This window comes from Lactobacillus sp. UMNPBX4, from assembly GCF_002554115.1.
In the GTDB taxonomy this organism is placed as follows: domain Bacteria; phylum Bacillota; class Bacilli; order Lactobacillales; family Lactobacillaceae; genus Lactobacillus; species Lactobacillus gallinarum.
Genome location: NZ_PCZF01000008.1, coordinates 1 through 56,747 on the forward strand (window position 1 = coordinate 1; position 56,747 = coordinate 56,747).

52 protein-coding genes and 4 pseudogenes are annotated in these 56,747 nt (G+C 36.4%); 39 read left to right on the forward strand and 17 right to left on the reverse strand.

What is annotated here, in order from left to right; all coding sequences use genetic code 11:
* Nucleotides 1-171: 171 nt before the first annotated feature.
* The 7 genes and pseudogenes from CP355_RS02535 to CP355_RS02565 all read left to right on the forward strand — a co-directional run bounded on the left by CP355_RS02535 (nt 172) and on the right by CP355_RS02565 (nt 4,845).
* A complete protein-coding gene (locus tag CP355_RS02535; RefSeq protein WP_089147991.1) occupies nt 172-1,287 on the forward strand; it encodes an ATP-binding protein in 1,116 nt (371 codons plus the stop codon).
* A gap of 19 nt (nt 1,288-1,306) precedes the next feature.
* Nucleotides 1,307-1,510 (forward strand): annotated as a pseudogene (locus CP355_RS10480) (hypothetical protein).
* Nucleotides 1,511-1,519: 9 nt separating this feature from the next.
* Nucleotides 1,520-2,166: pseudogene (locus CP355_RS02545) on the forward strand (GyrI-like domain-containing protein).
* Complete coding sequence (locus CP355_RS02550; RefSeq protein WP_098043827.1) at nt 2,159-2,791, forward strand: MFS transporter; 633 nt, start codon at nt 2,159-2,161, stop codon at nt 2,789-2,791. The pseudogene CP355_RS02545 and the gene CP355_RS02550 overlap by 8 nt, the downstream one beginning before the upstream one ends.
* 33 nt (nt 2,792-2,824) lie before the next feature.
* Nucleotides 2,825-3,148 (forward strand): hypothetical protein, encoded by a 324-nt coding sequence (locus CP355_RS02555; RefSeq protein ID WP_143468320.1) that lies wholly within the window; start codon nt 2,825-2,827, stop codon nt 3,146-3,148.
* An 8-nt stretch (nt 3,149-3,156) separates the two neighbouring features.
* Nucleotides 3,157-3,540, forward strand: a complete 384-nt coding sequence (locus CP355_RS02560) for a PTS transporter subunit EIIC (protein ID WP_098043829.1) — start codon at nt 3,157-3,159, stop codon at nt 3,538-3,540.
* A 195-nt stretch (nt 3,541-3,735) separates the two neighbouring features.
* Nucleotides 3,736-4,845 carry an ATP-binding protein gene (locus tag CP355_RS02565; RefSeq protein ID WP_098036492.1) on the forward strand — a complete coding sequence of 370 codons (1,110 nt, stop codon included), beginning with the start codon at nt 3,736-3,738 and terminating at the stop codon, nt 4,843-4,845.
* Nucleotides 4,846-4,881: 36 nt separating this feature from the next.
* Here the strand turns inward: CP355_RS02565 and CP355_RS02570 are convergent, their stop codons facing one another.
* The gene (locus CP355_RS02570) at nt 4,882-5,991 is read right to left on the reverse strand and encodes an acyltransferase family protein (protein ID WP_098043830.1); all 1,110 of its coding nucleotides are present in this window, start codon (nt 5,989-5,991) and stop codon (nt 4,882-4,884) included.
* 96 nt (nt 5,992-6,087) lie between these two features.
* Nucleotides 6,088-6,963: a LysR family transcriptional regulator gene (locus CP355_RS02575; protein WP_089143102.1), complete on the reverse strand. Its 876-nt coding sequence runs from the start codon at nt 6,961-6,963 to the stop codon at nt 6,088-6,090.
* A 103-nt stretch (nt 6,964-7,066) separates the two neighbouring features.
* Here CP355_RS02575 and CP355_RS02580 point away from each other — a divergent pair, with 103 nt between their 5' ends.
* From CP355_RS02580 to CP355_RS02615, 8 genes are all read left to right on the forward strand, one after another.
* Nucleotides 7,067-7,984, forward strand: a complete 918-nt coding sequence (locus tag CP355_RS02580) for an acyltransferase domain-containing protein (RefSeq protein WP_369823210.1) — start codon at nt 7,067-7,069, stop codon at nt 7,982-7,984.
* Nucleotides 7,984-9,627, forward strand: a complete 1,644-nt coding sequence (gene mdcA, locus CP355_RS02585; RefSeq protein ID WP_098043832.1) for a malonate decarboxylase subunit alpha — start codon at nt 7,984-7,986, stop codon at nt 9,625-9,627. Before CP355_RS02580 ends, mdcA begins: the two co-directional genes overlap by 1 nt.
* A gap of 17 nt (nt 9,628-9,644) precedes the next feature.
* The gene (locus CP355_RS02590; protein WP_025005536.1) at nt 9,645-9,944 is read left to right on the forward strand and encodes a malonate decarboxylase subunit delta; all 300 of its coding nucleotides are present in this window, start codon (nt 9,645-9,647) and stop codon (nt 9,942-9,944) included.
* On the forward strand, nt 9,934-11,601 hold the full coding sequence (mdcD, locus tag CP355_RS02595; RefSeq protein WP_056945499.1) for a biotin-independent malonate decarboxylase subunit beta: 1,668 nt from the start codon (nt 9,934-9,936) through the stop codon (nt 11,599-11,601). Before CP355_RS02590 ends, mdcD begins: the two co-directional genes overlap by 11 nt.
* Nucleotides 11,589-12,251 carry a malonate decarboxylase holo-ACP synthase gene (locus CP355_RS02600; protein WP_098043833.1) on the forward strand — a complete coding sequence of 221 codons (663 nt, stop codon included), beginning with the start codon at nt 11,589-11,591 and terminating at the stop codon, nt 12,249-12,251. The genes mdcD and CP355_RS02600 overlap by 13 nt, the downstream gene beginning before the upstream one ends.
* A 1-nt stretch (nt 12,252) precedes the next feature.
* Nucleotides 12,253-13,050 carry an alpha/beta fold hydrolase gene (locus CP355_RS02605; RefSeq protein ID WP_098043834.1) on the forward strand — a complete coding sequence of 266 codons (798 nt, stop codon included), beginning with the start codon at nt 12,253-12,255 and terminating at the stop codon, nt 13,048-13,050.
* 10 nt (nt 13,051-13,060) lie between these two features.
* Complete coding sequence (locus tag CP355_RS02610) at nt 13,061-13,879, forward strand: triphosphoribosyl-dephospho-CoA synthase (RefSeq protein WP_098043835.1); 819 nt, start codon at nt 13,061-13,063, stop codon at nt 13,877-13,879.
* 89 nt (nt 13,880-13,968) lie between these two features.
* Nucleotides 13,969-14,298: a hypothetical protein gene (locus CP355_RS02615; RefSeq protein WP_013086716.1), complete on the forward strand. Its 330-nt coding sequence runs from the start codon at nt 13,969-13,971 to the stop codon at nt 14,296-14,298.
* A 65-nt stretch (nt 14,299-14,363) separates the two neighbouring features.
* On the opposite strand, the gene CP355_RS02620 is transcribed toward CP355_RS02615, so the two are convergent.
* A complete protein-coding gene (locus CP355_RS02620) occupies nt 14,364-15,791 on the reverse strand; it encodes a 6-phospho-beta-glucosidase (protein ID WP_098043836.1) in 1,428 nt (475 codons plus the stop codon).
* 261 nt (nt 15,792-16,052) lie between these two features.
* On the opposite strand from CP355_RS02620, the gene CP355_RS02625 reads away from it, so the two are divergent.
* Nucleotides 16,053-17,393: a PTS sugar transporter subunit IIC gene (locus CP355_RS02625; RefSeq protein ID WP_098043837.1), complete on the forward strand. Its 1,341-nt coding sequence runs from the start codon at nt 16,053-16,055 to the stop codon at nt 17,391-17,393.
* Nucleotides 17,394-17,444: 51 nt separating this feature from the next.
* Here CP355_RS02625 and CP355_RS02630 read toward each other — a convergent pair whose 3' ends face one another.
* Complete coding sequence (locus tag CP355_RS02630) at nt 17,445-18,197, reverse strand: MIP/aquaporin family protein (RefSeq protein ID WP_025005542.1); 753 nt, start codon at nt 18,195-18,197, stop codon at nt 17,445-17,447.
* A 218-nt stretch (nt 18,198-18,415) separates the two neighbouring features.
* On the opposite strand from CP355_RS02630, the gene CP355_RS02635 reads away from it, so the two are divergent.
* The 3 genes and pseudogenes from CP355_RS02635 to CP355_RS02645 all read left to right on the forward strand — a co-directional run bounded on the left by CP355_RS02635 (nt 18,416) and on the right by CP355_RS02645 (nt 22,082).
* Nucleotides 18,416-18,952: an MgtC/SapB family protein gene (locus tag CP355_RS02635; protein WP_233186973.1), complete on the forward strand. Its 537-nt coding sequence runs from the start codon at nt 18,416-18,418 to the stop codon at nt 18,950-18,952.
* A gap of 197 nt (nt 18,953-19,149) precedes the next feature.
* Nucleotides 19,150-20,205 carry an alpha-hydroxy-acid oxidizing protein gene (locus CP355_RS02640; protein ID WP_098043838.1) on the forward strand — a complete coding sequence of 352 codons (1,056 nt, stop codon included), beginning with the start codon at nt 19,150-19,152 and terminating at the stop codon, nt 20,203-20,205.
* Between the two features lie 278 nt (nt 20,206-20,483).
* Nucleotides 20,484-22,082: pseudogene (locus CP355_RS02645) on the forward strand (multicopper oxidase family protein).
* A 77-nt stretch (nt 22,083-22,159) separates the two neighbouring features.
* On the opposite strand, the gene CP355_RS02650 reads toward CP355_RS02645, so the two are convergent.
* Nucleotides 22,160-23,017: an RluA family pseudouridine synthase gene (locus CP355_RS02650; RefSeq protein WP_098043839.1), complete on the reverse strand. Its 858-nt coding sequence runs from the start codon at nt 23,015-23,017 to the stop codon at nt 22,160-22,162.
* A gap of 88 nt (nt 23,018-23,105) precedes the next feature.
* Between CP355_RS02650 and CP355_RS02655 the strand changes: the two genes are divergently transcribed.
* Genes CP355_RS02655 through CP355_RS02675 form a run of 5 tightly spaced genes read left to right on the forward strand, consistent with a single transcriptional unit; the run spans nt 23,106 to nt 30,212 of the window.
* Entirely contained in the window at nt 23,106-25,163 is a 2,058-nt protein-coding gene (locus tag CP355_RS02655; RefSeq protein ID WP_098043840.1) for a PBP1A family penicillin-binding protein, read from the forward strand.
* Between the two features lie 17 nt (nt 25,164-25,180).
* A complete protein-coding gene (locus CP355_RS02660) occupies nt 25,181-25,531 on the forward strand; it encodes a YlbF family regulator (RefSeq protein ID WP_025005546.1) in 351 nt (116 codons plus the stop codon).
* An 8-nt stretch (nt 25,532-25,539) separates the two neighbouring features.
* The gene (locus CP355_RS02665) at nt 25,540-26,760 is read left to right on the forward strand and encodes a DNA repair exonuclease (protein ID WP_087176128.1); all 1,221 of its coding nucleotides are present in this window, start codon (nt 25,540-25,542) and stop codon (nt 26,758-26,760) included.
* Nucleotides 26,741-29,242 (forward strand): AAA family ATPase, encoded by a 2,502-nt coding sequence (locus tag CP355_RS02670; RefSeq protein WP_098043841.1) that lies wholly within the window; start codon nt 26,741-26,743, stop codon nt 29,240-29,242. The genes CP355_RS02665 and CP355_RS02670 overlap by 20 nt, the downstream gene beginning before the upstream one ends.
* Nucleotides 29,235-30,212 (forward strand): 3'-5' exoribonuclease YhaM family protein, encoded by a 978-nt coding sequence (locus tag CP355_RS02675; protein WP_098036479.1) that lies wholly within the window; start codon nt 29,235-29,237, stop codon nt 30,210-30,212. The genes CP355_RS02670 and CP355_RS02675 overlap by 8 nt, the downstream gene beginning before the upstream one ends.
* Before the next feature lie 43 nt (nt 30,213-30,255).
* On the opposite strand, the gene CP355_RS02680 is transcribed toward CP355_RS02675, so the two are convergent.
* The 4 genes from CP355_RS02680 to CP355_RS02695 all read right to left on the reverse strand — a co-directional run bounded on the left by CP355_RS02680 (nt 30,256) and on the right by CP355_RS02695 (nt 32,619).
* Nucleotides 30,256-30,678: a PAS domain-containing protein gene (locus tag CP355_RS02680; RefSeq protein ID WP_098036478.1), complete on the reverse strand. Its 423-nt coding sequence runs from the start codon at nt 30,676-30,678 to the stop codon at nt 30,256-30,258.
* Nucleotides 30,679-30,816: 138 nt separating this feature from the next.
* Nucleotides 30,817-31,719 (reverse strand): peptidylprolyl isomerase PrsA, encoded by a 903-nt coding sequence (locus tag CP355_RS02685; RefSeq protein WP_025005549.1) that lies wholly within the window; start codon nt 31,717-31,719, stop codon nt 30,817-30,819.
* Nucleotides 31,720-31,836: 117 nt separating this feature from the next.
* Nucleotides 31,837-32,172 carry a hypothetical protein gene (locus CP355_RS02690; RefSeq protein ID WP_087235647.1) on the reverse strand — a complete coding sequence of 112 codons (336 nt, stop codon included), beginning with the start codon at nt 32,170-32,172 and terminating at the stop codon, nt 31,837-31,839.
* 9 nt (nt 32,173-32,181) lie between these two features.
* On the reverse strand, nt 32,182-32,619 hold the full coding sequence (locus CP355_RS02695) for an HIT family protein (protein WP_003627196.1): 438 nt from the start codon (nt 32,617-32,619) through the stop codon (nt 32,182-32,184).
* Between the two features lie 90 nt (nt 32,620-32,709).
* Here CP355_RS02695 and CP355_RS02700 point away from each other — a divergent pair, with 90 nt between their 5' ends.
* From CP355_RS02700 to CP355_RS02725, 7 genes are all read left to right on the forward strand, one after another.
* Nucleotides 32,710-33,453: an ABC transporter ATP-binding protein gene (locus CP355_RS02700; protein ID WP_087176132.1), complete on the forward strand. Its 744-nt coding sequence runs from the start codon at nt 32,710-32,712 to the stop codon at nt 33,451-33,453.
* Nucleotides 33,446-34,645 carry an ABC transporter permease gene (locus CP355_RS02705; protein WP_191451314.1) on the forward strand — a complete coding sequence of 400 codons (1,200 nt, stop codon included), beginning with the start codon at nt 33,446-33,448 and terminating at the stop codon, nt 34,643-34,645. Before CP355_RS02700 ends, CP355_RS02705 begins: the two co-directional genes overlap by 8 nt.
* An 11-nt stretch (nt 34,646-34,656) precedes the next feature.
* Complete coding sequence (trmB, locus tag CP355_RS02710) at nt 34,657-35,310, forward strand: tRNA (guanosine(46)-N7)-methyltransferase TrmB (protein ID WP_098043843.1); 654 nt, start codon at nt 34,657-34,659, stop codon at nt 35,308-35,310.
* Between the two features lie 69 nt (nt 35,311-35,379).
* On the forward strand, nt 35,380-35,700 hold the full coding sequence (locus CP355_RS02715; RefSeq protein WP_025005554.1) for a thioredoxin family protein: 321 nt from the start codon (nt 35,380-35,382) through the stop codon (nt 35,698-35,700).
* A 19-nt stretch (nt 35,701-35,719) separates the two neighbouring features.
* Nucleotides 35,720-36,367 carry a YtpR family tRNA-binding protein gene (ytpR, locus tag CP355_RS02720; protein WP_012212147.1) on the forward strand — a complete coding sequence of 216 codons (648 nt, stop codon included), beginning with the start codon at nt 35,720-35,722 and terminating at the stop codon, nt 36,365-36,367.
* A gap of 99 nt (nt 36,368-36,466) precedes the next feature.
* The gene (locus CP355_RS10265; RefSeq protein ID WP_158227253.1) at nt 36,467-36,640 is read left to right on the forward strand and encodes a hypothetical protein; all 174 of its coding nucleotides are present in this window, start codon (nt 36,467-36,469) and stop codon (nt 36,638-36,640) included.
* Nucleotides 36,640-37,110: a hypothetical protein gene (locus CP355_RS02725; protein WP_199161204.1), complete on the forward strand. Its 471-nt coding sequence runs from the start codon at nt 36,640-36,642 to the stop codon at nt 37,108-37,110. The genes CP355_RS10265 and CP355_RS02725 overlap by 1 nt, the downstream gene beginning before the upstream one ends.
* 60 nt (nt 37,111-37,170) lie before the next feature.
* Here the strand turns inward: CP355_RS02725 and CP355_RS02730 are convergent, their stop codons facing one another.
* Nucleotides 37,171-38,490, reverse strand: coding sequence for a hypothetical protein (locus CP355_RS02730; protein ID WP_098043844.1), 1,320 nt, complete (start codon nt 38,488-38,490; stop codon nt 37,171-37,173).
* Nucleotides 38,491-38,584: 94 nt separating this feature from the next.
* On the opposite strand from CP355_RS02730, the gene murC reads away from it, so the two are divergent.
* Nucleotides 38,585-39,898, forward strand: coding sequence for a UDP-N-acetylmuramate--L-alanine ligase (murC, locus tag CP355_RS02735; RefSeq protein WP_098043845.1), 1,314 nt, complete (start codon nt 38,585-38,587; stop codon nt 39,896-39,898).
* A 56-nt stretch (nt 39,899-39,954) separates the two neighbouring features.
* On the opposite strand, the gene CP355_RS02740 is transcribed toward murC, so the two are convergent.
* From CP355_RS02740 to CP355_RS02760, 5 genes and pseudogenes are all read right to left on the reverse strand, one after another.
* Entirely contained in the window at nt 39,955-41,289 is a 1,335-nt protein-coding gene (locus CP355_RS02740) for an MATE family efflux transporter (RefSeq protein WP_098043846.1), read from the reverse strand.
* 107 nt (nt 41,290-41,396) lie between these two features.
* Nucleotides 41,397-42,374, reverse strand: coding sequence for an SLAP domain-containing protein (locus CP355_RS02745; protein WP_098043847.1), 978 nt, complete (start codon nt 42,372-42,374; stop codon nt 41,397-41,399).
* Nucleotides 42,375-42,563: 189 nt separating this feature from the next.
* Nucleotides 42,564-43,724, reverse strand: a complete 1,161-nt coding sequence (locus tag CP355_RS02750; protein WP_087176141.1) for an RNA-guided endonuclease TnpB family protein — start codon at nt 43,722-43,724, stop codon at nt 42,564-42,566.
* Nucleotides 43,699-44,319 (reverse strand): IS607 family transposase, encoded by a 621-nt coding sequence (locus tag CP355_RS02755; RefSeq protein WP_056940766.1) that lies wholly within the window; start codon nt 44,317-44,319, stop codon nt 43,699-43,701. Before CP355_RS02755 ends, CP355_RS02750 begins: the two co-directional genes overlap by 26 nt.
* 187 nt (nt 44,320-44,506) lie before the next feature.
* Nucleotides 44,507-46,019 (reverse strand): annotated as a pseudogene (locus CP355_RS02760) (M1 family metallopeptidase).
* Between the two features lie 133 nt (nt 46,020-46,152).
* Here CP355_RS02760 and CP355_RS02765 point away from each other — a divergent pair.
* Nucleotides 46,153-47,130 (forward strand): class III bacteriocin, encoded by a 978-nt coding sequence (locus CP355_RS02765; RefSeq protein WP_098043848.1) that lies wholly within the window; start codon nt 46,153-46,155, stop codon nt 47,128-47,130.
* A 58-nt stretch (nt 47,131-47,188) separates the two neighbouring features.
* Here the strand turns inward: CP355_RS02765 and CP355_RS10175 are convergent, their stop codons facing one another.
* Nucleotides 47,189-47,371, reverse strand: a complete 183-nt coding sequence (locus tag CP355_RS10175; protein WP_143468453.1) for a hypothetical protein — start codon at nt 47,369-47,371, stop codon at nt 47,189-47,191.
* A gap of 154 nt (nt 47,372-47,525) precedes the next feature.
* Here CP355_RS10175 and CP355_RS02770 point away from each other — a divergent pair, with 154 nt between their 5' ends.
* The 6 genes from CP355_RS02770 (at nt 47,526) to CP355_RS02795 (ending at nt 56,128) form a co-directional block, all read left to right on the forward strand.
* Nucleotides 47,526-47,840 (forward strand): type II toxin-antitoxin system RelB/DinJ family antitoxin, encoded by a 315-nt coding sequence (locus tag CP355_RS02770; protein ID WP_025005298.1) that lies wholly within the window; start codon nt 47,526-47,528, stop codon nt 47,838-47,840.
* A 17-nt stretch (nt 47,841-47,857) separates the two neighbouring features.
* Nucleotides 47,858-48,739: an SPFH domain-containing protein gene (locus CP355_RS02775; protein ID WP_098037018.1), complete on the forward strand. Its 882-nt coding sequence runs from the start codon at nt 47,858-47,860 to the stop codon at nt 48,737-48,739.
* A gap of 140 nt (nt 48,740-48,879) precedes the next feature.
* Entirely contained in the window at nt 48,880-50,523 is a 1,644-nt protein-coding gene (gene purD, locus CP355_RS02780) for a phosphoribosylamine--glycine ligase (RefSeq protein ID WP_098043849.1), read from the forward strand.
* Between the two features lie 326 nt (nt 50,524-50,849).
* The gene (gene hsdR / locus CP355_RS02785; protein WP_098043850.1) at nt 50,850-53,153 is read left to right on the forward strand and encodes an EcoAI/FtnUII family type I restriction enzme subunit R; all 2,304 of its coding nucleotides are present in this window, start codon (nt 50,850-50,852) and stop codon (nt 53,151-53,153) included.
* Nucleotides 53,154-53,165: 12 nt separating this feature from the next.
* Nucleotides 53,166-54,644 (forward strand): class I SAM-dependent DNA methyltransferase, encoded by a 1,479-nt coding sequence (locus CP355_RS02790; RefSeq protein WP_098043851.1) that lies wholly within the window; start codon nt 53,166-53,168, stop codon nt 54,642-54,644.
* On the forward strand, nt 54,644-56,128 hold the full coding sequence (locus tag CP355_RS02795) for a restriction endonuclease subunit S (RefSeq protein ID WP_098043852.1): 1,485 nt from the start codon (nt 54,644-54,646) through the stop codon (nt 56,126-56,128). Before CP355_RS02790 ends, CP355_RS02795 begins: the two co-directional genes overlap by 1 nt.
* A gap of 51 nt (nt 56,129-56,179) precedes the next feature.
* Here the strand turns inward: CP355_RS02795 and CP355_RS02800 are convergent, their stop codons facing one another.
* On the reverse strand, nt 56,180-56,602 hold the full coding sequence (locus tag CP355_RS02800) for a hypothetical protein (protein WP_098043853.1): 423 nt from the start codon (nt 56,600-56,602) through the stop codon (nt 56,180-56,182).
* Nucleotides 56,603-56,747: the final 145 nt, after the last annotated feature.

Consider the following 56,747-nt stretch of genomic DNA (forward strand, 5'->3'; position numbering starts at 1 on the left):
GAAATTAAGGTTAGACTAATGGTTTAAAGGCTACCGCAAAAACATTGACACTTACTGGCCAGAGTGAGAAATTGAGTTAATTATAAAAGAAGTATAAAATAAAAGATAATAATTATAAAAACTCTATAAAACGTAAATTTTGATTATAAAAACTCTATAAAAAGGAATCTTATGGAAGAAAAAATGTTAAATCCGTTTATGCCTAGTTTTGGACGTTTTCCTAAAATTATCATTGATCAACAAGAAGCATTAACCGATTATTTGACAGGACTGCAAACACATGATGCTAAATATCAAACGTCTTTGGTGTATGGAACGAGAGGATCGGGAAAAACTGTTTTTCTTTTAAATGTTCAAAGGTCTTTAGAGAAATTAGACAATTGGATATTCATTCGTTTAAACAATGGGCAAGGTAATCTATTATTCCAATTAATGCATGGTCTTCAACGAGCAGCAGGGCTTTCATTAGTTGATTTATTAAAGAATGTTAAAAGCTTAAATATTATGGGCAATGGTATTACCTGGCAAGCATTACAAGAATCTCAGCAAATTGATTATGATGAATATATTTCTATTTTATTGAGTCGCTTAAAAAAGCAAGGCAAATCTATTTTGATTGGCATTGATGAAATTGAAATTAGTGATGATGTGCGAGCCTTTGGATCAGAATATCAAACTTTAATTGGTGATGAATATGATATTTCATTATTAATGACAGGATTACCAAGCAGAATTTCTGAAGTACAGAATGATAATACTCTTACTTTTTTATTGCGTAGCAATCGGATTTACTTATCTCCGTTAGATGAGGAAACAATAACCGCTAGCTATGAGAAGGCATTTACTAAAGGTAAACGTGAAATTGACTTCATGGTATTAGATGAAATGAGTCGTGCGGTAAAAGGCTACGCTTATGCTTTTCAAACTATTGGTTACTATGCCTGGCGTTTTAGTCAAGAGTATTTGCAGCTAGATGAGGAGGTTTTAAAGCAGACAATAGAGGCCACTAAAAAAGATTTATTCAGAAATGCTTATGAAAGAATGTATATGGACATTTCTAAAACCGATCGTGACTTTATTAATGCGATGATTAAAGCTGGAACCAATTGGGTGACAACAAAGCAATTGCAAGATATTTTGCATAAACCGATTAACTATATTTCAGTATATCGCGCACGCTTGCTAGATGATCAGTTGATTACTTCACCTGAAAGAGGAGTAGTTCAACTGGCACTGCCATTTTTTGCAGAGTTTGTGGAAAAATATAATTTAGAACATTTAGCTTAAAGAAAGTGAAGATATAGATATGAGTAAATACGATCAATTATGGCAATATATTAAAAACAACAAAACTGGCGACTTTTAGCTCTCATTTGATGAGGTTTAAAAAGCAGCGGGTCTACCAATCGACCATTCATTTTTACGTTATAAGAAAGAACTGCCTGATTATGGCTTTAAAGTGAAGAAAATTTCACTTAAGAATAAGACAGTTAAATTTCATCAACTATAGAGGCAGAATATGGCTTACGATTTTAAAAAAGAAGAAAAAAATTCTATCGTTCGGGCAAGAAGCCTGAATTGGTTGATGTTCCGCAGATGCAATATCTAGCTGTTCAAGGTCAAGGTGATCCCAATCAAGAGGGCGGAGAATACAAGCAGGATCTACAATTGTTGTATAGTCTAGCCTATACAATTAAAATGAGTAAAAAAGGCTCACATCAGATTAAAGATTATTTCGACTTCGTGGTTCCACCGCTTGAAGGCTTTTGGTGGCAAGATGGCGTTGAAGGTATTGATTATGCTCACAAAGAAAAGTTCAATTTCATTTCCTACATTCGGATGCCTGATTTTGTGACAGATGATGTTTTGACTTGGACTAAAAAAGAAGCTGCAGTTAAGAAGGGGTTGGATTTTTCACCAGTTAAATTACTTACTTTGACTGAAGGAAAATGCGTGCAAATCATGCATCATGGCAGTTATGATGATGAGCCAGCTACAATCGACAAGATGCATCAATTTATTACTGAAAATAATTTGAAATTAGATTTTTCGGATAAGCGGCGTCATCATGAAATTTACTTATCAAATCCTCAGCGCACGAAGGTGGAAAATTTAAAAACGATTATTCGCTTGCCTGTTAAAGAAAAGAAGATGAACAATGACTAAAAAAGTTACGCCACGTTTGGTGATGGCGATTTTATCCGCAGGGATGCTCTCGTTTTTGGGAATCCTTGACGAAACGGCAACGACAGTTACTTTTCCAATCTTGACCAGAGATTTTGCGATTACTACCGATCAAGTTCAATGGGTTAACACCTTGGTGTTGCTAGTGATTGCGACGATTGTACCGATTAGTTCTCAGATTAGATTGCGAATTCCTACTAAAAGTATTTTTATTCTAGGAGTTTCGTTATTCATAGTGGGTTTGCTGATTGATATCGTTACTCCATGGTTTGACCTTTTGTTAGTGGATCGAGTCTTGCAAGGAATCGGTACCGGTATAGGCTTGCCGCTGATGTACAACATTATCTTAGCTGAAGTACCTAAAGAAAAACTCGGCTTCATGATGGGGATCGGGACGATGATTACCGCTTGTGCCGTGGCCTTTGGGCCGCACGCTAAGTTGACTCAAGTGACAGCATTTGGTACCAATTACCTTGGTTCATCTGGTATGGTTGTTGCTATTCTTGTTGGTTGGGTTGTCGGGATGCTTTACGTATTCCTCAATAAAAAGAATATCGTAATTAAATTGCCTGACAGTGTTCCACCTAATGTTTCAGCTTCACTTTAGCCATCATTAATTGCCGGAATTATTTTGGTATTAATGACTTTAATTAGAGGAGCATTTAGTTATACTGCATTTGGTAACATCTTTGATTGTGTTACTAAATTGGTTCAAACACCACTTCAGACATTTACTGCTTCTCCAATTAGTATTATTGCTATTTACACCTTGGCTAATGTTTTATGGTTCTTTGGTATTCACCCTAACATGGTTTATGGTATTGTAATGCCAATTATCATTGCTAACGGTATTGTTAACCAGAATGCATTTAAGGCTGGTCAACCAATGCCATACGTCACCATGGCAATGCTTTCTGTCATTTTAAACAGTGCTTTTGGTGGTAGGGTGCTACAATCGGTTTAATTATTTCTATGTTTAGAGCAAAATCTGATCGCTACAAACAAATGTTAAAATTGGCCGGAGTACCAGCATTGTTCAATATTAATGAACCATTGGTATTCGGGATGCCAATTATGTTAAACCCTGTTTTCTTCTTACCAATGCTGTTTGAACCTATCATTAATGGTTTGGTAAGTTGGGGATTGATTGATTTGTTCCATGCTACTGTTAACCCATTTATTCAATTACCATGGACTATGCCTGGTGTTGTTCAAGCATTCTTCTCAGGTGGTATTCCATTCTTTATCATCGCTATGGTTGTAGTAGTCTTAAGTACTTTGATTTGGTTCCCATTCTTCAAGATTGCCGATAATAAGGCTGTTGCCGAAGAACAAAAGAATGCTAAGAAAGCTTAATTACCGTAAATTTTAAATAAAATTATAAAAACCAAAGATTTAAATAAAAGAAGTTACTCCACATGAGTAGCTTCTTTTTTATCTTAAAAGAAATTTTATAAGATCTAAAGAGATCTAAAAATAGACAGAAGATCTAAAGAGATCTAAAATAAATTTCAAGAACTAAAAAGATATAAAAGTAGGTGGATTAAAATAATGACTAACATGAATAATCCTTTTGATCCTAACTTTGGTAAGGTACCAAAAATATATTTAGGGCGACAGAAAATAGTAGAAGATATAGTCCAATCACTTGAAAGTGGAACAGGTCCTTATCAAACTTCAATGATTTATGGGATGCGTGGCGTAGGAAAAACTTCTTTGTTAGCTGATATAACCTCCACATTAGAACAGAAGAATAATTGGCTCGTTATCTATTTAGCTATGACTAATGATTTGCTTGCCACCTTAATTCAGAGTATTTATCAGGAAGCTAATAATACAATTAAAAAAGCACTAGATAGGATTGATGGGGTGAAGTTCTCAGCATTTGGTTTTGAACTTGAAGTGCATGTTTCTAATCCTCAGTCTACTTATCAAGTTTTATTAGAAGAAATGTTAAAAGTATTAAAAAAGCATGATCAATCTCTATTGATTGCAATAGATGAAGTTAAAGAAACTCCTGAAATTGTTAATTTGGCTTCTATTTATCAGATAATGGTGCTAAAGGAGTACCCTATTAATATTATGATGACGGGGGTACCTAAAAATGTTTCTGAACTGCAAAATAATGATGTCTTAACTTTTCTTCTGAGAAGTGGGCGCGTGCCATTAGGTCCGCTTGATCTTTTTGACATTAAATATCGCTATCAAAAAGCCTTTGAGAGAGGAAACAAAGAAATCGATAATAATACTCTAATGAAAATAACCAAACTGACTAAGGGATATGCTTATGCATTTCAAGATCTGGGATATTATGTCTGGCAAAATTCTGATAATAAGGTTACGGAAGAAAGTGTGGAGAAATCTATCCCATTATTTAAAAATGATCTTTTTCGTAATGCTTATACTAAGATACTATCTGAATTGTCGCCAACAGATAGGAAATTCTTATTTATTATGGCTAATTGCCCTAAGAATATTGTGGAAATAAGTTATATTCGTGAACAAATGAAAAAGAGTTCCAATTATATTTCTCAATATCGCCAAAGATTGATGGACAGTCAAGTAATCGTAGATACAGGATATGGTAAGGTCACATTTTCATTACCATTCATGAAAGATTTTTTGCTGGAAGCTGCAGAATTATATGGAATTGAAGAATAAAGCAAAAGAGGTTACTCCGCGTGAGTAACTTCTTTTTTATCTTAAAATTAAACTTTTTGCTTTCATCCACCAGACATGCAAGCAATATGCGGAAGTGAAAGACAGGATCCACGTTAAAATCCAGGTGCCAAACAAAGTCAAGATTGGATGATAGATTGCGTGATATTGCATGTTAAGTCCGCGCCAGACTAGTTGATTCCAAAAGACATTGGATAAGTATGCTCGATAAGCATAAGTAGCTAAAAAGTGAAAGACGTTTAAACTAGCCCGTGAATTTTTTCTAACTTGGTGCAAACAAAATGCAGAGATTAGTGCAATAACTGCTAAACAGTACAAGGTCATTGATGGCTTGTAGTATGGTGCATTGTTAAAGTTGATGGGATGACCAAATTTTTGTAATTCGATGTTAGTCCAAATGAAGCAACCGATGAACAAAATTGAGATCAGCCACCATAACTTAGTGACTAGCTGGTTGTAATAACCTCGCAGTTGCCAAGCTAACATCCCGTACACACCATAGATAAAGAATGAAATGAACACGCGATCAAGCAGATACCAATCATGTTCATGCACGCCGTGGAAAACGTAGTAGTCATATAACCACAGCCAGGCGAAGTATAGCACAAAAGTAATGATTGCAACCCAAATTCCGCGTGTTAAGTTATGACCAACAAAACGGCTTAGTGCCCAAAAAAGTGGCATTAGGATAATGAATTGCAACATCATCGTGTTGTACCAAAGGTGTGGTGCCGCATTACCATTAATAAATTGCCAGTAAAATGAACCGATGCTATTAAAATGATTGACTTGTTGCACCCATGGCATCCCAAAAAGGTAAATCAATGTCCACCAAATAGTTGGTACAAACAGATTAGACCAGTTAGCTCGCATATGTTTGGCATATGAGAAACTGCCTTTTTCATCATTAGTCCGAATGGTAGTGTACAAAATACCAAAGATAAAGGCCGGTGCCGTATATTTCACTAAATTATAAAAAACGCCAAAAACGTCCTGCACATGAGTGGGCTGCCCGGTACCCATGATCATCGACATAATTGGCTGCGATATCACAGCCGTACAGGCGAAAACTTTCAAATAATTACCAATATCAGCTGCACTAGAGCTGTTAAACTGATATTTTTTCATAAAAATCTCTCTTTTCTTTTGAATTGTGAGATCCAAAAGAAGTTCAAGTTTAATTTAACGGTATTTTTTAAAAAAAGCAACGGTTTAAATTCATAATTATTTTGTTGCAGCATCTATTTCTTGCAAGAAAACATTGGCAATTTCATTGCTAAACAACCGCTGGGTATCAGTTAAATTATGATGAGGCGAATTTAAATAAATCGTGCGTTGAGGAGCTTCTGGATAAATATGAGCCTTAGTGATATTTTGAGTTTCAAAGTCCTGCCAACTAATAGCTGGGATAAAACCGATCCCAATTCCGCTTGCAATTAACTGCCGCACCGTCGCTGGTTCATCAGATTGATATTGATAATTTAGTTTGATTTTGTGAGCCATTAAAAATTGATCGATAGTTTGTTGCAGCTCGGTTTCTTTATCAAGACCGACAAAGATATATTTTTCTAAATCTTTTAGTTCAATGAAATCCTTGTTAGGAAGAATGCCTTTTTTGGCACCGATCAGCAATTCTTCAGTGGTGATGGGGATGCTATTAAAGTTGGGGATCTTGGCAGTAGAAATAATAAAGTCAAATTGTTCTAGATCTTTGGCAAAACTATTTTTCTGATGAATATTCAAGCTGATATTGGGTAAAACTTCCTGCATGCACAAAATTATTTTAGAAATTAAAGGCGAAGCAACAGTAAATAAGACATTCAAAGGGCTTTGATCGATATTTTTAGAACCTTGCACTGCTTTAATCCCGCGATCAAGCAAATTTAAACTGTCGGAAACATAAGAATAAAACAATTTTCCTTGTTGATTTAGCTTGATCGTTCTGCCTTCACGATCAAATAATTTCACACCGATTTCGTCCTCTAATTGTTTAATAGTTTTGCTGACGGCAGATTGACTGACATAGGCTTCCTTTGCAGCTTCGGTGATTGATCCAAGGGAAGCTACCGAAATAAAGTATTTTAATGTAGTTAGATTCATTTTACTCGCTCAATTCATAACTATTTGGTTAAGTATTATTCTATTTATATATTATAAATTGTCATTCAAACGTTTTAAACTAAAAAATGTGAGATCCAAAGAGGTGATTATTTTGCGAAACTTATGGTTATTTCCGGGTCAAGGTGGTCAAAATCCGGGCATGCTTGACAAAGTCGATCCTCAACTGAAAGAGCAGGTAGAAAAATGGACCAATGTCAAGCTACTGGATACTGCTGAGGGCTATCAAGATTCAGTTCAAATTCAGCTAAGTATTTTGCTTTTGCAGATTGATCAAGTCGATCAATTGAAAAAGTTAGGCTGGCAGCCGACTTTAGTTGCAGGACATTCTTTAGGCATATTTGCGGCAGCTTATGCAGCTGGTGTCATAAATAAAGAAGATGTTTTCAAGTTAGTAGCTCTTAGAGCTAAGTTGATGCAGGAATGTTATCTAGAAGGCTACGGCATGGGTGTTGTAGTTGGCTTGAGCCGTCCAGAAGTAAAAAAGTTAGTTGCTGAAGTTCATTCAGATACCAATCCAGTTTATATTTCTAATCAAAACTCAGAAATGCAGAATACTATTTCTGGGAAACTCAGTGCGATTAAGCAAGTTCTAGCATTGGCTAAAGAAAACGGTGCATCAAAAGCAAAATTGCTGCATGTGCCTAACCCATCGCATTCGCCGCTAATGCAAAAGACAGCTGATCAGCTGAATACTTTTATTGCTCAGCTTAATTTGCATCAACCTAGTTGCATATATTTAGCTAATTACAATGGTCACGCAGTAAGGAGCTTAAAAGATATCAAATATGATTTAGGCAACAACGTAATTTACCCAGTACTTTGGGAAACGATGATGCAGGTTGCTCTTGAATATCAACCTGATGTTAGCTCCGAATTTTCACCTGGAACAGCTTTTACCAAACTACTAAAAGCAAAGACGGATCAATTACATATGGTTACGTTATCGACAATGTCGGTTGATGATGCAGATTATTTATTTAATAAATGGGAGAAGAAATAATGGTAGAAGAAAAGAATTGGCATACTCATCGGGATGCGAAAAATACACGTTTAGCAAGTGCCAGTTCATTATTGAACGGCAAATTTGCTAAAACTGAAGATGTTGTTGAAGTGTTGAATACTTTGATTAAACCAGGCGACAAGGTAGTGCTTGAGGGAGATAACCAAAAGCAAGCATCATTCTTGTCAGATGCCTTAACCAAGGTTGATCCAGAACGTGTTCATGATCTACATATGATTATGTCTAGTATTTCACGTCCTGAACATCTTGATATCTTTGACTTAGGCATTGCTTCAAAGATGGACTTCTCGTTTGCTGGCCCACAAAGTACTCGTGTATCACAAATGATTGCTGATGGTACGATGACTGTTGGTGACATTCATACTTACCTTGAGTTGTTTGGTCGTTTGTTCATTGACTTAATTCCAAACGTTGTTTTAGTAGCTGCAGATAAGGTTGACCGTGAAGGTAATCTTTACACTGGTTTTAATACAGAAGAAACGCCAACGATTGTGGAAGCCGCAGCCTTTCATGATGGAATCGTGATCGTGCAAGCAAACGAAGTTGTTGATAAATTACCACGTGTTGATATTCCTAGCGACTGGGTCGATGTCATTATTCCAGCTGATAAGCCATATCAATTGGAGCCTTTGTTTACTCGTGATCCACAAGCAATCACCGAATTACAAATTTTGATGGGGATGATGGCAATTAAAGGAATCTATGCTAAGCATCATGTTCAAACCTTAAATCACGGTGTTGGCTTTAACACTTCTGCAATCGAACTTCTATTGCCAACATATGGTGAACAATTAGGACTCAAGGGCAAGATCTGCCGCAATTGGGAATTGAATCCAACTCCAACTTTAATTCCAGCAATTGAAAGTGGTTGGGTTCAATCAATCCACTCATTTGGTGGCGAAGTCGGGATGGAAAAATATATTGCCGCTCGTCCAGACATTTTCTTTGTTGGTAAAGATGGTACCATGCGTTCTAATCGTGCTTTAGGTCAGGTTGCTGGTCAATATGCACTTGATATGTTCGTTGGTTCTACTTTGCAAATTGACCAATGGGGTAACTCTTCAACTGTTACTAATGGTCGTTTGTCAGGCTTTGGTGGTGCACCTAACATGGGTTCTAACCCGACTGGTCGTCGTCACTCAACTCCAGCTTGGCAAAGCTTAAAGCCAGATGATGATCCATTGGCTAAGGGTCAAAAATTGGTTGTTCAAATGGTTGAAACCTTTGGTGCAAATAAGAAGCCAGTCTTTGTTGATCACTTGGATGCTGAAGAAGTTAGAAAAGAAGCTAAGTTGGCTAACGTGCCAATCATGATTTATTCAGAAGATACCACGCATATCGTCACTGAAGAAGGTATCGCATATCTTTACAAGACCGACAGCATGGAAGAAAGAAAAGCCGCAATTGAAGCAATTGCTGGTGTAACTCCTGTTGGTTTACGTTCAAATCCAGAAGAAGTAAAGAAGCTGCGTGAAAAGGGCATTGTCGCATTGCCAGAAGACTTAGGCGTACGCCGTGAAGATGCTAAGCGTTCACTTCTTGCAGCTCAAACTATGGATGATATTGTTGAATGGTCCCATGGCCTTTACAATCCACCTGCAAAATTTAGATCTTGGTCATAATTGAGGAGGAAAGAATAATGGAAAAATTACACTTTGAATATCAAAATTCTACACCCGTAAAGAAATTTGCCCACGTTGGTGTGGTAGCCTCCGGTGACTTAGAAATCTTGGTTTACCCAGCAGATGGGGAAAAGACAACATTAGATATCACTACTGGTAGCGATGGCTTTGAAAAAGTTTGGCAAAATGTGCTCGATCGTTTCTTTGCTCGTTATCCATTAAACGGTAAGTTTATTGTTCACGATTTTGGTGCAACCCCTGGTGTTGTTAACTTGCGTTTGACTCAAGCAATGGAGGCTTTGAAAGATGAAAAATAGTTTTGTTGAATTAAATGGTCGTCAGCGTGCATTTGCATTAGTTGATGAAAACTCTGGTCGCGAATTAGTTGGTCCAGAATATGATATGATTTCGCCTCACCTTGAGCCACAGAAGATTGTGCCCGAAAGTGATGATGGGGTTATCTTAGTTAAAGGTACCTTGAATGGCAAAAATGTTGTCGTGATTTCCATTGAAGGTAAATTCCAAGGTGGTGGTATTGGTGAAGTTTCCGGTGCCAAGATCGTTGCTGCTTTAGAAGAAGCCTTAGATGACAATAAGAATGGTAAGACTATCTATCCAATCATTATTTTGGATACTGGTGGTGTACGTCTTCAAGAAGCAAATTATGGCCTTTTGTCAATTTCTGAAATTCAAAATTCAGTTATCGCGTTGAAGAAATATGTTCCTGTAATTGGTTTGGTGCCGGGTAGAGTTGGTAGTTTTGGTGGTATGTCAATCACTAGTGCCGTTTTGTCATACCTAATTACTACCAAGAAGGCTAGAGTTGCCTTGAACGGACCGGAAGTTATCGAACAAGAAGCAGGCGTACGTGAATTTGACTCTAGCGATAAGGACTTAATTTGGAATACTTTGGGTACTCGTCAAAGAGTTAAGACTGGCATTGCTGATGAATTAGTTGAAGATGATGTTGAAACTATTAAGAATGCGATTTCTGAAGCAATCGATCAAAAGAAGGATGCTCACAGAACTGATAAGGCTGATTTCTATTTAACTTTGCTTGATAAGATCGATTTTTCAAAGCCATTAACTACTGAAGAATATCGCAAGATTTTCAACGAAACAAAAGCTGAAAAGCATGAAATTCCAAGTGCTGTATCTAGCGATACACCAGGTGATAAGAGCCGCGGTCGTTTATGGTTTGAAAAATTAACTGGCATTAAAAATGCTAAGTCAGAATATCCAACAGTTTTAGCAGCTGAAGTTGATGGCAAAGAATATATTGCTATCGTGCCAGACAAGAATAATCGCTTCCCACGCGTACGTAATGGTGAAGTGGGCTTGCAAGAAGGATTTGTCATCTCTAAGATCGTTAATAAGATTGTTGAAGAAGACAAGGATAAAGAGGTTAAGCGTCCAATCATTTTGATTGTAGATGTACCAAGTCAGGCTTATGGTTACAAAGAAGAATTAATTGGAATTCACATTGGATTAGCTTCTAGTGCTGCTGCTTATGCTAAGGCTCGTCAAGCTGGCCACCCAGTAATTGACTTTATTCCTGGGGATGCTGTTTCAGGTGGTTTCTTAGCTCATGGTTTGCAATCTAACCGCATGATCGCCTTAGCTGATAAGTCAATCACTATTCAAGCGATGTCTAAGGCATCTGCTGCTAGAATTACCCAAAGAACTATTGCCGAACTTGAAGAAGCTACTAAACATGTTCCTGCAATGGCTTACGATATCTTCAATTATGAAAAATTGGGTGCTTTATACAAGCTAGTGCATGATGTTTCATCTTGGGATGCCAACGATGATGCAGTTAAGGAAGTTCATGAATTAATCGATGAAGCTATTGCAAGTACAAAGGATCAACCAACTGACTTGCGCTTCCGTTATGAGACTCCAATTGCAATTGAAAGTGGACGCAAAGCTACAATTAAGATGCGCGAAATGGTTGATGATCAATGGGAAAAATAACTAATATTTGGCCGCATGATTTATTAACGTTTACCAATGATGACGACTTAATATTAGAAGAGAATCCTTTACCTGAATGGGCAAAGGATTCTTTGTCTAAGGCTAAAATCGTAGTGGTCAGACGTGGTCAATTCAAAAATGGTTTAATTCCGGTAGGCTTGCGCGGTTACGAGCGTAATCAACGCTTGGCTGGCTATTTAAAAAAGTCTAGTATAGTTAAGCAGTATCATCCAGATTATTTTATTAAGCATGAGTCTTGGTGTGATTTGCCAATTGAAAGGCAAAAATTAATTGCTTTTCAAGCACTGGTTAAGATTGCACCACTTTTAACTGATTATCAGTGGGGAATTAGTGGTTCACTTGCTTATGAAATGGCAACTGGTGTAAAGATGGTCAAAGAAAGTCCAGAGCATACTAGTGATTTAGACTTGATTATGCCCGATTTACCTAAAATGAACGTAGCTGAAGCAAGAAAATTTTTAGCTAGATTAAATCAATTTGGCACGCATGCGGATGTACAAGTAGTTTATGGTGAGAATGGCTTTTCTTTGGAAGAATATGCATTGGAACGTGATCAGCAGATTTTAATTAAAACCGTCACTGGTCCAATTTTAAGTGAAAATCCATGGCAGGCAATTAAAGAGGGATGAAATGGATTTTGTAACTAATGATGGAATTAAAATTAATTACCAGATAAAAGGTAATGGCAAACCAATTATTTTTGTTGCTGGCTTTGGCGGTTATCAAGAAGTATGGACTATGCAGGTTGACTATTTTACTAAAATGGGATATCAGGTGATCACATACGATCATCGCAATTTTGGTCGGAGTCAAAGAACAAAAAATGATCATACTTTACAACGTCTAACTGATGATTTGATTGAATTGGTACAATGTTTAGGCATAAAACAAGCTGTGTTTGTCGGTCATTCAATGGGTGGCAGTTTACTTTTTAATTTGATTAAAACCGCACCAGATTTAGTTAAACTGGCGGTTATCGTAGACCAAACGCCTTTTATGTTGAATACTTCGGATTGGTCATATGGTTTTATGAACTATACGTTAAGTAACTATGTAAGAGAAGCTAAAATGGTTCCTGCTGTGCATGAGACTTTGCGCGGTATAGATAATCGAGTAGCGATGAAACTGAATAATGCTAGAATAGATCACCCTTTTAGTAGATCTGATAATTTTGATTTGTTGTGTGAGCATATTGCCCATGATTGGCGTGGGGTGGTCAAAGATAGCCAAGTACCTATCGATGTAATTGCGGCCGTTCAAGGTCCATATTATAATTTTCTTTTTGCAAAATGGATGACTACACAAAATGATCGCGTAAATATGGCTTTGGTTGATAATTGTGGACATGATATCATGGCAGAGGTACCAGATCGTTTTAATCAGATTTTGCGGCACTTTTTGTTAAAAAATCGATACTTGAGTAATTAGAAAGAGACAAATGGCAATAGAAGAGATCGCTCAAAATGCATTAAAAGCATTACTTTATGAAGTAGTTACTAATCCTAAGCCTGGCTTGGTTGATCCAGCTGATGTGGGTTCTCATCCCGATATGAACGTCTATATGTTCATTGATAGTAGCTTAAGTTTGGAAAAATATTTTGTTCAAGCCGCTGAGATTGGTTTTAACTTTACTGGACAAGATTTAAGACAGATGTTTGAACTGCTGCGACAAGCTGGGATTAAGGCAGAGAAGGCAATGCTTGCCGCTACGAATAATGTGAATACGCATAAAGGGGCGGTTTTTTCATTAGGTTTATTCGTCTGTGCATGTGCATATTGTCAAAAACATGGCGGTAATGAGTTTGAAGTAATTCAGATGATGACTAGGGGCTTAGTTAAGCATGATTTGGGAGAGAAGAGCGAGACTGCTGGCGAAAGACAATTTTTGCAATATGGCAAAGGCGGCGTTAGAGCAGAAGCAGAGGCAGGCTACCCTTTGGTGAGAAGTGTCGCATTGCCATTTCTAGCACAGACAAGTGGCGACTTGAATACGCGCTTGCTTGATACCTTGATGGAGATTGTTAGTGAGATTGAAGATTCTAATTTGATTAAAAGGGCTGGTAATGTTGAAGTAATTGATTGGTCGCACAAGCAGGCGCAAAAATATTTGGCATTGGGTGGTTATGGCACTCGAGCTGGTAAACAATTCATGCTAGAGCTAAATTGCATTTTTAAAGAGAAAAATTATAGTCTTGGCGGCAGTGCTGATTTACTGATTATTACTATTTTTATGGGACTGCAGCGTGGAATAATTTAAATTAAAGTTCATATTGCTTGGGTATTTTCAAAAAGGATACCATACTAAAAGTGAGAAAAATAATTTTTCACGAAAGGATGGGAAATGCAATGGATGATTATGTAATTGATTTTGATTCCTTGAATTACTTAAGACCAGAAACTTTGGCCATCATGAAGCTCTTGGTAAAGAAATACAATGAAAGCAAAGATGATGATGTTTTACAAGATGGAGTAGTAGTTAGCTTTGATGAATTAGCAAAAGCAGCCAAAATTCCAGTTGATAAGTTACCCGATGAAGTCTTTAAAGATCTAGATGCCGAAAGAAATCAGTTTGATGAGGAAAAGAGAGGCTATGAACCATTAGTCGCTAGTTGTTTAGCTGATGAAGAAGATCGTGAATTTAGAATTATCATTAACCACCGCTTGTTTGAATTTTAAAATAATATCAAAAAAGATCGATGATCAACGTTTTTTAACGAAGATCATCGATCTTTTATTTTTCATTAATCTAAATCCGCACCATTTGAGGCAATTACTTTTTTATACCAGTAAAAAGAATCCTTAGGGTAGCGCTTGAAGCTGCCTTTACCATAATCATCTTCATCAACGTAGATAAAGCCATAGCGTTTCTTCATTTCACCGGTACTTGCACTAACCAAATCAATGCATCCCCATGGCAAATAGCCGATTAAGTCAACACCATCATCAATGACTGCTTTTTCCATCTGCTTAATATGGTCACGGAAGTACTGAACACGGTAATCATCGTGAATTTGATGATCAGCGGTCATTTTATCGTAAGCACCAAGTCCGTTTTCTACGATAAACAATGGTTTATGCCAGCGGGTAGTCATCCAGTTCATTGCATAGCGCAAACCAACTGGATCAATTGCCCAACCCCAATCATTAGTCTTGATATATGGGTTGGAAACTAAATCTTGATATTCACGATAATCCATGTGATCAGTGTATTTGGCAGTGAAGGACATGTAGTAGGAGAATGCAATATAATCTACTGTACCATTTTTCAATATCTGCAAATCTTTTTTAGTAATATCTAAGTGATAATTCTTACGATCGAAGTAGGCTTTTAACCAATTTGGATATTCACCGTTAACATGCACATCGCCAAAGTAAAGACGTGAATCCATTGCACGCTGGGCAAAAAGAATATCTTCGGGTTTAGATGAAGCAGGGTAAATAGGGCAAAAGGCCAACATACAGCCAATTTGTAATGATGGATCAATAGCGTGTCCGATTTGAACGGCTTCAGCACTAGCTACTAATTCATAGTGTGCTGCTTGATACATCATTTTTTCTTTATCGTCACCTTTTTTGAAAAGTAGACCAGAATTTTTTAACACATTGCCAATATCTTCATAATTGGCTTGATTGTTAATTTCATTAAAGGTCATCCAATACTTAACTTTGTTGTGATATCTTTCAAAACATACATGAGCAAAGCGAGCAAAGAAATCAATTAATTTGCGGTTGGACCAGCCACCATATTCAGTTACTAAATGATAAGGCATCTCGAAGTGGGAAAGGGTGACAACGGGTTGGATACCATATTTTAACAATTCATCAAATAAATCATCATAGAATTTAAGTCCTGCTTCATTAGGCGCATCTTCATCGCCATTGGGGAAGATGCGTGTCCACGCAATTGAAGTTCTAAATGCTTTGAATCCCATCTCTGCCATCAGTTTAATATCTTCCTTGTAGTGGTGATAAAAATCGATTCCTACATGGTTAGGATAATATTTATCTTTTTCGATGGTTTTAGTGATTTCACGAGGATGATCACGATCGCCAAGAGTCATAATGTCAGAGATGGAGATTCCTTTTCCGCCTTCTTGATATGCGCCTTCAAGTTGGTGGGCAGCAACGGCGCCACCCCATAAAAAATTCTTATCTAAAGTTCTAGTCATAAAAAAACTCCTTTGATTTATTGCTTACTTGTATTATATGAAATCATTTGCAAGTAAGTAAGAGAAGATGGGAGTTTTGGTATGGTTCGAATATTTTGGAATAATAATTTATTTTTGGAACAAGGTGTTCCAGATATAAAATGCATGTCAATACAATAGAATTTTACCTAATACTGTGATAACTATTGAGTTTAAGAAAACGGTTGCATACAATACAGAAGTGTAAGGAATAAGAAGAGTTAAGAAGAGAGAGGAGTTATCATGGGGAAATTCTTCAATAAATATATATTGCCCCCAGTAATGAAGTTTGTTAATACTAAACCAATGCTCTCATTAAGAGATGGGATGGTATTATCATTGCCATTCATTATGATTGGGTCAGTATTCTTGTTATTAGCTTCATTTCCATTACCAGCTGTTGCCAACTGGATGAATGAAAATGGCTTAACTCAGTTTTGGAGTCAAGCATACAACTGTACTTTCGGTATCGGTTCTGTTTTTAGTGTTATCGGTATTGCCTACACTTGGGCAAAGAAAGATGGGATAGATCCAATTCCAGCAGGTATTACTTCATTTGTTGGTTTTTTGATTATTATGAGTCCAACCACGGCAGTTATGCAGGGAACAAAGACTGTTATTTCTGCTAAGCAAGCTCCAGTTTTATTGTCAGCTAATTATATTGACCGTACTTGGTTAGGTGGTCAAGGAACGATTGCAGCAATTATTGTAGGTTTAATTACTGGTTGGATTTACTGCTGGTTTGTTAAGAAAAAGATCACTATTAAATTACCAGAACAAGTTCCACCTGCAGTTGCAAGCTCCTTTGTTGCATTGATTCCGGCTTCCGCATTAACAGTTATGTGGCTACTTGTATACATGTTCTTTGCAAAGTTCATGGGTACTTCAATGACTCAATGGATTTATCATACAATTCAGATTCCATTACAAGGTTTGTCTGATACCTTTGGTGGTATTATGCTAGTGGCATTCTTAATTCCATTCTTCTGGATTTTTGGTGTTCATGGTTCCAACTTGGTAGGTGGTATCGTAGGCTCAATCTTCGGTGCCAATACTCTACAAAATGCTAATATCTTTAAGGAATATGGATATGTAACTGCTGCTCATGGCGGTCATATAGTTGTTTCAGGATTGATTGATCAATTCATTAATGTCACTGGTGCCGGAATTACTATTGGGTTAGTGGTATTCATGACATTCTTTGCTAAATCCAAGCAATTAAAGAGTGTAGGTAAATTGACCATTGTACCTGGTATCTTTAATATTAATGAACCTGTCCTCTTTGGTTTGCCAGTTGTTATGAACCCAATGTTAGCTGTACCATTTATGATTATGCCAGCTATTTCTGCAGGCTGTACTTATTGGTTAATTAAATTAGGTGTCTTGCCATATTTGAATGGGATGCAGGTCCCATGGACTACGCCACCAGTTATTTCTGGTTTTATTATTGGTGGTTGGAAAGTTGCCATTTGGCAAGCAATAGTATTGGTAATTAGTTTCTTTGTATATTTCCCATTTATTAAGAGATATGACAATATGTTGTATCAACAAGAACAGGCTAAAGCGACTAAAGAAGTTAAATAAAAAGATCGATGATCACCGTTTTTTAACGAAGATCATCGATCTTTTGTTTTTCTATAATCCAAATGCAATCTTGTATAACAATGCACCACAGATACCACCAGCGATTGGGGCAACTACTGGCACCCAGCCGTAGTCCCAATGAGCGGAACCCTTATGTGGTAATGGGCAAAGTGCATAAACGATACGTGGACCTAAGTCTCTTGCAGGGTTTAATGCAGGACCTGTAGGACCACCAACAGCCATAACCAATGCGGTGATTAAGAAACCAACACCGATGTTGGCAATATCTTCTGATTGCTTGAAGAACATGCCACGGTATAAACCAACAGCTACGAATAAAAGAATAGCTGTACCAACAAATTCAGTGATAAAACCATTCAGCTTACTGTTGGCGGAGTCACCAGTCGCAAAGCTGGCAAAAACAGCGTCATCGCTGGCGGTTCTCTTAATGTATGGCCAGTAGACAGCGACTAACAAAAGCTGACCTACGATTGCACCAAGCATTTGCACCAAGATATATGGCAGAACTTGATCCCAAGGAAATGCACCTGCACATGCTTGTGCAAGAGTTACGGCCGGATTCAAGTGGTTACCTGAAATTGAACCGAACAACATTGCAGGAAGCATGACACCAAAACCGAAGCCAAATGCGATAAGTAGCCACCCACCATTGGCTTGTCCATCGCGACTGTTACCTCCAGTGTCACGCAATACTGAATTGGCAACTGAACCGTTGCCTAAAACTACCAAAATAATCGTACCGAAAAATTCAGCGAAATATTTCATTAACCAAGTATGTTCCATAGTAGATACTTTTTACTCCTCCAGTAGAAAAAATATGTGAAAAATAGTACAACCAAAGATTATACTCTTAACTGAGAAAATAGATATAGTTATTTTGAAAAAATGCAAGAATTTTGCTCGAAAATAGCTTTCGTTGACTATTCTTAATTATTTTTTGAATAAAGGTGTAAGAAAGAATAATTTTTGCCCATTGGGTATGGAACCAAGTTCCCCAGATTATGATGAGTTTCAAACTTAATTTTTTAGAAATAATTTTACGTTTATCAATGGCTACAATTTTTGCGGCAATTGTTGGCTTGGATAGAGAAGAGCATAATCATCCAGCTGGCCTTAGAACGCATATCTTGGTTTGTCTAGGAGCGTGTATCTTAGCATTGATACAAGAAGCAATTTGTAATCAGGTTCTGTATTACGCTAAAAATTACCACGATTTGTCAACCGTTCTCGGAGTCGATCCAGCCCGTCTAATCGCTCAAGTGATTGGCAGCATTGGCTTTATCGGCGCAGGCACCATCGTTATTACTCACCATTTTGTAATGGGACATACTACAGCGACATCTTTGTGGGCTACTGCAAGTATCGGTTTAGCAATTGGCATGGGATATTACTGCATTGCAATTGTCGGTGGAGCGTTTGTTTTGCTGGTGGTAGTCATTTTACGTAAAATTGTTAAAGTAAATACATATAAGCAGGTTGAATTCAAATATACTGATCGTCATACACTTGATCAAGTTTTACAGCCGTACTTTAAGTAGAATAAAATACAGGTAAAACATTTTAATTTTAAAGTTGATGCTAATAAGCAAATTGATGCGCAAAATGTGTATATCTGCGTTTGCAACCTTAAGTTTCCTAAAAATATGACTTATTTTAAGATGGCGCGGGATCTGGCGATGAATAATAATATTTTTGAAATCAGTCTTGTTACGTTGTGATTTGAAAGGGGATTTTTATGAATAAAGACAATCAAAATGATGTAGTGACGGGCGCATCCCAAACTATTGATGTTAATTCTGGTTCATCTTTGATGGAGCCTGATAAAAATAAGAGTGAAGAGACAGTGCAAATCAAAAGTGAATGGCCTGGTCCTAAAGGAATGATTCCAGTAACTAGTGGCAAGGCTGATGACGCTAATGTTCATAATCGTGTCTTCTTAGATAACATTTTAGTGGAGATGCGCGTGATCGATGCGGTAGAACCAGATTTAACTACTACAATCTTAGGTAGAAAATATTCATCCCCATTAATGCCAGCCGCTGTATCTCACTTGAACAAAGTATTAAGTGATAAAACTAGAAAACCAATGCAGGAAAAGGCAATAGCTGCACGCAACATGGATTTACTGAATTGGATCGGTATGGAAACAAATGAAGAATATGGTGAGATTGTTGCTCAAGGCGGCGATACTATTCGAATCATTAAGCCATTTGCGGATCACAATAAGATCTTAGATGAAATTAAATTCGCCGAAGAAAAAGGTGCCGTTGCTGTTGGGATCGACATAGACCATATTGCAGGTAAGAATGGTAAATATGATGTAGTTGATGGTATTCCATTAGGTCCAATTACGATGGAAGATTTAAAGCATTATGCTGAAAGTACCAATTTACCATTTATTGCTAAAGGAGTGCTGTCAGTTTCGGATGCACTTAAGGCGCGTCAAGCTGGCTGCAAGGCGATTGTAGTATCTCATCACCATGGACGCGTACCATTTGGTATTCCGCCTTTATCAATCTTGCCCGAAATTAAGAAAGCGTTAGCTGGTAGCGGTATGGAGATTTATGCTGATGGGTCTTTAATGAGTGGATATGATGCATATAAGGCTTTAGCTTTGGGTGCAGATGCAGTTTTGATTGGTCGCGGAATTTTATCAGAATTATTGAAGAGTGGTACTAGGGCGACAGAAGATAAGCTGAAAAAGATGAATGAAGAATTGGCTGAAATGATGATGTATACAGGAGTGAAGGATACAAATTCATTTGATGCTAGTGTGTTGCATTATGAATAATAGCAGGTAGATGAAAAGATTGATTATTATAAATCACATTATGTGATGCGAATAATCAATCTTTTTATTTTTCATAAATTAATAAAGCTGTTTTAACGATTAAATAACTATTTTAAGAATTATTAAGTATTTGTAATAAATTTAGGTGATAAAAATTAATATAGCTAAGAAGTAGTTGAATTAAAAAATAACAGAATTCAAATGCTTTGCTTGCTTAGAAAGAGGGTGCTAAGACAAAAGTGAGTAAAAACATAAAGAGTATCGAAAGAGTGAAAGAAATGTCTGAAAAAATTTATAGAGATTATTTTGAAGATAAGGAAGACTTTGACAAAAATCACTTTGACTATAAGAATTTGAAAATTCCTGAAGGAGTAGAAGTTCAGCCGTTAACTGTTCCACCAGTATTAAAGCCTGATAAGGAAACTGCTACTGATGTTTGGTTCACACTAGAATCAATTGTAGGTGAAAGTCAAATTTTACCTGGTGAGAAGACTAAGACTTGGGGCTATAATGCACCTTTATTAGGAAAGACGATGGTAGTTGAGAAAGGCAAACGTGTTCATGTAACTTTAAAAAATAGTTTGCCAGAATTAACTACTTATCATTGGCATGGTATAGAAGTTCCAGGGCCTATTACGGATGGTGGTTGTCATGCCCCAGTTTATCCCGGTGAAGAAAAGCAGATCGAATTTACAGTTAATCAACCAGCTGCTTTAACTTGGCTGCATGCTCATCCATGTCCATCAACGGCTGCCCAAGTTTAGATGGGTCTTGCGATGGGTGTAGTAGTAACTGATGAAAACGAAGCTAAGCTGCCAATTCCAAAAAAGTATGGTATTGATGAATTTCCGGTTATTTTACAAGATCGTACTTTCCATGAACATAACCAATTGGATTATCGGGCTGAGTACAATCAAATGGGGATTTTTGGCGATACTCCGATAATTAATGGAGTCGTTCGTCCTTACGTTGATGTTACTACGCAAAAGGTCAGATTGCTTTTCTTAGGTGGCTCTAACCGACGTGAATGGCGTTTGCACTTTGATGACGATTTAGTTATGACTCAAATTGCAGGAGATGATTCTTTCTTACCACATCCAATCAAGATGACGAAGTTGTTAGTAACACCAGGTGAGAGATTACAAGTTATAGTCGATTTTGGTCAATACCATGAGGGCGACGTAGTAAGTCTTTACACTGATGACTTCAAATTGATCGAATTCCGGATTCATAAATTTGAGGATGATAATTCAGAAATTCCTGCCACTTTGTTTACACCAGAAATTCCAGAAGTTGACCCAAGTTTGCCCGTTCGTAAGGTCACCATGGATGGCTGTGATAAGATGAATGGTAAACGTTTTGCTATGCAAAGAATCGATATGAAACAAAAAGTCGGTCAAGCTGAATATTGGGACGTTACTAATACTAATTCAAAAAAAGAAGGTATGATTCATCCATTCCATATTCACGGCACGCACTTTTTAGTAGTATCTAGTAATGGAAAAAAGCCATATCCAAATGAAGTTGGTGTTTACAAAGATACAGTTCCTGTTGCACCAGGAGAAACTGTGCGCTTATTGGTTAAATTCCCACTTGAGGGAGTCTTTATGTATCACTGCCATATCATTGAACATGAAGATGCCGGTATGATGGCACAAATCGAAATCTTTGATCCAGATCATCCTAAGAATTATAAGTTAATGGATATGAAGACTTTGACTAAGGCCTTTGCCGAAGAAAGAGGAGTGAAGCCAGAAGATGTTTGGATGCCAGGCATGGATACCGAAGGATGCGATATGAAGAAGGCTGATTTTGTTAGCGGTGCTAGTGAAGAAGCAGATCATGCAGATGCATCTACTGGTGCAAGTGAGCATTAAAAATAATGTTGTTATGAGTGAAGAATAAATAGTTTATAACTAAAAACCGTAGTCTTTGATAAGGCTACGTTTTTTGTTTACAATTTGATTTTTTCTTTTGGTAATTTAATTGTTAATTTCTCAAAAGAAAAAGGTTTAATCAACGAAATTTCATAAGCGTCAAGCGCTAAATCTTCTCCAGCAAAGTTGGGGTTATATAGCGGGTCGCCAACGATTGGTGTACCAAGGGATGCTAAATGCACACGGATTTGATGAGTACGACCAGTTTCCAAAGTTAGTTTGACTACCGCTGTATTATCATCATTTCTTTTTAACACTTGATAATGTGTTACGGCATGAAGTCCAGCAGGTGAGATCATTCTTTTTCGCTGATCATCAGGATCATGATCAATTGGCTGATTAATTGTACCTTGATCGTTTAATTTCTCTGCATGATCAACTTTAGCTAAATAATCACGATGAAAAGTTTTGGTGGTTAATTCACGATTTAAAATCGGCACTACTGCAGGATTTTTTGCAACAAGCAGTAAGCCGCCTGTAAGCATATCTAATCGATGAACAATGTAGGGATTTTGTCCTAAATAAGTGGCGCAATCATTTAAAGCTGTGTCAGTTTCATTTAAGTTGGGGTGAGTTTTTTGCCCCTTCTTTTTATTAATAATCAATAAATTATCGTCTTCGTAAATGATATCGGGTAACTTTCCACTAGTTGGATATTTTTGCTGGGTAGATTCAACTTGATCTAATGTGATGTCAATTTTATCGCCTGGCGAAATTTCCTGATTAAAATAGCGGTATTTGCCGTTAATTGTAATGTTTTGTTCAATGCGCAAGTAGTGACGCCATTTTCTCGGAATAAGCAATTTACGCAATACGTCATTGACGGGTAAGGGTTCGAGATTTTTAGGATAAAAAAGTGTAAAATGATAAACCATAAATATTTCCTAAGACTGTTGCCAGTCTAAACAAGTGTACTAGCAATGTGATACAATTTTCTTGTTTCTAAAAAGGAGCATTGTATTAATGAATAACGACCAACCAAAAAGAAGCGGTTTTAAAGATGTTTGGCATCGAATTGATCGCCGCTTCTTTATCGGACGCTGGATTATTTTAATCCTGCTCACTCTTATATTGATAACTTGTACATATTATACAATTAAAGTTAAGACTTCGAATATCTCAAATTTGAAGGCTTCACTTTCAACAACGACAACTATTTATGATTATAAAGGCAAAAAAGCTGGTTCTTTATATTCACAAAAAGGTACATTCGTTGAATATGATAAAATTTCTCCCAATATTCAAAATGCAGTAATTTCGACAGAAGATCGTACTTTCTGGAAAAATCCTGGTTTTAGTATTAAGGGAATGGCGCGTGCAGCAGTAAGTTTGGTTATTCACCACGGACAAGTAACTGGTGGTGGTTCGACTCTAACCCAGCAACTGGCTAAAAACTCGCTTTTGACCCAGCAGCAGACTTTTTCACGAAAATTAGAAGAATTATTCTTTGCGATTGAAATTAACCATGTTTATTCCAAAAAAGATATTCTAACGATGTATTTGAATAATGCATATTTTGGCAATGGTGTCTGGGGCGTGCAGGATGCCAGTCGCAGGTATTTTGGTAAAAATGCCAGTGATGTGACAGTAGGAGAAGCTGCTACATTAGCAGGAATTTTACGTAATCCAAGTTTTTATAATCCTGTTGATCATATGGCCAATGCTTTGGCGCGGCGTAATTTGATTTTAGGATTAATGGCTGATAATGGTAAGTTAACTGCTGCTCAAGCTAAAGCTTACTCTAAGCAAGGGTTAACTTTGCGGAATACCTTTAGAAATAAAGATGGCTATAGTTATCCATATTTCTTTGATGCTGTAGTAGATGAAGCTATTAGCAAATACGGCTTGACTGAAGAGCAAGTAATGAATAAGGGACTTAAGATTTACACTACTCTTAATCAAAATTATCAGGGAAGATTGCAAGATACCTTTAATGAAAGCTGGCTTTTCCCACAAAATGGTACTGATGGCACAGAATGTCAGGGTGCAAGTGTGGCAATGGATCCAGAAACAGGTGCTGTACGAGCTGTAATCGGTGGTCGCGGTAAACACGTTTTCCGTGGTTATAACCGTGCAATTCAAATGAAGCGTCAGCCTGGTTCATCAATTAAACCAATCGCTGTTTATGTACCGGCTCTTCAAGATGGTTATCATTATGATTCTGAGCTTTCTAACAAGTTGCAAAAGTTTGGTAAAAATGGTTATGAGCCGCATAATGTTGATAATGGCTATTCTGATAAGATTCCGATGTACCAAGCTTTAGCGGAAAGTAAAAACGTTCCTGCAGTATGGCTGCTTGATAAAATTGGTGTAAATAAGGGTGTACAATCTGTTCAGAATTTTGGTATAAAGGTACCTAAGTCAGATCGCAACCTAGCTTTGGCATTAGGTGGACTTTCTACAGGGGTTTCGCCTTTACAAATGGCTCGTGCATATTCTGCTTTTGCTAATAAAGGTAATTTACCTAATAATTCTTACTTTATTACTAAAATTACTGATGCAAGTGGCAATGTGTTAGTCGAAAATAATAATCCAGGTAATCATAGAATTATTTCTGAGAATACTGCTAAAGAAATGACGACGATGATGCTTGGCGTTTTCACTAATGGTACTGCTCAGACTGCTCAACCTAATGGATTCCGTGTTGCTGGTAAGACTGGTTCAACTGAAGTTCCTAACTCATATGGTTTTGGAACAAAGGATCAATGGATCGTCGGTTATACTCCTGATATCGTGTTAGCTACTTGGGTTGGTTTTGATCAAACAAGTAAGCAGCGTTATATGCAAGGAGTATCTGAAACGGGAATTACACGATTGTACAAAGCAGAAATGGAAGGGATCCTACCATATACTGCTCAAACGCAATTTACCGAAAAATCACCAGGTCAGCTTGTCAAAAACAATGGATCCAATTTTGATTGGACCAACGGTTTGGGACAAAAAATTCAAGATGGTATCGGATCTGCAGGACAGAAAATTAATGAATGGTATAATGATGTCAAAGGTTTATTTGGCCGATAAAATTTAGGAGGACCCATATGATTAATATTTATGATTCAGCTAATCAATTAGCACAAGATTTAACTAAGACTGACCAATACAAGGCTGTAGGTGACGCTGTTAAGGCTGTTCAAGCAGACAGTGAAAGTGCAGCAATGTTTAAGAAGATGGATGAACTTCAAGCTAAGATCATGCAAGCTCAACAAAGTGGTCAACCTTTATCTGATGAAGATCAAAAGGCTTACCAAGAATTGAATGCTCAAGTTCAAAAGAACGATAAGATCGTTGCTCTTCTTAAGAGTGAACAAGGTTTGTATGATTTGTTAGGTGAAATCCAAAAGGCTTACACTAAGCCAATTAATGATCTTTATGAAGGTCTTAGAAACTAGAATTTGCGATGAAATTTATTCATTTTGCAGATGCGCATTTAGATAGTCCATTTCGCGGGCTATCTTTTTTGCCATCTAAGGAATTTAATCAGATATATCAAGCAGCAGACCAATCATTAACACGGATTGTAGATTTGGCGTTGGCTGAAAAGGTCGACCTGGTTTTAATTGCAGGTGATACCTTTGATAGTGCTAAGCCATCTCCACGTTCGCAGTTGTTTTTTGCACAGCAGATTAAACGTTTAACAGATGCGCAGATCCAAGTAGTAATGATTTTTGGTAATCATGATCATATGCGACGTGAAGATTTATTGGTTAATCAGAGCCCATATTTTAAATTGCTTGGTGCAAATGAAGCAGTAGAAAAAGCAACATTTAAGACTAAAGATAATTTTAACTACGATGTTGTGGGCTTTTCATATTTAAATAATCATATTACAGAAGATAAAATTCCAGATTTTCCTGGAAAGGAACATAATTATACTTTTGGTTTAATGCACGCCCAAGAAAAAGAAGCTGATAGCCGTAAAAATGTTTATGCACCTTTTACGGTATCTGAGGTTCAAGCATTGAATTATGATTATTTTGCTTTAGGACATATTCATGCTCGGCGTAATTTGAGTGAAAAGCCATGGATTGTTTATTCAGGCAATATTCAAGGACGTCACATCAATGAAATGGGTGCTAAGGGATGCTACCTTGGCGTGATTGATGAGAATACTAAAAAAACAAGTATTGAATTTAAGACGACAGGCCCAATTTTATGGCAAGGAGTACAAGTTGAATTAGATACTCAAATTAGTAAAGCTGATTTACAAAATGAAATTATTGCAAGTCTAAATAATGCAAAACAAAAAACTTATTTCAGTTTAACTACTGCTGGCGCCCAATTTATGACTGATGAAGAACAAGAGTTAGTGCAAGACACGGATTTTTGGCAAAACATTTCACAGAATTTGCCGTTTGATTCGCAATTAGTAGATGTACGGTTGAAAATAAGTTCTAATTTGGAACTTAATGAAAATGATCAGCAAGCCTTTGAGCAAGCTAAGGCAGAAATATTTGAAAATGATGAGTTTGATAAGATTGTTAGCGATTGGAAGAAAAAGGATCCTATAGCAGCTCAATTAACGGAAGATCCCGCTTTTATTAAGGCTGTGAAGCAACTAACTGAGGTTAAGTTAATGGGTAAATTGAAAGGAATTACTGATGAGACTGAAACAAATTAAGATAGTCAACTTTGGCCAATTCTCTAATAAAAAATTTGATTTACCTGGTGACCAAATTAATATCTTTTTTGGTGCTAACGAAGCCGGCAAGAGTACAACTGTAGCTTTTATTAAGCAAATAATGTTTGGTTTTCATTTGCGTAGCAATGCTTCGCCATTTTTTGAAGACTATACGCCGCTAGCACATGTTAGTCCAATGGGCGGTAGCTTGATTTTTGAAAACGGTGATTCAGAATATGAGCTGGAACGTCTTTATGCCAAGGGTGATAAAACTAAAAAAGGAATTTTAACCGTTAAAAAAGACGGTCAAGTTGTCCCTGAAAGCTTGTTTTTTGACCAGATTCAAAATATTGATGGCTCTTTTTATGCTGATAGCTTTATTTTTAATCAGGAAATGTTGGGCCAAGTTACTAGTCTGAGTCAGGAAGATTTGCTGGAGCGTATTTATTATTTAGGTGCGGCTAATAGTGGTCAATTACTGAAATTACGTGATGATTTTGCCAAGGAAGCTGGCAAACTTTTTAAAAAGACTGGGAAAAAGCCAGAAGTTAACCGCCTATTAAAGCAAATAGAAACGGATCGTGACAAGTTAGTTCAAACTAAAGCGGAATTTAGTGATTATGAAGAGCTTGCTCAGGATCTGAAAGATCATCAAGATCGGTTGAAAAAGGCACAGCAGGCTTTAGCAAATATTCAAACTAAACAGGCAAGTTTGCGTGATTTACAAAAAGAATTAAGCAACTATACAACTTTATTAGATTTACAAAAGCAGATAAAAGATATCAAATTTGATAGTGAAAACTACCAAAAAGCTCAAGATTTAATGGCTCAAGGGCGAAATTTACAAAAGATGATGCAATCTTTACAAGAGCAATTATCTGAGTTAACAGAAGAAGACTTAATTGATCTAAACGAATCTAAGAAAGTTGTTCAACAAAAGCCGCAGTTATTGCAATGGCAGGTTGAATATCGTAATTGTTTACAAAAAGCTGATCAGTTGAAGCAAGAAGAGCAGCAACTACTTGCTTTATCACCTGAAATTAATGAGCTGCGCGATTTAAATACAGAAGATATTAAGCAGCTAAAAGAAGATTTCTTAGCGTTGCCAGCAAAACAAAATGAAGAAGTTAATGAAATTAGCCCTAGTGATAAACTTTGGTATATTGTTGGTGCTGTACTAGTAGTTCTAGGTTTAATTTTATTAGGAACTGCTGGAGTGTTAGGGATTATTGCGTTAATAGCTGGTATTGGACTTGCAGGCTTTGGCTATGTCAAAAATACACAGGCAAGTAAACAAGCAGCGGATATTTTAGCAAAACAAAAGGCAGTTAAAAATCAAAGGCAAGCTTTTTATTCAAAATATAATTTGGATCCTGATATGTTGGATCTGAATAGTGTGTTGACTAATTTAAATCAATACAAGCTTAAAGAGAGTGCCGAAAAGACTAATGCGGAAGAATTAAATAAAATTAATCAGCAAGTTGCTCAATTAGCTGCCAATGTCCAGAATGTCTTAAGAGAGCCGATCGACGATGATTTTGATCAGGTTTTGAATGGATTAGATGAGATCGAAGAACAAATTAATAAACAACAAGAATTAACGCAGAAGAAGTCTAATTTAACTAGTTCACTGAATCAGGATAAGCAAGAGTTAAAAGAGCTTGGTTTAAAATTAAAGGCTGTGTTTGCGCAAGCTAATGTAGAAAATATGGCGGATTATGATGCAGCTTATCAAGAGTCTTTAGATCAAGCTAAAATTAAAGCTCAATATGATGCTCTTGAAAAAAGTTTGCATGATGATTTAGATGAATTAAAACAAGAAGCCAAAGAACCAGGCAAGGTTTTAGCACAACTTCAAAGTCTGGCTGCCCAATCTTCTGATGTAACTGAAGAAATTGATGAATTACAGCAGCAGGTGGCTAAATTGCAGGTTCAATTGGACAATTTGGCTGATTCTACTGCAGTTTTTGAGGCAAAGCAGGAGCTAGCCAATACCGAAACTAATTTCGTTAACAGCAGTCAAGAGTATCTGGCTAATTTGCTAGCTTCTAAGTGGATTAGCCGTTCACTCGATTTAGCTTCCAATGAGCGTTTCCCTAAGATGTTGAATGCCGCTAAGGAATATTTTGCTTTGCTTACTGGTGGTCGCTACGTAAATATCGTTTTAGATAAAAAGCTAACGGTTATGCGTAAAGATGGTAAGAAGCGTGAAGTGAAATACTTGTCTCGTGGGACAGCCGAACAGCTTTACTTTGCATTGAAATTAGCATTTATTGAACAAATCAAAGATAAGATTAATTTACCAATTTTAATTGATGATTCATTTGTTAATTTTGATGATCGTCGAATCAGCTATATTAAGAAATTACTTGAAAAGATTAGTGAAAATAATCAAGTATTGATTTTTACTGCTCAAGAAAAATTGGTTGATCAATTAGAAATTACGCCTTTAACTTTTACGAAAGGAACTCAAGATGCTTAAACGATTGTTAGATTATAACGATGGCGAAGAAATGGATATTGTGGTCTTAATTAAGAATTCACAATTGCGTAATAATAAGAAAAATAATCTTTATTTAGCTATGCAATTTGGCGATGGCTCAGGTGAAATCCGTGGCAATTATTGGGATGCTAATAATCAGGATGCAGCGACCTTTAGTACTGGTACGATCGTTGAGTTAAATGGTAAAAGAGAAGAGTATCAAGGGCGACCACAGATTCGAATTTATAGTTTGCGTGTTGTAGGTCCACAAGAAGGATATGAGCTTGATCAGTTTATTAAATCTGCTCCTGAACCAATTAATGAAATGGAGCAGGAGATTAACAATTTTGTGGCTCAGATTCAAAATAAGACTTGGAAGACAATCGTAGAATATTTGCTTAAAAAATGGGGTAAAAGATTCTATGATTATCCAGCGGGCAAAAGTAATCACCATGCGGTTCGAGGCGGATTAGCATTTCACACATTATCGATGTTAAAGGATGCTAAAGGTTTGGCTGATAATTATGAGCAAGTTAATCGGTCTTTGCTTTACGCAGGATGTATTTTACATGATATGGGCAAAGTTTTAGAGCTTACAGGACCTGCTGCAACACAGTACACGGCTGAAGGAAATCTAGTTGGTCATTTAGTATTAATAGATGAACAAATTATGCTTGCAGCTAATGAATTAAACTTTGATCTTGAATCAGAAGATTTGCTTTTGCTTAGACATATGGTCTTATCGCATCATGGTAAATTTGAATATGGGTCACCTAAGTTGCCAGCCTTGCTTGAAGCTGAATTGCTTCACCGCATTGATGATTTAGATGCGACTGTGTATGCTGTAACGAATGCTTTGCAGCATACGCCTAAGGGGCAGTTTACAGAACCATTGCTTAGCCAAGATGGTAAGAGGTATTATCACCCTAAGCATGATCCAGCACTGGAAAAGGCACGACATTTAGAATAGAGAAAAGCAGTACAAATTATCGTTTGTACTGCTTTTTTAGTAATTATTTTTTGTGAATTATATTTATAAAATTACGCCATTTACTACCTTTAACCTGATAACTTTGGACGGGTTGAGTAACTTCTACGCAGCCTAAATATTTACCATTATCATCATGAAGGCTATAAAAAGAAATATTTAATGGCTGTCCGTTTTTGTGAATATTGATTGAAATTGAATTACGCTCACCCTCGTGCATTTGTTTTAAAACTGCTTTAACTCGTCCTTGTGAGTGACCGGGATGCACTTCGAAGACAGTTTTACCAATATCTTTCTCGGTTCTAGGAAAGATGCGATGCTCATTCATTGATGACCATACGACGATATCATTTTCATCAAGAACATCAAATTCTTGTGGAATGGTAGTAAAAATTGCGTTTAATTCGGAAAGTGATAAGTGACCACCTTTTAACTTGATTTCATTCATAATTAAAGCTTCTTTCTATACTTTAATTGTAGCATTAAAGCGGTTACTTACGCTGTTATTAAAAGGATAGATAATTAAGAGTAAAGAAAAAATCCAACTCTCAAGCGAGAATTGGATTTTTTAATTTAGTAAAATTTATTACTTAGTAGCACCAGTTGAAACGTAAGCTGATAATACATCCTTCAAGTCGTTATCCTTGATAGAAACGTCTGCCTTCTTCAATACAGTAGCAATAACGTCCTTCATAACAGCTTGATCTTGAGCCATTGATGCGTAAATTTCATCATCGATAGCCTTCTTGTGATCAGCAAACTTACCCTTAGCTGGGTGACTAATCATCTTGATTACGTGGTAACCAGATTGTGACTTAACTGGACTTTCAGTAACTTCACCAGTCTTAAGCTTGAATGCGGCAGTCTTGAATGCACTGTCTAAAGTGTTATCAGTTGAATCAAATGCAGGAAGCTTACCGGCTTTATTTTTAGTAGCAGTATCAAGTGAGTACTTCTTAGCTAAACTCTTGAAGCTCTTACCATCCTTCAATTGCTTGATAATGTCTTCAGCAGTTGACTTCTTAGCAACTAAAATGTGTTGAACAGTTACCTTAGGTTGGTAATTCTTCCAAGCTTCTTGTTCTTGCTTTTTAGAAATCTTCTTAATGTGCTTCAAAGCTGCTTCAGAAAGCAAGTTAGTCTTCAAGTTTTGCTTAAATGTTGAAGCGGTCATACCATTTTGTTGTAAAACAGCACTAAATTGTGAACCGTATTGCTTCTTGTAGTTGTTGTATTGCTTGTCAACTTTCTTTGATGAAACGTATTTGCCGTATTGTTGTTCCAAAGCACGGTTAATAATCATGTTAGCCAAAGCTGACTTACCAGCTTGAGACTTCTTCATTTCATCGTAGTATTGTTGTTGAGTGATCTTACCACCCTTGTATGAAGCAACAGTAGCATTGTTGCCGCTATTTGAGCAGGCAGCAGTAGATAAAGCAACACCAGCTACAGCAACAACTGCAGCAACTTTTTTCATATAACTCTTCATATAAATAAATCTCCACATCCTTAATTAAGTAACTGTCAACTAATATACCATAAAATTAGTTGTTTCGTTTTCAAATAAGCAATATTCATAAAAAAATCAAATTTTCTTTAATATTTCTTATTTAACGATATTATTTTCACCAAAATCTTGATTTAATTGATCACTTTTTTGTTTGATTTTATCAACAGTTGGCTCAATATGTCTTGAATATTTTTCAATATTATCACTGATATCACTAATAGTTCGTTCAGCTTGAGGCATTTGATCATTTAAATCTTGACTAGCTTTTTTGGCTTTTTGTAAAGCTTGATTAAAGCGGCTAGTTTCATGCTTAAATGCATCAAATTCATCTTTGAGTGGTTTGCCGGGACGATTGCCTTCGCTATCTTTCATGCAAGAAAAAACGGTTCCAGCTGCTGCACCAAAAATAGTACCTAAAAGAAAATGTTTCATTATTTCTCCTTAAAATTGAGCTTTAATCTTATCAGCTACTTCATTGTATTTTGCTTCATCGTATTGATCGGCGTTGTTACGAGTCATGAGCTTCAAGCCATCGCCTTCAAAACGAGGAATGAAGTGAATATGTGAGTGCATTACTACTTGGTTAGCTGACTTACCGTTGTTAGTGGTAATGTTCATACCAGTAACGTTAGGAAATGCCTTTTTGATTGCATTAGCAATTTCAGGAATGTATTGCAAATATCTTTGGGCATCTTCCTTAGTGTAGTCAAATAAGTTAGTGATGTGCTTCTTAGGGATCATCAAAGTGTGGCCTGGGTTAACTTGAGAAATGTCTAAGAAAGCTTTAACGTCGTCGTTTTCAAAGACAGTGTAACTTGGAACTTCACCGCGGATAATTTTGCAGAATAAACAATCGTCAACTAAATTTTTATTTTCCATATAATTACCTCTTATTTGTTAGACTTTAGTTTCTACTAATATCCATGATATTATAAAACATGATAGTTTACTAAGGAAAGAAACGAAAAAATGACATTAAAAATTGAACACTTAACTGGGGGCTATACTGGTGTCCCAGTTATTAAAGATATTAATTTGGAGATTAAGCCAGGAGAAGCACTGGGCTTAATTGGTTTAAACGGTGCGGGTAAGTCGACTACGATTAAGCACATTTTAGGTTTGCTTAGACCACAGAAGGGTAAGATTTTACTCAATGACGTGAATTTGACGATGCAACCAACCAAATTTAAGCGGCAAGTTGCTTATATTCCTGAAACACCGGTTTTGTATCCAGAATTAACGTTAAAGGAACATTTGGAATTAACCATGCTTAGTTATGGCCTTGATGCAAGTAAGTCATGGAATCGAGCACATGAATTACTTAAAATGTTTAGATTAGATGATAAGCTTGATTGGTTACCAATTCACTTCTCTAAAGGGATGCGACAAAAGGTAATGATCGTGTCAGCCTTTTTAGCAGATACAAGCTTGCTCGTTATTGATGAACCATTTACTGGGCTTGATCCACTTGCGGTAGCCAATTTGATAGATTTAATTAAGCAGTCAATTGCTAACGGCAAGATGGTGCTGATGACTACTCACGTATTAGCTGATGCGCAACAAGCAATTTCTAATTATGCTGTTTTAAATCGCGGAACAATTGAAGTGATTGGCAATTTGCAAGAAATTCGTCAGCACTATGGTTTAAGGCCTGATGATCCATTTGATAAACTCTATTTAGCTTTGAATAGAGAGGATAATGGCAATGCGTGATTTAGCGAAAAAAAGGTTAAACGAAAACCTTAAGCAATCAGTTAAGTATTTAACACTGGTTTTCAATGACTTCTTTATTTTGGCTTTGATCTTTTTATTCGGGGCTTTGATGTTCTGGTATGCACAAGCCATGAAGTCGATGCCGACTAATTTGTGGTTTTATAAGCCATTAGTGGGACTTTTATTGTGGTTGCCATTATTAACAGGGCATTTAGTCACGCTGTTAAAAGATGCTGATATGCAGTTCTTGTTCACTCAAGATGAGCAGATGGATGAATATCTCAAACCAATGATCAAGTATAGCTTGGTTTTGCCAACAATCTTGATTGTACTCTTAGGGGGAATTTTATTTCCATTTGCTACGATTAAGGCAGGAATTCCAGTCTGGTCATATGCTTTAATTTTAATTGGGACGATTCTCTTAAAGGCAGTCATGATATTAATTGAAAAAGAGAATTTGTATTTTTACTACAATTTTCCTAATTGGGTTAGCTTATTAATTACCTTGGTGGTTTTATTAATTGGTAGCCTTGGTTCTTATGTATATCCGATTGAAGTCATTGTTTTAATGATGATGGGTCACTTAGGTACAAAAAAAGATAAGGGAGTTTTTAACTGGCGTTATGCTGTTGAAAGTGAAAAGGCAAGAAAAGACCGTGTCTACAGCATCTTCAGCATGTTCACCGATGTTGAAGAAAAACAAGTGACGATTAAACGTAGAAAATATCTTGATTTTCTTTTACCTAAGGCAATTGCTAAAGAAAATCCTAACTTATTCTTGTACCGGAGATCACTGCTTAGAAATCCAGAATACTTGAATTTATTAGTTAGAATGACAGTTTTTGCCATTTTGATTTCCTGGCTAGTACAAGATTGGCGCTGGGCACTTGGTTTGTCCTGCTTAGTTATTTTCTTGACCGTTTACCAATTATTGCCAATGGCAACCGAATTTGATTCAAACATCATGTATCGTGTTTATCCCATTGTGCGTGATAATCGCGGGAAAGACTTAGTCAAAGTCTTAAACTTAGGACTTTTGATTCAATGGTTATTAGTCAGCGTATTCTGGTTGATATTATTGCCAATTGATTCTCATCTTTGGATTAGTATTGTGGTATTGTTTGTCTTCACGATGATTATCAATTATGGTTATTTGCCAGTTAGAGTTAAACAACAAAAAATAAAGAGATAGGAATTGAAAGAATGAGATTAAGAAATAAACCTTGGGCTGTAAAGCTCGTTAATGAACATCCTGAAAGTGTTTTGCAAAATCCTGACCCTGACAAGAAGATTGATTGGGCAGCACGTTTTGGTAATGACAATCCGATTGAAATTGAAGTAGGTTCTGGTAAAGGACATTTTATTACTACATTAGCTGAAAATAATCCCGATAAAAATTATGTAGCACTTGAACTTCAAACTACTGCAGCTGGGATTATTTTGAGAACTAAGCTTGAAAAGGGTCTAGATAACTTACAAATTTTGCGTGGGGATGCGGCTGATATTAACTGTTTCTTCCCTGAAAACAGCACAAATGTCATTTACTTAAACTTTAGTGATCCATGGCCAAAGACCCGCCACGAGAAGCGTAGATTGACTTATAAGAGCTTTTTAGCTAAATATCAACAAGTCTTAACTAATGACGGTCATATCGAATTTAAGACAGATAATTCTGGTTTGTTTGCTTATTCTGTGCAAAGTATGAATAATTTTGGGATGCACTTTGATTTCGTTTCAGTGGACTTACATCACGAAAAGCCCGAAATCGTGGAGAAGAATATTGAAACTGAATACGAGCATAAATTTGCTGCTAAAGGCAATCCAATTTATGCAGTGCATGCAAGTTTTGAAGCATAGCACTTGTAAAATGAATTTTTAATCATTAAAATACTTATAAATAGTAAGCTGATAATGAGGGATAAAATTATGGAAAAGATTAAAGAATTAACAGAAGATCAATTAACAGAAATCACGAAGTCAGGCCGCGTTGTATTGGAATTTTCTGCAAACTGGTGCCCTGATTGCCGTTTCTTAGATCCATTCTTGCCAGAAATTGAAAAAGATTTCTCAGATGCTAAGTTTTACCAAATTGACCGTGATGGCTCAATGGATGTTGCAAAAAAATTAATGATTATGGGAATTCCTTCATTTGTTGTCTACCAAGATGGCAAAGAAATTGGTAGACTAGTAAATAAGGACCGTAAAACTAAAGATGAAGTAGAAAACTTTTTACGATCACTTGATTAAAAGGAGAAAATAGAGAAGCATGATTACTAGTACTAATAAAGAAGCTTATCCTAATACTTTGATCGTGATTATGGGTCATGATGAAGGCCGTAGTTCATTTGAAGAAAAAGAAGATGTTACTCGCGTAACTAACGATGAAGGCAAGACTATTGGTTTTAACTTTTTCAATGTTGATAAGTTAATCGACTTTGACAAGTTGCCAAATGGTCCAGTTAAGCTTTCAGATGATGAACTTGCAGCATTAAATAAGAAGCTTGCTGAAGTTGGTTTTGATGATAAGTTAGCTTATGGCAAGCCAACTCTTGTTTACGGCTACGTTAAGACCTGTGAAAAGCACCCAGATTCAGATCACCTTCACGTAACTACTGTTGAAGTAGGTGACGGTGAAGAACACCAAATCGTTTGTGGTGCTCCTAACATTGCACAAGGCCAAAAGGTTGTTGTTGCTCTTCCAGGTACTTTAATGCCAAATGGTGAACAAATTTGGCCAGGCGCTCTTCGCGGTGTTGATTCATATGGTATGATTTGTTCAGCTCGTGAATTAGGACTTCCACACGCACCACAAAAGCGTGGTATTATGGTTGTTCCTGACAACTTTGAAGTTGGTGCAGAATTTGAACCAACTAAGTGCGACGAATTGATCGCTAGTGGTGAAATTACCTTATAATTTGAATTTAGTATATAAAAAAGATTGCAACACCTGAATGGTTTTGCAATCTTTTTTTGATTTAATTTTGTATAATATATACTCAAAGGATATGATTTTATGTCAGATACTGAACAAATTATTCGCTCAATTAATGCCGTTAGTCTAATTGATGTTGAGCAACATTGTAATGATGCAAAAGATCAAAATGAATGGACATTATGGAATAGTATTTATAATTATATTCTGGCACAAAAACAGCAAAAACTTATTAGTCAAGGTGGACCGTATTAATGCCTATTTTGTATATTTTTGCTGGTGTGAATGGAGCGGGAAAATCCACATTAACTCAAAGTCAGTTTAATAAAGTCATACCATATGAAATAAATGCAGATGAAATAAGTCGTCGAAATGGTTGGGATTGGCAAGATAATTCTAAAAATTTAGCGGCAATGCGAATTGCCGCAAATGAATTAAAAGGACATATTAAACATCATGAAACATGTAGTTTTGAAACTACACTAGCAGCACATGTTAAAACTTATGAGAAAATTTTAGATTATGCTAGAAAAGAAATGATAAAGAAAAGATATGATAGATCCTTAAATACATTATACGAATTGATAAGAAAGTTTGATTCTGTAAGTATCTATGACAATTCAGGTGACTCATTAATTAGAACTTATCAGCGGATTGATAATAAGCATTTTATGACTTCTGAACTACCTAATTGGTCAAGAAAAATAATAGCACATGATAATTAATAAAAATATAAAGTAAAAAGTTGATAAACTAGTTTTGAAGCTAATTTATCAACTTTTTTGTTAGCTTAACCACCATTTGCCGTCTGGAGCTAGAGTGTACAAGCCAAGTTCTTTTGAAATCAATTTATTGTTTAAATTTTTGCTACAGGTGTAGTAAACGTATTTAACAAAATCACCATTGTCATTGTACTGCTCTTCATAATCACTGAAATACATTTGATGATTCTTCATAAATAGAGGCAGTTGACTTTCAGTACAAGTTAGGGTGAATTTTTCAGGGAAAACACCTTTGACTACGGATTTTTCTGTTTCTGAGTTCTGATCAGTATTGCTGATTAATTGTACTTGATTATCAGAACGTATTAGATATAGATCATTTAAATTTACCGCATTTAATGAGCAGGTAAAAATAATTTCTGCTTCTTGTTCAGGATAGTATTTAAAAATATGTAATTCGTTTGCTTCAATGTTTACTTGAGTAAAATAGAAAAATCCATCATTGAAAATTGCTTCACCGTAACAAATATTAGGCTTAGCTGAAAATGGTGAAAGAGTTTTGCCAGTCTTTTGATCAAAAAAGATCAGACGATTACCAGGATAGATTCTATTTTTCCAATAACTCTTACGTAGATCTTCAAAATTAGTATAATCAGAAATTGTTACCCAATACCGATCTTGACCATTTAACGGGTGCTGTTCTCCCCAATAAGGCAAGATGAAACTATCATTAACTTTTTGCCATAGACCATTAGATAGCAAGATGATATTTCCTTGCATGTTGTTGAGAACATGATCATTAAAATCTTTGATGATTATCCGATCAGGAATGTGTTCGTATTCGTTATCTGAATAAAAGTCACTATTTTGTTCAAAGTAAAGCTTGTTATCATCGATGAAAAGCAGGCTTTGATCGGGTTCATTAACTACGGAAAATTTTTGCGGATAGTAGAAGTCAATGGCATCATTAAAAGAAGCAATCCAGACATGTACTCGATCATTAACTAGCGATAAATTAAGAGTATGTAAACCAGTAAGTGGCATTTGATGAATAATTTCAGGTTTTTGACTAGGAAGATATTTGAATAAGGTTAGTTGATCTTGATCAAGTTGGGCGTGCAAAAAATAGAAATAACCATTTTGGTAGATAACGCTAAAGAAGAATTGGTTTTCTTTACGTGACATCGGTTCAAATTTTTGTCCAGTTTGAAAATTGAAGAAGACCAATTGATTACCTGGAAAAGGATTATCTTGCCAGTATTTGTCAGTAGTTAAATCATAAATATCGATTGTGCTATCTTGGCAATCAACGCCGTAGCGTGATTGACCTTGGACGATTGTTAAGTCATTGCCAGTTACGGGAGAAAATTTATCAAATTTCATATTGGGTACCTTTCTGTAATTTTTCAAAATTATATCATACAAAAATGGTAAAATAGTTAACGAATAAAAACGTTAAAAATTCGAGGGTAAATAAATGTTAGACAAGAACAAACAAATTTGGTTTATTGGTATTAAAGGAACCGGTATGGCTTCCTTAGCACTACTTCTTCACGACTTAGGCTACAACGTTGCCGGTAGTGATATTGAAAAGTACACCTTCACTCAAGTTCCACTTGAAAAAGCTGGTATTGAAGTTAAAGACTTTGACCCAAGCAACATCAAGAGTAACGATGAACAAGTAATCGTTAAGGGTAACGCCTTCAAGGAAGATAACCCAGAAGTTAAGGCATGTCTTGATAAAGGCGTTAAGTGGCAAAGCTACCCAGATACTGTTGAAGAAATCGTGCAAATGCACACTTCAATCGGTATTTCAGGTACTCACGGCAAGACTTCAACCACTAGTCTTTTGTCACACGTTTTAGGTGAAGTTGCACCAACTACTTACTTAATTGGTGACGGTCGTGGTAAGGGGGTTCCAGACTCACGCTTCTTCGTTTACGAAGCTGATGAATACCGTCGTCACTTCTTGGCATATCACCCAGATTACCAAATTATGACTAACATCGACTTTGACCACCCAGACTACTTCAAGGATCAAGACGATTACACCAGCGCATTCCAATCAGCAGCTGATCAAACTAAGAAGGCATTGTTTGTATGGGGCGATGACAAGCGTCTTCAAAGCCTTAAGACTGATATTCCTAAGTATACTTATGGCTTTAAAGATACTGATGACTTCCAAGCCGTTGATATTAAGAAATCAACTACTGGTTCTAAGTTTCACGTTTTAGCACATGGCAAGGATCTTGGCGAATTTGAAATTCACTTGTTTGGTGACCACAGCATTTTGAACTCAACTGCTGTTATTGCGGTTGCCTACACTGAAAAGGTACCAATGGATGATATTCGTGATGGTCTTCTTACCTTTAAGGGTGCTAAGCGTAGATTTAGTGAAAAAGACTTTGGCGACATTGCAGTTATTGATGACTATGCTCACCACCCAACTGAAATGCGTGCAACTATCCAAGCTGCCCGTCAAAAGTTCCCAGACAAGAAGTTGGTTGTCGTCTTCCAACCACACACTTTCTCAAGAACTAAGAAGTATCAAAAAGACTTCGAAGAAATTTTACGTGGTGTAGACAAGGCTTATGTAACTCCAATTTATGCTTCAGCTCGTGAAGCTAATGGTGATATTTCAAGCGAAGACTTAGTTAAAAATATTCCAGGTTCTGAAGTAATTGATTTGGATAATATTGCTGATTTGACCAAGAATAAGAATTCAGTCATCGTCTTCATGGGTGCCGGCGATATTCCTAAGTATGAAGACGCTTTTGAAAAATTGCTTTAATTGAAAGATAAGTATGAAAAAAACTGTTCTCAATAAGAGAGCAGTTTTTATTTTGGCTAATCTTTGATTTTATCCTTGAGATCCAGGCTCTTTTCATAAATAAAGTAACCGATGATGCAGGTGATGATATCACTGGCTGCTTGAGCCCAAACGATACCGTGGTAGCCAAATGTGACTTTTAGAATTTCTAATGCGATAAAGTAGACAACGCCTTGACGAGTAATTGCCATGATGAAGGCAGCCCAAGCATTACCTACTGATTGGAAGACGGTAGTGTAGACCAAAATGATACCAACGATTGGTGTAGTAATGATGGTCGCAATTAACATGTAACTGCCGGCATTAACGATATCTGGTTGATTCATAAATAAAGCAGTAACTGGACGAGCAAAGAGGAACAACAGTCCACCTGAAACTACAGCGTAGACAACTTGTACAAGAATATCAAAGTTTAGAATTTTCTTTAATCGTTTCCAGTTTTTAGCACCATAGTTGTAACCAATTAAAGGTTGTGAACCAAAGGCAAAACCAACGATTACCAAGATAACGATACTGTAAATCTTTTGGGTGATTCCCATTGCGGCAACTTTTTTTGCACCGTATAGAGCTAAAGATGAGTTAAGAAGTGCCATGCCAAAGCTTTGTGCAAAGTTGGTGATTGAACCAGGGATGCCGATTGCTACGATATCTTTGATTGTTTTGCCGCTAATTTTGCTATATTTTAGCTTTAATTTGATGTAGTCAGTTTTGTATAAAACGTAGTAAATGAGAATAGCATCAGTGACTAGATAACCTGTAACGTTGGCAATCCCAACACCAATTGCACCCATTTTAAAAACAAACAAGAAAATAGGATCAAGGATGATAGCTAAAATGGTTCCCGTCATTGTAGCAACCATTGCTTGGGTAGCTAAGCCTTCTGTTCTGATTAAGTTCTGCGGAATGATTGAAAAGATAATTGGAGCAGCACCAATTGATATTACACGATAAAAATCGGCGGCATCCTGATAAGTGGCAGCTTTTGCTCCTAAAAGATGAAGGATCGGATTTTCAAAAATTAGTAAAATAGCTGTTAAGATTAAACCGGTGACAATTCCACCAATCATACAAAAACTACTTACGCGTTTACTCAAGGCATAATTCTTTTCGCCGAATAAACGCGAAATCAATGAAGAACCACCGAGACCAAAAATGTCGGAAACGGCAATTAAAAAGGTAAAGAGCGGGGCACCGATCGTGATTCCTGCTACCAAGTTTGTATCACCAGTTTTGGCAACAAACATTGTGTCTGCCAGGTTGTAGATCATGGTAGTGATCATCCCTAGAACAACTGGCAATGCTAGCTTAAAGTAGACCTTTTTAATCGGCGCTTTAGCAAATAATTCATCCATAAATTTTCTCCTACATTGAAAAAAGCGGCCTAGAAAGATACTTTGAGGAAAACCTCACGATTCTAGGTCGCCATATATTATCGTTAATTTAATTTTAGCATATTATCTTAATTAGCAAGGTGATTATCTAAATTGAAGTTGCCTTGGAATTCATCTGTGGTGCTTTCTTGATCCATACCATATTCAGCATCGTCGCCCCAGTAAATGTATTGTGCGTTTTTACCTTTGGTACCGGCAATTCTGAAGTAAAGTGCAGCGCTGTCGCCTTTACCAGTGGTCTTGGTGGCATCTACCTTAACTTTTTGACCAATCTTGAGCAACTTGCTAGTTGACTTGAGCTTATTATTTAAAACGTGGATCTTGTTTAAAATAGTGGCTGTAGTGGTGCCAGAAGCTTGGTAAAGAGTGTTGCCGTTAACAAAACCAACATTTGAAGCATAAATATAAACACCGTTGCCTAAAGCATAAAATGGCTTGCCCTTGATAGTGGTTGTATTCAAACTTATCTTCTTAGATCCGCTAAGATTTGCAAAGTAGAAAAATACGTCATTCTTAGTTGTGGCGTGGGTTTTAGCTGGCGTTTTAACTAGCATATATTTAGGAATAAGCGACATACCGTTGAAAGTAGTGCGGTGACCGTTTTTATCATAAATGCGAGAGTTGGAACTCAAGATTAAAACATTTTGTCCATCCATTGAGCTAACATTCAAAGATTTGATGTAGCGTTTTTTACCGATGTTAACGTAAGAAGCGGTAGTGTAGTGGTAGTTCTTAGAAGTTTTTGCATCTACTTTTTTACCTTGGATCAGGATAGGCTTGCCATAATATTTAAAACTTGAGCCTGATTTAACCGTTGAAGCAACAGTCATCTTCTTGCCATTGACTTTTTGGGTAGTGGTAGTGGCATTGCCTTTGCTGTTGAAGACTTGAACTGTGCCGTTAAAGGATTTCTTGAGAGTAACTTTACCTTTTTGTGATTGCGTAGCTGCTTGAACTGTGTGAACAGGTTGATTGATAATAGCAGCTGCTGGTGCAACACTGATTAATAAAGCTGCTGCGATAGTTGCTAATTTTTTAGTAGTCATATTTGTCTGCTATATAAAACATGGAAATATGTAGGAGAATACGAATTTTCTACATATCAGAAAGATATATTTTTCCTTTCTTTGTTTCATTTACTGTCGTCTTCACTAGTATTCTGATATTCCAAATAGGAGTAATCACATTGACTAGCTCTTACAGCTTAAGGACCTAGCCAGCCCTGTTTATTTTCTTTATTTTGCCAAAGCTAAAAGATTTAAAACCGCATTTTCATCTCGATCATTCTTGTAGCCACACTCATAACAGACATACTCATTATGTTTGGTACCATGCTTTTTATTGCCCTGCAAAGTGATCTTTTCCTCGCCTTTTTTGACATAACCGCACGCAGCACATCTTTGAGTTGATGGGTATGTTTTATCAGCCAAGATTAATTCTTTGCCATACCAATCACACTTATAAGTTAGTATTCGTCTAAACTTGCTAAAAAGTGATCTCTGCATTCCTTTTGAAGCTACATGCGTCATCATCATTTCTTTGACTGCCAAATCTTCAATTACAATTTGATCGTAATTATTAACAAGCTTAGTAGTAAATTTTTGTAATAGATCGTTTTGAATATTAGCTGCTTTGCGATAATCTCTTTGCAGTTTGGTTCTCACTGCAAAGTAATTATTTGATTTTGTAGCTAACTTACCGTTAACTTCTCTTTTACGTGCCAGCATTCTTTGATAATGCTTAATACGCTTATAGAGCTTTTGCAATTTAGCAGGCAGAATATTGATTTGCCCCTCGGTATAGTTAAAGTGGCCAACATTGACATCAACTGCTGTCTTTTGCTGGGTTTTAGCTTTTAGTTTAATTTCTTCTTCATAAGGAAGAGCCGCATAATAATCATCTTTTTCTTTGAAGACACTTACTACTTTGACTTCATCCATCTTTAGAGCTTCATAGCTTTTTAAATCAAACCAAGACTCTTTTGAAATGCTTCTTGGGCGATCAAGGCGAAGCCTGCCATTAACGATCTTAGCTCTATCAGTTTTAAAGCCTTGTCTGGGAGCTTTCTTAGATTTAAAACTAGGTATTCCCCAATCAGGTTGTGACTTATCAAAGAAGTTCTTCCAAGCATTAGCTAAGTCTTTAATCGCTAATTGTAAACATCTGGCAGACAAATCATATTGCCAGTCGGCTTTATTTGCGACTAGTTCATCACGGACTCTGCGTTCGTTAGGACTGGGATTATCTTTTTTGTTTAATGTATGAGCTTCATACATTAATTGCCAAGTTTCTAAGCCTTTATTCCAGCAGTATCGACGATAGTTGCATAGAGCATCAAGATGCTTTTGCATGGTCTTATTAACTTTTAGCTTAACTACTTGTGTCTTGATCGTCATTTAAGTATTCGCCTCTAATCTTTTTCTTGTACTTTCTTAAGCCATATAGTCTGCATGAAAACACATGAATTATACTTATCAGATCATCAACCAGTTCTTTATCAGGACTAGTGTCAATATTATTCAAAACAATTATTTCAGTCCCATGCTTTTTACATAGGTTTTCAAACCAATCATAGCCAAAACGGATAAATCTATCTTTATAAGTAATATAAATTTTATCTATTTTGTTGTTCATTACTTCGTCTAGAAGATTATTCCATTTTTGCCGTTTATAGTTTAAGCCGCTGCCAATATCGCTTATTTCTTCGTCTAATACGATACCTTGTGCGTTAGCGTATTGTCGAATATAGCTTAATTGATCTTTTAAGTCATCTTTTTGACCAGAAGTTGATACTCTGGCATAAGCAACTTGTTTTTTATTTGAGCTTAGACTATTTTTGCTCAAATATTGATTTATTTGATCTTCTGTATAGAATCTGCGATTAGTAGGAGAGCGCTTAGCTTTAAAAATACCCTTTCGATCCCATGTTTGGAGGGTTCTAGTGGTTATTCCTAAACGATCAGCGACATCTTTAGGTTTTAAAATTGTCATAATATTCACTTCCATGTTTAACTTTCTAATGAATATTATGGCAAATATTTCTATAATATTCTACATATTTCCATATTTTTGTTAACAGTTGATCAGCTCCTTTGTAATAATCCATTAAGTTGATTTTAGCACTTATGAGACTATAAAAATAACCTCGAAACTCAAACGTTTTCGGGGTTATTTGATTTTATTCACTTAAGTACTTAGGATCAATAAATTTATTGATCACGTTGTTAACTTTCTTTGAATTATCATACTTGCGGATAATGTTCAAGAAGTCTTCCGTGGTTGCTTGCTTCAAGTAGTAAGTTTGGTAGTAATCGTGTAAAGCATCAAAAAACTTATTTTCACCCATGGCTACTTTTAAAACAGCAGGGAAATCCATACCAAGTTCGTAAGCCATGTCTTCAGTATCAACACCTTTTGGTGGATTATTAACAGGGTAGTTGATGTAGCTGGCCTTTTGATTCTTATTAATGAATTGGTTAGCATTTTTTTAAGATCTTGTTAGCACGCTTGACGTTCTTACGAGTGTAGAACTTGCTGTGCATCAGTTTAGCACAGTAGGACTTACTCTTAGTGTAGGTCAAATCGTAAACGCCATTTTCAAGGAGGTTGGTAAGACCTTCGTCAAGCCAAGGTTCCATGTATTCGTCGCTGCCGACAGTGCCGTAGAACCATTGGTGACCAACTTCGTGAGAAACATCTTCAGTTAATTCATTATATCTATCAAGTGGGTGCTTCTTTTGTAAAAAGCCACTAGCGTCGATCATGATCAAGCCAGGATATTCCATCCCACCGGTATCTTTGCCAAGCAAGGTTTCAGTAATATCGATTTCTTTGTAAGGATATTTGCCGATCTTCTTGGTAAAAATGTGGAAACTGTCTTGAGCAGTCATTAAAGCTAGCTTGTTGTATTGCTTGCTGTTTTTGCTTACAAGGTAGTAGTCGTTGATTCTTACGCCGTTTGCATAAGCGTGATCAACCTTGAACTTGTTGGAAGCTGCGATGCCGACTTCACGCATGTTGTTGGCAACAATTGTGGTTTTACCATTCTTAGTGGTATTTTGACCAGAAGCTGCAACCTTGTAGCTCTTAGGTGCAAAAAAACTAACGTGGAAGTTGATTACAGCACTGTTGCGGTTTTCACCAGCATCGTAGTATGGGTGATAATTCCACTTACCGTTGCGATAATCGCTTAAGTATGGGAAACAGAATGACAGGTTATAAACCTTACCGCCGTTGATATTTTGGTAGCCAAAACGATCTTGTCTCTTAGGCACGCCGGTAACTACGTTGACAGTTAAATCAGTAGATTCACCTATATTTAGACTTTTGTTAACAAATAAATTGCTCTTGTCTTTACCGGTAGTGTAAGAAAGCTTTTGACCATCTGATGAAATGCTTTTAACTGAAGTTGTCGCATTTCTTGTAGCCTCAAAATGCTTGTGGTCGTATTTCAACACGCCGCTAGCAATATTTCTAACCAATAAATTTCTAACAGGTTCATTGCCGTTATTAACAACGTGCATGGTAACTTTTTCTGTTAATTGATTCTTGCGAGTGTCCAACTTCACGATCATGTTGTAATTTGTTGCCTTGATCGTAGGATCAGCCGTAGCTTGAACTTTTGAGTTGAAGCTAAATAATGCCGCAATGGTTACTGCACTCGACAATAAAAGTGTTGTTCTTCTTTTCATAATTTTCCCTCCAAGAAAAATTTACTCTAATTATTGGAAGTTATCGGCATAAAGTCAATCTATTTTTTGATGGTAGGATATAATTTGTGTATAAGTGAAAATGAATAGATATAAAGAAAGAAGATATATAAGAATGGTTAAAAGTATTACACCTCATTTGGTTTATCGCTTGAATGGGATGCACCATGTTGTAGCGCAAGTTGGTGTAGTAAATGGTGATCATGTTTTTGCCTTGCAACTTCTTCACAGTGCACATGATGTGTTGGTTTATAGAAAACATGAAGGTTTAACCAAGAACATCGATTATACTGATCCACACTTAGTAATGATGGGCTTTGGCCACACGCAAACCTGGGTACCAGCTAATGACAAGGATGAATATTTCGTAGGTGCTAAACCAAATTCAGGCAACTGGACTACTCAAATTGCACGAGTAAAGTACCCAAGACTTTTACCAGAAAGATATACTTCAAATACACAACTTCCACGTTTGTCACACTTGAATCACGTAACCGACGTTCCTTATGATGGTCATGATCACTTGCACAGAGTAGAAGCTTCAGTTTCACCAAATGGCAAGTACTTCATGATTGCTTCAATTTGGGATGATGGTTCAGGTCACTTTGGTTTGTTTGACTTAAATGAAGTAAACCAAAAGTTGAATGAAAATGGCACTAAGAACACGCCAATCACTGATTTACATTGCTTGAGTGCTTTCCACATCGACAACTTCGATAATCCAAGTGTTGCTCCAGATGAAGAAATGCTACAAATGATTGATTCAGTTCAAGGCTATGCTATTGATGATGACAAGAATATCTATATTTCTAACCAATTGTCACCAAAGATTAACCATGAAACTGGTGAAGTAACTACTTGGTCACGTAAGATTGTTAAGTTCCCATGGGGTGAAACAAACAGTGATAACTGGCAAGTAGCTATGGTTGATGGTATTGATTTACCAGATCGTTACAGTGAAATGGAAAGTATCCATGTTAATGCCGCAAATGATATTTACTTAACTGTGGCTTACCACCAAAAGTACATTAAGGGTGGAGAATATAAGTTAAGAACTTTGGAAAACCAAATTTTCCATATTACTGATTTGTAGAATAATAAAAATTTAACCAAGTAAAAAAGTGCTGATGTGTCTTTGCTTATGAAGACTATCAGCACTTTTTATCAGTAATTCTTTCTTTACCAACAGCACGTTGTTCGGAAGGATTATAACCTAACTCTTCAATTTCTTGTCTTTTTTCTTTGTTATTGATTTGAGGAAGAATATCCCAAAAGCTAGACTTGTTTTTCTTAATCTTTGAATTTCTGTTAGTTTTCATTGTTGTTTTCTTCATTTTCACTTTCTATAAATATAAGTATACTCTGAAAACCAAACCTATTTTTAGCTATTAAGATCGATTAATTCAAAATGAAATATTTTGTAAAAATATATGCAATTTATATGCGAACGATATATAATAGTATCAAATTCAGAAAGGAGTAAAAATTATGGCAGAAAAAACAACAGGACTTTATGTCAGAATGAATCCAGAAAAGAAGGAAAAGGCAGAAGCTATTCTGAAAAAGCTGGGGTTAAATTCAGCTACGGCAATTAACATGTTCTATGATCAGATTATTCTTCATAATGGTATTCCTTTCAGAGTAGAGATTCCAAATGCATGGGATAATTTGGATCAAATGAATAAATATGAATACGCCAAACTGCTTGACGAGCGCCTGAACACATTGACCGGAAGGGAAGATTTGCTTGGAGATGTCGCCAAGAGGCTTGATGCGGAAAAGAATGAAAAGAAAGACAACTAAGTTTTGAGGTAAAAATTATGATGGTAAGAATTATTATTGGCATTATTGTTGTTTTAGTTATTATGTATGTTTGTTTTGGTTTTAGAATCGTTCCACAAAATAATGAAGGTCTGGTTGAAACCTTGGGTAAGTATTCTAAGACAGTAAAAGCTGGATTTATCTTTGTCTGGCCACTTTTCCAAAGAATTCGCAAAGTTCCATTAGCACTTCAACCACTTGAAATTTCTAAGTACTCAATCATTACCAAAGATAACGCTGAAATTTCTACTAGTTTAACTTTGAACTACTTGGTCACTGATTCATACCGTTACTTCTACAACAACACCGACTCAGTTGAATCAATGGTGCAATTAATCCGTGGTCACTTGCGTGACATTATTGGTCGTATGGATTTGAACGCAGCCCTTGGCTCAACTAAGGAAATTAACGATCAACTTTTCACTGCAACTGGTGACTTGACTGATATCTACGGTATCAAGGTCGTTCGTGTCAACGTTGATGAACTTTTACCAAGTGCTGAAATTCAACGTGCCATGGACAAACAACTTACTGCCGACCGTGAAAAGACTGCCGCAATTGCTAAGGCCGAAGGTGAAGCTCGTACCATTGAAATGACCACTAAGGCTAAGAACGATGCTTTGGTTGCTACTGCTAAGGCCAACGCTGAAGCTGTTAAGACGCAGGCTGATGCCGATGCTTATCGTGTACAAAAGATGCAAGAAGCTTTGTCAAAAGCCGGCGAAGGATACTTCAGAAACCAGAGTTTAGACAGCTTCAACCAATTAGCTCAAGGTCCTAACAACTTAATCGTGGTTGGCAAGGATGAAATGACTGACTTGGGTAAGGTTCCCGCTTTGAAAAAGGTGTGGGATGCAAGCGACAATAAGAAAGATGAATAAAAATTAGCTCAATTCTCAAATGAGGATTGAGCTTTTTTATACTTTTAACGTATACCAGCATCAACATTAAGTAATTTTCACACTCTCTTGCTCGCCTTATACTTGTAGTAACAATTGAGAACAAGAGGGGAAAGGAAATTATGTTTGGTCGTACTTATTCAGATTTAGGTTCAGTTGTTGGACAAATTAATGGTGAAGATATTCGCGCAAATCAATTAGAGAGCCGTGGCTATGATTGGGAGAATGGTTATGGCACTCCATCCGATGGCCAAGATACTAATCGTGATGGTCAACCAGTTAGAAAATTAACTAAAGATGCCAAAAGCATCATTATCTTTTGGTCATGTTCTGGCTCAACTAAGCTGCTAGCAAGTAAAATCGCGCATGAAACTGATGCTGATATTTTAGAAATTACTTTAAGAAATCCTTATCCAGCAAATTACCGTAAAACGCTCAATCGCGCTAACTGTGAAAGAATTCAGAATGATCCACCAGAGCTCGAGATGCAGTTACCTGATTTGAGTCAATATGACACAATTTACTTAGGCTATCAAACTTGGACAATGACTTTGAGTCAGCCAATGAAGGCATTCCTACTTGAATATGGCGGCGAATTTTCTAATAAAAAGATTGCACCATTCCTTTCTGAAGGTGGCTATGGTTCAAGTGATAGTACTGAATTGATCCGTGAGTTTATTGCACGTGATGGTGGTAAAAATAAAAAGGTCGATTGGACATTTGTTGGTCCAGAAAATGTCCTTTGTGCTGGCATTACTGACAAGTTTAATGAAGCTGGGCAAAAGATTTTTGGTCCTAACCAAAGAGCAGCACAATTAGAAGGTTCAAAAGATTATGCATTGCGCTTCATGAGCGAATACAATATTCCAACGGCTCGCTATGAAACTTATGCCAGTGCTGAAACTTGTATTGCAGGTTTGAAGAACTTCGATTATCCAGTGGTGATCAAAGAAGATGGTTTAGCTGGTGGTAAAGGTGTAACCATTGCTCAGAACCAAGACGTCGCTGAAGAAACGATCAGAGAAATGTTTGCTGGTGGCCAAACTGCTGTCGTCCTTGAGGAATGCTTAGTTGGTCCTGAATACTCAATGTTCGTGGTTGTTTCGGAGGACCAATTCACCATTTTGCCAATGGCGCAAGACCATAAGCGAGTTGGCGATGGCGACAAGGGCCCAAATACCGGCGGTATGGGATCATATTCTCCTTTGCCACAACTGAAAAAAGAAGATCGTCAAAGAATGATCGACGAGATCGTGAAGCCAACGATGAATGGATTGGTTCAAGGAAACTACCATTATTGCGGTATTTTGTACATCGGTTTAATGATGACGGAGAATGGTCCAAAGGTCATTGAATATAACGTTCGCTTGGGTGACCCTGAAACTCAAGTTGTCTTACCTCGAATTAAAAATGATTTTGCAGAAGTGATCGATGCAGCGGTAAATCATGAAAGGCTGCCTGAAATTGAAGAAAACAATAGCTCTATCTTAGGCGTGGTTGTTTGCAGCAAAGGTTACCCAACGCATCCGGCTCCTAACGTGAAGATTGGCAAGTTGCCTCACGGCACTAATACTTATATCGATTATGCCAACGTGAAAGGTAATTTGAATAATCTGATAGATGATGGTGGCCGCCTGTTCATGGTAATTTTGGAAGCCGACAATCTAGTCCAGGCGCAGGATAATGTATATTCATATTTGAGTAAGCTTGATTTGCCAGATTGCTTTTACCGCCATGATATTGGCAATCGCGCTTTGAGAGATTAGATGTGTGAAGAAAGTCCCGGTTGGGGCTTTTTTGTTTTAGGTGGATTTAGTATAATTAATACGAACGCTCGGTCGCAGTAATGGGATCGATGATATATTTTTCTCCACGTGGGTGGAGGTGATCCTGAAGCGACTTTTAATAGAAGAACGAGTAATTAGTGTTCTCCACGTAAGTGGAGGTTTTGAAGATAATTAAAAAGCTCTTAGTTGTGAAAACTAAGGGCTTTTTCAGTAGCAGGAATATTGAGTTGTAGCGCTTTTTCTACGATAATAGAACTAAAAGTGATTTTTGATGAATCAAATCCTAACTAAATGAGGTGAATGATATGGATCCTGAAAAAATGAATTTAACGGAGGAGGATATCAAGAACAGATATATTTCACCTGCTATTTTTGAAACAGCAGGTTGGAAGAAAAAAGATTCTTTGATGGAATATTACTACACGGATGGTCAAATCAATGTTGTAGATGATGTAGCCAAACGTGGAAATGGTAAGAAAGTAGACTACTTACTCTTATACAAGCCTAATTATCCAATCGCAGTGATTGAAGCCAAGGATAGAAAGAAGCATGCATTACCAAGTGCAGGGTTGCAGCAAGGTATGGGATATGCCAGAGATTTACAAGTTCCATTTGCTTATTCTTCCAATGGGGATGCATTTGTTGAGCATGATATGTTGACAGGAAAAGAGAGAACTTTGACTCTTGATGAGTTCCCAACTAAAGAAGAACTTTGGAAGAGATATGTTAAGGAAAAGAAAATCTCCGACAAAGAAATCAAAGTAATTAACGAACCATATTATTCATCCAGAGATACTTATTCACCACGTTATTACCAACAAAATGCTATTAACCGTGTAGTAGAAAAAATAGCTAATGGTGATCGTCGCGCCTTATTGGTTATGGCTACTGGTACGGGTAAAACTTACACTGCTTTTCAAATTGTCTATCGTTTGTTAAAAGCTGGGATTAAGCATAGAGTCCTTTATTTAGCTGACCGTAATATCTTGGTTGATCAGGCAAGAATAGGTGACTTTAATCCTTTAAGTGACAAGATAACTAAAGTTCAAGATGGACATATGGATAGCGCATATCCAATTCAATTCGCTTTGTATCAACAATTGGCGGGAAAAGATGAAGATGTTGGTCATGAACCATTTAGACAACTTAAGCCTGACTTCTTTGATTTAGTTGTAATCGACGAAGCTCACCGTGGTTCTGCTAAAGCTGATAGTCAATGGCGTAAAATTTTAAATTATTTTGATGGCCCTAATGTAACTCATTTAGGTATGACGGCCACTCCTAAGAATGATAAAGAAGCTTCGAACATCCAATACTTTGGTGATCCAGTTTACACATACTCACTTAAGCAAGGTATTGAAGATGGTTTCTTGGCACCATATAAGGTTATCAGAGTTAATTTCAATGTGGATATTAATGGCTTCCGACCATTTAAAGGCGAAAGAGATAAACATGGTCGCGAGTTTGACAAGAAGTTATATACAACACGTGACTTTGATAAAAGTCTAGTCATTGATGAACGTACCGAAATGGTTGCTAAATATGTAAGTAAATATATGAAGGACAACGATCGACGTTGGGATAAAACTATTGTCTTTTGTGAAGACATTGAGCATGCTGAAAGAATGCGTCAGGCTTTCGTGAATGAAAATACCGATTTAGTTGCTCAAGATTCACGTTATGTTATGAGAATTACTGGTGATGATAATACAGGTAAAGCACAATTAGATAACTTTGAAGATGTTACAAGTAAAGTTCCAACAATAGTTACAACTTCTAAATTGTTGACTACCGGTGTTAACGTAAAAACTTGTAAAACTATTGTGTTAGATTCAAATATTAATTCCATGACAGAATTCAAGCAAATCATCGGTCGTGGTACTCGATTAGATACTGATCATGGCAAGAGCTACTTTACGATCATTGATTTCCGTGGAGTATCAAGATTATTTGCTGATCCAGCATTTGATGGTGAACCAATTGAGATAATTGATGGCAATAAAGGCACAGGCTCTCACAAATCTCATCATTCTGGTGTATCAGATTCTGCTAAGCAAAAATATGAAGTAAATCGTAATGTAAAGGTTTCAAATGCTGAAACTCAATTCTTAGATGAACATGGTAACCTAATCACCACTTCTCTGGTTGACTACACTAAGAAGAATATTCTTGGTGAATATGCTACATTGGATAATTTCCTTCAAGCTTGGAATAAAGCTGATAAGAAACAAGTGCTGCTTGATGAGATGGAAAAGCATGGCATTCTCTATAAGGAAATCATCAAGCAAAAGGGTATCAGGGACATGGATCCATTTGATCTCATGATTCATCTTGCATACAATCAAAAACCACTGACTAAGTCAGAGAGAATTAAGAATGTTAAAAAGTCAGGTATTCTTGATAAATACCAAGGTGCTGCTAGGGAGATTCTTGATGCTTTACTAGAAAAATATAAAGATGATGGAATTACTGATTTGGAAAGTAATAAGGTATTAAGTTTACCTGAATTTGAAAAATATGGTGGTGCCGTTAAGATCATTTTGTCCTTTGGTGGCAAAAAGAATTACGAAGATACTATTAAGAAAGTAAAAGAAAAAATCTATAGTTAGGGAGTTTATTAGATGGCAGGTACAACTACTCAGTTTGTTAAGAGAATAAGAGATATCATGCGTAATGATCCAGGTATCAATGGTGATGCGCAGAGAATTGAACAACTATCTTGGATCTTATTTTTGAAAGTTTATGATGATCGTGAACTTGTTTGGGATATTGATCAAGATAATTATGAGTCAATCATTCCTGAAGGGATGCACTGGCGTGAATGGGCTCACGATAAAAAAGATGGTAAGGCATTAACTAGTGATGAATTATTAGATTTCGTTAACAATAAATTATTGCCTACATTGAAGAATATTACTGTAACTAATGAAACTCCTATTAGTAAAGCCATCGTTAAAGATGCATTTATTGATGCTAATAACTACATGAAGAATGGTGTTTTATTGCGCCAAGTAGTTAACGTAGTTGATGAAGTTGACTTTACTGATCCTAAAGATCGTCACTTGTTTGGTGATATCTATGAAAGCATCTTAAAAGAACTTCAAAGTGCTGGTAGTTCTGGTGAATTCTATACTCCTCGTGCATTGACCGACTTTATCGCAGAAACTTTAAAGCCAAAATTGGGTCAAAGAATTGCTGATTTGGCTTGTGGTACTGGCGGCTTTCTTGTTAGTGCCTTAAATATCTTAAATAAACAAGTTAAGACTGTTGAAGATAAGGAACTCTACAATAAAGAAGTTTTTGGTATTGAGAAGAAAGGTCAACCATATATCTTGGCCGTAACCAACTTGCTTCTTCATGATGTTGATAATCCAGATATTGTTCACGGGAACTCGCTCGAAAAGCGTGTTACTGAATATACTGACAAAGATAAGTTTGATTTGATTATGATGAATCCTCCATTCGGTGGATCAGAATTACCTATTATTAAGCAAAACTTCCCTACAGATTTACAAAGTAGTGAAACTGCTGACTTATTCTTAGCACTGATCATGTATCGAATTAAAGACAATGGTAAAGTCGGTGTAATTTTGCCAGATGGTTTCTTATTCGGTAACGACGGTGCAAAACTTAACATCAAGAAACGTATGCTTAAGGACTTCAACCTTCATACTATTATTCGTTTACCAGGTAGTATTTTTAGTCCATATACTTCTATTGCCACTAATATTTTGTTCTTTGATAAGACAGGTCCTACCAAAGAAACTTGGTTCTATCGTTTAGATATGCCTAAGGGATACAAGCACTTTTCTAAGACTCGTCCAATGAAGCTGAAACACTTTGATCCTGTGCGTGAATGGTGGAATGATCGTCATGAAATTCAAGACGAAAATGGTAATTATAAGTCTAAAGCTTATACTCCTGAAGAATTAGCTAAGAATAATTACAACTTTGATTTATGCGGTTTTCCAACAGAAACTGAAGAAGTATTGCCACCATTTGAATTGATGGATAAGTATCAAAAAGAGCGCAAAGAATTAAATGCGAAGATTGATAAGCAATTATCCATTATTAAACAATTGCTTGAGGAGGACGACTAATGACCCCTGAACAATTAAGAGCTTCAATTCTGCAGTATGCCATGGAAGGCAAGCTGGTTAAGCAAGATCCTAACGATGAACCAGCTAGCGAATTAATACAAAAGATTAAAAGCCAAAGAACTAGATTAGCTAAAGAAAGCAAGATCAAAAAAAGTAAGAAATTACCTTTGATTACCGACGACGAAAAGCCTTTCGATATTCCAGATAACTGGGAGTGGGCTAGGTTAAATGATTTAAGTGAGAATGTACAATATCCATTTGCAGATGGTCCTTTTGGAAGTAATTTAAAAAAAGAACATTATACCGATAAAAAAGAAGTAAGAATAATTCAATTAAGTAATATTGGTGAACGTGGTTGGAGAGATGCTAACCATCGATACACAACTTTTGAACACTTAAAAGACATAAAAAGAAGTGAAGTTGAAGCTGGAGATATCGTAATTGCTAAAATGATGCCAGCTGGTCGAGCTATTATAGTTCCACAACATTTAGAGAAAAAATTTGTATTATCTTCAGATGCTGTAAAATTTGTACCTAATAAGTTGCTGTATAAAGATTTTTTATATTTTGCTATTAATTCTTCAGTTTTTAAATCACAAGTTGATGCTGAAGTACAAGGAATTACCAGAAAACGTACTAGTTTGACTAAAGTTAAAAAATATATTTTGCCTATTCCACCATTAGAAGAACAAAAACGTATTGTAGCAAAGATTAAAAAATTAATGCCTTTGGTAGATGAATATGCTGAATCATATAATCGTCTTCAGAAGATTGATAATGAATTTGAAGATAAATTAAAACAATCTGTCTTGCGGTATGCAATGGAAGGTAAGCTGGTTAAACAAGATCCTAGTGATGAACCAGCTAGTGAATTAATCAAGAAGATTGAAAATAAAAAAGCTGAATTAATCAAAGAAGGCAAGATTAAGAAAAGCAAGAAGCTACCTGCAATTACTGATGATGAAAAGCCGTTTGATATTCCTGATAGTTGGGAATGGGTAAGATTAGAAAGTATATCAATTTTAAAAAATGGAAAAACACCTAAAAAACAGGATATAAGTTTTAAAGGAAAATATCCGTATTTTAAAGTTAGAGATATGAATAATAACAGAATATACATGAAAAACGTTAAAAATTATGTAGGTGATAAATATAAAAAGCAACTTATGCCTAAAGATACAATAATATTTCCTAAAAATGGAGGAGCGGTATTAACTGCTAAAAAAAGAATTTTAGTAGAAAATTCTTTGGTAGATCTTAATACTAGTGGAATAATTCCTTTAAGTCCTACTTATTATAAATATATTTTTTACTTATTCAGCAGTCTAGACATAAGAAATTACGTCAAAGGTACAGCTCTACCAACTATTGATTCTAAAAAACTCAAAGCAACTCCTGTACCTTTGCCTCCATTGAAAGAACAAAAACGGATCGTAGCAAAAATCCAAAAACTCCAAGATTCAATAAGTAGTTTATCTAAATAAAACAAAAAGTCGCAGGATTCAGTGTCCATGCGACTTTTATATATGTTTGAATTAATTAATGTATTTATAATTTGAATTATAAAATTCATTTGAATCTAGAACAAAGACTACACCATCGCCATCAGTTAAGCCAATACTTTTATTATCTGTTCCTTCAATAAAGCGAGCATCATCTGTACCATACAATTCATTAGCTATAGTTAGCACCTGCTTTTCTGCCTCAGGTGTCCAATCTGTTTTACGAGTATTATCTCTGGTTGAAAGTTCAACAGTTAATGTAGGCTTTTTCTTATTTTCGGCATCACCATCTAAGTTGTCCGCTGCTGTATTTATATCAGAAATCACTTTCTTAATATCTGCTACTGTAGCAGGTTCTGTTTGGCGATTGGCTAAATAATCTTCAGCTTTACTAGTGGCTGCTTCAAGTGGTTTTCTCTTAACCCAAGTAGCATCATCAGTGTTAATAAATTCCAATTTTTGTAATATACGACTTAATTGTTCGTAGTCATCTTTGGTAGCTAACGGACCATTATCTGTATTACCTGAACTATCTGTATTGTTGCCACTTTGATTTCTATTTGTCCGAATTGCGTATCAACCTTGCGGTAATAAGCACCAT

What these genes read in the sequence shown, in the direction of transcription:
- mdcA (WP_098043832.1), top strand. Translation starts at nt 7,984, where the DNA reads ATGGTAGAAGAAAAGAATTGGCATACTCATCGGGATGCGAAAAATACA.
- CP355_RS02665 (WP_087176128.1), top strand. Translation starts at nt 25,540, where the DNA reads ATGAAATTTATTCATTTTGCAGATGCGCATTTAGATAGTCCATTTCGC.
- CP355_RS02765 (WP_098043848.1), top strand. Translation starts at nt 46,153, where the DNA reads ATGGTTAAAAGTATTACACCTCATTTGGTTTATCGCTTGAATGGGATG.
- CP355_RS02560 (WP_098043829.1), top strand. Translation starts at nt 3,157, where the DNA reads ATGTTTAGAGCAAAATCTGATCGCTACAAACAAATGTTAAAATTGGCC.
- CP355_RS02790 (WP_098043851.1), top strand. Translation starts at nt 53,166, where the DNA reads ATGGCAGGTACAACTACTCAGTTTGTTAAGAGAATAAGAGATATCATG.
- CP355_RS02655 (WP_098043840.1), top strand. Translation starts at nt 23,106, where the DNA reads ATGAATAACGACCAACCAAAAAGAAGCGGTTTTAAAGATGTTTGGCAT.
- CP355_RS02700 (WP_087176132.1), top strand. Translation starts at nt 32,710, where the DNA reads ATGACATTAAAAATTGAACACTTAACTGGGGGCTATACTGGTGTCCCA.
- CP355_RS10265 (WP_158227253.1), top strand. Translation starts at nt 36,467, where the DNA reads ATGTCAGATACTGAACAAATTATTCGCTCAATTAATGCCGTTAGTCTA.
- CP355_RS02600 (WP_098043833.1), top strand. Translation starts at nt 11,589, where the DNA reads ATGGGAAAAATAACTAATATTTGGCCGCATGATTTATTAACGTTTACC.
- CP355_RS02565 (WP_098036492.1), top strand. Translation starts at nt 3,736, where the DNA reads ATGACTAACATGAATAATCCTTTTGATCCTAACTTTGGTAAGGTACCA.
- CP355_RS02755 (WP_056940766.1), bottom strand. Translation starts at nt 44,319, where the DNA reads ATGACAATTTTAAAACCTAAAGATGTCGCTGATCGTTTAGGAATAACC.
- ytpR (WP_012212147.1), top strand. Translation starts at nt 35,720, where the DNA reads ATGATTACTAGTACTAATAAAGAAGCTTATCCTAATACTTTGATCGTG.
- CP355_RS02605 (WP_098043834.1), top strand. Translation starts at nt 12,253, where the DNA reads ATGGATTTTGTAACTAATGATGGAATTAAAATTAATTACCAGATAAAA.
- CP355_RS02620 (WP_098043836.1), bottom strand. Translation starts at nt 15,791, where the DNA reads ATGACTAGAACTTTAGATAAGAATTTTTTATGGGGTGGCGCCGTTGCT.
- hsdR (WP_098043850.1), top strand. Translation starts at nt 50,850, where the DNA reads ATGGATCCTGAAAAAATGAATTTAACGGAGGAGGATATCAAGAACAGA.
- CP355_RS02695 (WP_003627196.1), bottom strand. Translation starts at nt 32,619, where the DNA reads ATGGAAAATAAAAATTTAGTTGACGATTGTTTATTCTGCAAAATTATC.
- CP355_RS02615 (WP_013086716.1), top strand. Translation starts at nt 13,969, where the DNA reads ATGGATGATTATGTAATTGATTTTGATTCCTTGAATTACTTAAGACCA.
- CP355_RS02775 (WP_098037018.1), top strand. Translation starts at nt 47,858, where the DNA reads ATGATGGTAAGAATTATTATTGGCATTATTGTTGTTTTAGTTATTATG.
- CP355_RS02650 (WP_098043839.1), bottom strand. Translation starts at nt 23,017, where the DNA reads ATGGTTTATCATTTTACACTTTTTTATCCTAAAAATCTCGAACCCTTA.
- CP355_RS02770 (WP_025005298.1), top strand. Translation starts at nt 47,526, where the DNA reads ATGGCAGAAAAAACAACAGGACTTTATGTCAGAATGAATCCAGAAAAG.
- CP355_RS02690 (WP_087235647.1), bottom strand. Translation starts at nt 32,172, where the DNA reads ATGAAACATTTTCTTTTAGGTACTATTTTTGGTGCAGCAGCTGGAACC.
- CP355_RS02555 (WP_143468320.1), top strand. Translation starts at nt 2,825, where the DNA reads ATGACTTTAATTAGAGGAGCATTTAGTTATACTGCATTTGGTAACATC.
- mdcD (WP_056945499.1), top strand. Translation starts at nt 9,934, where the DNA reads ATGAAAAATAGTTTTGTTGAATTAAATGGTCGTCAGCGTGCATTTGCA.
- CP355_RS02740 (WP_098043846.1), bottom strand. Translation starts at nt 41,289, where the DNA reads ATGGATGAATTATTTGCTAAAGCGCCGATTAAAAAGGTCTACTTTAAG.
- CP355_RS02730 (WP_098043844.1), bottom strand. Translation starts at nt 38,490, where the DNA reads ATGAAATTTGATAAATTTTCTCCCGTAACTGGCAATGACTTAACAATC.
- CP355_RS02715 (WP_025005554.1), top strand. Translation starts at nt 35,380, where the DNA reads ATGGAAAAGATTAAAGAATTAACAGAAGATCAATTAACAGAAATCACG.
- murC (WP_098043845.1), top strand. Translation starts at nt 38,585, where the DNA reads ATGTTAGACAAGAACAAACAAATTTGGTTTATTGGTATTAAAGGAACC.
- CP355_RS02680 (WP_098036478.1), bottom strand. Translation starts at nt 30,678, where the DNA reads ATGAATGAAATCAAGTTAAAAGGTGGTCACTTATCACTTTCCGAATTA.
- CP355_RS02640 (WP_098043838.1), top strand. Translation starts at nt 19,150, where the DNA reads ATGAATAAAGACAATCAAAATGATGTAGTGACGGGCGCATCCCAAACT.
- CP355_RS10175 (WP_143468453.1), bottom strand. Translation starts at nt 47,371, where the DNA reads ATGAAGAAAACAACAATGAAAACTAACAGAAATTCAAAGATTAAGAAA.
- CP355_RS02685 (WP_025005549.1), bottom strand. Translation starts at nt 31,719, where the DNA reads ATGAAGAGTTATATGAAAAAAGTTGCTGCAGTTGTTGCTGTAGCTGGT.
- CP355_RS02745 (WP_098043847.1), bottom strand. Translation starts at nt 42,374, where the DNA reads ATGACTACTAAAAAATTAGCAACTATCGCAGCAGCTTTATTAATCAGT.
- CP355_RS02625 (WP_098043837.1), top strand. Translation starts at nt 16,053, where the DNA reads ATGGGGAAATTCTTCAATAAATATATATTGCCCCCAGTAATGAAGTTT.
- CP355_RS02795 (WP_098043852.1), top strand. Translation starts at nt 54,644, where the DNA reads ATGACCCCTGAACAATTAAGAGCTTCAATTCTGCAGTATGCCATGGAA.
- CP355_RS02675 (WP_098036479.1), top strand. Translation starts at nt 29,235, where the DNA reads ATGCTTAAACGATTGTTAGATTATAACGATGGCGAAGAAATGGATATT.
- CP355_RS02575 (WP_089143102.1), bottom strand. Translation starts at nt 6,963, where the DNA reads ATGAATCTAACTACATTAAAATACTTTATTTCGGTAGCTTCCCTTGGA.
- CP355_RS02670 (WP_098043841.1), top strand. Translation starts at nt 26,741, where the DNA reads ATGAGACTGAAACAAATTAAGATAGTCAACTTTGGCCAATTCTCTAAT.
- CP355_RS02535 (WP_089147991.1), top strand. Translation starts at nt 172, where the DNA reads ATGGAAGAAAAAATGTTAAATCCGTTTATGCCTAGTTTTGGACGTTTT.
- CP355_RS02660 (WP_025005546.1), top strand. Translation starts at nt 25,181, where the DNA reads ATGATTAATATTTATGATTCAGCTAATCAATTAGCACAAGATTTAACT.
- CP355_RS02630 (WP_025005542.1), bottom strand. Translation starts at nt 18,197, where the DNA reads ATGGAACATACTTGGTTAATGAAATATTTCGCTGAATTTTTCGGTACG.
- purD (WP_098043849.1), top strand. Translation starts at nt 48,880, where the DNA reads ATGTTTGGTCGTACTTATTCAGATTTAGGTTCAGTTGTTGGACAAATT.
- CP355_RS02750 (WP_087176141.1), bottom strand. Translation starts at nt 43,724, where the DNA reads ATGACGATCAAGACACAAGTAGTTAAGCTAAAAGTTAATAAGACCATG.
- CP355_RS02610 (WP_098043835.1), top strand. Translation starts at nt 13,061, where the DNA reads ATGGCAATAGAAGAGATCGCTCAAAATGCATTAAAAGCATTACTTTAT.
- CP355_RS02550 (WP_098043827.1), top strand. Translation starts at nt 2,159, where the DNA reads ATGACTAAAAAAGTTACGCCACGTTTGGTGATGGCGATTTTATCCGCA.
- CP355_RS02590 (WP_025005536.1), top strand. Translation starts at nt 9,645, where the DNA reads ATGGAAAAATTACACTTTGAATATCAAAATTCTACACCCGTAAAGAAA.
- trmB (WP_098043843.1), top strand. Translation starts at nt 34,657, where the DNA reads ATGAGATTAAGAAATAAACCTTGGGCTGTAAAGCTCGTTAATGAACAT.
- CP355_RS02705 (WP_191451314.1), top strand. Translation starts at nt 33,446, where the DNA reads ATGCGTGATTTAGCGAAAAAAAGGTTAAACGAAAACCTTAAGCAATCA.
- CP355_RS02570 (WP_098043830.1), bottom strand. Translation starts at nt 5,991, where the DNA reads ATGAAAAAATATCAGTTTAACAGCTCTAGTGCAGCTGATATTGGTAAT.
- CP355_RS02725 (WP_199161204.1), top strand. Translation starts at nt 36,640, where the DNA reads ATGCCTATTTTGTATATTTTTGCTGGTGTGAATGGAGCGGGAAAATCC.
- CP355_RS02635 (WP_233186973.1), top strand. Translation starts at nt 18,416, where the DNA reads ATGATGAGTTTCAAACTTAATTTTTTAGAAATAATTTTACGTTTATCA.